A 41,413-nucleotide genomic window follows, 5' to 3' on the forward strand; every position below is an offset into this window, starting at 1 on the left:
CAAAAACCAGTTTTATCTCCTTATCGTGGTAGACGTACCTGAAGAACCACAGATTGAACCTGAGGAGATCATCGGAGTCGATCTCGGTATCGCCAATATCGCAACAACATCGAAAGGTGAAACCTTCTCCGGGCAGAAATGTACTGAATCCAGAAAGAGATACACCCGTATTAAAGCGGATCTTCAATCCGTTGGTACATGGGACGCAAAAAAACATCTCAAAAAACTCAGTGGAAAAGAACGCCGATTCAAGAATGATACAAACCACTGTATCAGCAAACTAATTGTCGCTGAAGCCAAAGGCACACAATCCGGTATCGCGTTGGAAGATCTGACAGGTATCCGTGATCGGACACCCGGTTATAAGGCATTAGCAGCGGCAATCGGTAAATGGGCGTTTTATGAGATAGCAATGTACATACGATATAAAGCACATATGGCTGGTATCCCGGTCTACCTCGTTGATCCCCAATATACATCCCAACAATGTTCTCATTGTGGATATACGAGCAGGGAAAACCGGAAAACCCAGTCTGACTTCATCTGTATCAAATGTGGATATACGGATAATGCGGATATCAATGCCGCAAAAAACATTGCATCAAGGGCTGATGTCAACCAGCCTATCGCACTCCGTCCTGAACCTAAACGGTCAGGAAGATGGAAGGGCAAGCCCACGACTTCAGTCGTGGGTAGTTGACAAATGGCTCCATGAATGCAGATGCCATCCGGTCAAGGTACTTCTTCTTGACAAGCGTGATGCAACAGACATCTCCCTCCTTCTCTGAGAGCATGACCATCAGCCGCTCACCCGGAGTGAAGCCTGCACGGTCCCGAACCTCTTTTGGAAGGACGATCTGGCCACGTGCGTCGATGGTGACGATCCCCTCAACAGAACAGGAGCAGGGTCTCTCGTTATCCGTGCAGGATGAGCACGCTTCTTCCATCTTCATAGATGATCATCTCTGGTGGACGACGATATAATGATTTCTTATTTTTCTGAAAAATCAGAAAAATCAGTAATTTTTGGATCTGTAAGAAACCCATATGGATCAGGGTGTATTCAGCAGTGCAGACGCAGTATTCCACTCAGGACAGGAGAGGGCATGGATCAGGAAGAATGGAAGAGATGACTTCTCTGATCGGGAGATGGGGGAGCGCCATTCCGCTGATGGCACGGATGCCATTCTCCATGAGGGTCTGGATATCCAGATCTGATCAAGCCTTTCGTTTTTGATCCTCTACAACAGAATGGTGAAGTTCATCGTATCATCTGCCAAATATGGTGTATGATCCTCGAAGAATCGCTCATCTTCAACTCTGAGGAAGAAGCAGATCTCATTTTGAAGCATCTGCGTGATCTCGGTGCAGCAGGGAAGAAGATATACCGGAGCACGGCTTTTTCAGAAGAGCTTGTCACCTGCAGTATTGGCGGGTTCATCGCCTGGTTTTCTGATCTCGCCATGGAGGAGTCCAATACTGATCCGGAGGGGTCCGGTCCGGCACTCCCCGGAACGTATGCATTTCAGCGCGATCTGATGATCCGGATTTCAAAAAAACTCCATCTCCTCCTTGACGGCAAAAAACCGGGTGATCTGATCTACACACATGAAGAGGCACGTCAGGGCCTCCTCTCCCTCCTCGGGAGGGTTCAGGCGATGCATAATGACGATTCTGATCATGATACCTACGATGACACCTGGGTTTCGATAACGATCATCATGAAGGATAATGATCTCGTCGAAGAGACCCCTGATGGCTTTCTGTTGAAGCGGGAGATCGGGGATCCCGGCTCTCTCCTCTATGAGATAAGGTCACTCTCAGAAGAAATTGCATTCAGGGAGTCGGGATCGGCATATAACCCGGTCTTCTCGACCCATTACTATATCGAACCGGAATGCGTTGTTGTCACCGACCCGCGCCTCTATTTTTGTGACCCTCATGACTCTATCATCGATGATCTGGAGGAGATGGATGTCGATCTGGATTCATTCGATCAGTTTTATGAGAACTACCAGACAAAGCGGAACGTGCTCAATGCAATGGTCGAGGTTATTGGCAGGGCGGGATCCATCTCGATTGATGAACTCATTCGTGAGATGAAGGATTACTCTCATCCGCCTGGAGGAGAAGAAGATGGGTTCTCAATTGATCTCGATCCGCAGGTAACGCAGATGATCGTCCATGAGCTGCAGAAAGCGAAGATCCTCACCGGCCCGGATCGGAGGATCAGGCTGGGGAAGGCAATGGGGCAGAAGCCCTGAGGGATGTTCCATCATCTCCCCTTATTTCTGAAGAGAGCCAATAATTCCATATGACAGTACCTCTTCCACAGGATCTCCTCATTCATGGAGCACTCTACCTGGTTCTGAATTTCTTCTCTTTCCTGACGTTTGCCGACGATAAGGCAAACTCCAAGACGAATCAATGGAGGACGAGCGAGAAGCGGCTTCTGCTGTATGCCATGATCGGCCCGTTTGGCGCGATGGCAGCGATGAAGTTCCTCCGGCATAAGACGCAGAAGATCAAATTCAAGCTCGTCTACCTCTTCCTTGCAATCCATCTCGGGCTTATCGGGTACTATCTCCTGTCTACATTACAGGTAATTCGGATCTGATGGTCACGTTGGAAAATAGGGGGAAAGGGTGAATGTTGCACCATCAGATTCGCTTTTTTTGACCTCTCCTGTATTCACCCGGTTTCGAAGAACTCAGGTTGCCATGCCGGATCGACGATACTCAGGAGTGATGCGGGTGTATCCCCCGAGTTCCGTATCTCCTTTGCCTGGCCTGGAGGGAAGTACGCGGCATCTCCTGCCCGGACGGTGATCTCTGCCCCTTCAGGTGTGATGAAATCCACCTCCCCATGAATGACATAAATGAGATCGGCTGCACCTGTCAGCCGGTTATTGATGATTTTTCCACTCGGCAGAAGTTCGGCATAGGCGACGCTGTAATCGATTGGAATCTCCAGCTCTGGCATCAGGACCGGGTTGATGAGGGTGTAGATCATCGTCCCTGTCTCGTAGTCCCATTCGATCCCTTCCTCGGGGTTGGCGATCACTATCGGCGTTTGACTTGTCATCATCTCATAGGATGCGAGGTCATCGCCCCGGATATCGATGGCGTCCCGGTAGTGTGGCTGGTTAGCTGATAGGTACCGGAGATCGGTCTCACCAACGCTGAGAATCGACTGGAGGACACCCTCCGGCAGGAGGATGAGTTCCCCTTTTTCAGCAGTAACAATCGTCTCGTCGCAATGTATCCCGGCTATCCCGTCGATCACATAGACGAGTTCACTGGTGCCGAGGAGGCGGTGGGGATCGGTTGCATTCCCCGGACTGATAGTGACCTGGCCAAGGTTGTAGCTCATCGGGGGGATGGGTGTATCGATGGTGATAAGGTGGGAATAGAGGCCCTGCCCTTCAAAGATGGGGAAGGGGTTCCGGGGTTCAATCACCAGTATCTCCGCTCCCCCTTCCTCTTCGGGCGGAGCTGCCGTGAGGCACCCGGCCGAGAGGAGGAGTGGTATAATAAGAATCAGAATGCATTTGTGCATATTATTAGTTACGGACTGATTGGATTAAACATATTGTTATTTTCAGCATCTGCTCATGCATCAGGCTTGGATGCCGGGGTGGGGGGAGATGGAAACCGACTCTCCGGGGTGAGCATCAATAAGGCTGCGGAGCAGATGATATACAGAGTTGGTAGGATGAGCGAAGAGGAAGTACAGAGGGAGATCCAGGAGTTGCGGGAGATGGTCAAAAAGCAGGAGAAGCGGATCGACCGGCTGGAGAAGTTTGCCATCGCCGCGTACAGGGAGATGGTTGGATCAGAGAAGAAGGCAAAGTAGAGGGCGGAGATCCCGGAGTTTTGGGGATGATGGGCGATACATTCGGTATAATAAAAAAATCAGAGTGCCGGGATCTTCCCGACATAGAAATATGCGATCCGGGCGGCATCTGCTGCCTGTACCCTGCCATCATAGGAGAAATCTCCACGAAGCTCTTCTTCAACAAGCCCAACTGACATGTACGCTACCCGTGAAACATCCCCGATATCCACCCTGCCGTTGCCATTCAGATCCCCTTTCAGCGCTGTCTGGGTGATGGATATCCGGAGACTCTCCCCACTCCCGAAACGGGCCGTTTCGTCAGCGGGATACCCGTGGATGAAGAAGGCAATCTCCGCTCCGGGCTGAATCTCTCTCTCTTCTCCATATGCCGATTGCTGGATAATGAGTCTTTCATCAAAGGGTCCGGAACCACCGATCATCCCTGGCTCCCTGACGATGATCCGGGCAACCTCGTTCCCAGCGACGAATGCAGTGACGATTGCACCGGGGGGTGCGGGTTCGCCGTTGATGGTGACGGTGCCGGAGATCTCGCAGGGGAGGGTGGGAATGGACGATAGCGCCGCTGCGGGTAGCACCGCAATCATGGCGAGTGCGATTATCAGGATAGATGCGATAATGATTCGATTTCTCATCAATAGTTTCTCCGTTTCTTCAATTCATTAAAAGATACATTTCCTTTCCATTCATGGTGAAGGAAGGCGTTTCACAATTATAGCCGATAAAGGATATCCGCCTGAGTGATATCAGGCAGTGAGAGCATCGTCCTTCAATATTCCGGCTTTTTACTGGTGCACCGCTTCCTTCAGGTATCCCTTTATTATTTTTATGTATAATGAATTGATGATGTAACTGACGATTAATCTATCGTTATGTTGTGAGACAATTATACCAAGGGCCATTCTGATGTATTTTCTGGGGTGAGGGGCAGAAGAGGGAAAACTCGCAAGATGAATAAGGGGGAATACCCCCGGTATCAGTTTTCCGAATACCGATACATCAGCTCATTGACAACGAAGAAGTAGATCCCGCTATTCTCATCATAGATGACACGCTGGTTCATATCGACCGCCGCAGCAACGAGATCTTCAAGTGATGCAAACTCGATCATGTCGGTATTCCTCAGCCCCGTATAGCGGCCGCTGCTGATCCAGTCTTTATACTCGATCCGGATATCCTCCCGTTTCAGCGCCTCCGGATCAATGCCCCCCTGCCTGCGAACCGAGATTGTGGTGATAAGAACGAAGATAAGGATTGCCACCAGAATCAGAAAGCCTGCTGTAAGTAAATATTTCTCGATGACAGGCGGTTCCTTCCGGACGAGCCGCATCCTGGGCGTCGTCACGGTCTCACTCTGAACAGTATCTCCTGCAACTGAGTAGTAGCCGCTTCCCAGCTCAACCGGCAGGGAATATGTACTTATTCCCGTGATCTCCTCTCCATTCAGGGTGCCGGTATAGATGACTGTCGTCACAATCTCAGCAGAGGGGGTGCCCTGTCGTAAATTCAGGACACCGGAGATGGCTGAGATTTCGTCACCCAGATCCTTGATATTCAATGAGATCGTCTTTTCAAAGGAATCAGAGTTCAGTTGTGCTGTATCTTCGGAGATGATCAGATCCTTCTTCCAGAAGGGTGATCCGCCGCCAGCGGTCATGGCAAGGGTGGCTTTGGTCACTGTCGATATTCGTAGATTCACATCACGGGCCAGAGCTTCAAACCTGAATGTGGATGTGAGTACAGGAGATGCCGCATAGAAGTATGTCTTCTGATCTGAGAGGGTTGTTCCAACCGGCCAGAGGGGATTTTCCATCATGACGATGGCGCTATTGCTGTACGATCCATTCAGCGTATAGAGGGGTTCTTCATATCTGATCTCCTGGTACTGTACGACGAACATCGTATTATAGACGCCAATTCCCGATATTACGATAGCCGGTACCAATATCAGCATAATGACGGCGCTATACGCAGAGATGTAATACCTGATCTTATTACGTGTTAAAGCCATGGTTTTTCGGTCTCCGTTTCTTCTTTGAGGAGGGGTACTTCTCCCGCAGCCAGATGGGGTGAAGGAGAATGATGATGATCATGCCTGGGACTACAGCGATGAATAATGAAGGGAGATAGGGGTGGAGATCTGCGAGCATCAGGAACCAGAAGACCGGAAGGATATAGGGGGCCCGGATGATCCGGAGTGGTTCGGATGAACCTGATGCTATGCCCACTACCTCTTCGCCGGGTCCAATAATCCCGTATTCCGGCTCTGCTGAAGATGAAGGCAACAGATAGACCTCCGGTATCAGGTTCTGCCCCTTTATTGTCACCATACCCTCTGCGGGTGTATACTCTCCAGCCATTCCGGCGAGCGAAGGGAGGGCGATGATCCAGAATGGTGCCAGGACGAGGAGGCCAAGAAGCAGCAGACGTTGTCCATTGATCGTATACAGGGAACGCCTCCTGTTCTTCTTCTCTCTCTCCTGACGCATGAGCTGCCGGGGATCGGTATTGACGGTCCGCAGTTCTGAGAGAAGAAGGGCGATTGCAGGCAGGATCACAAAGAAGAGGGTCACTTCACGGCGTGCTTCATTCGTGTACCCGATCAGGGGAATGAGGAAGACCGCTTTTCCGACAACATCATCATATGAGAAGGGATTGGCATCGATAGCATTATTCGCATCACCCTTTGTGACGAACTCCCGGTTTTCCGGATCTATTTCAAGAACCCGGTGGGTGACGACGACCCGCTCCTGTGCTGAAGGAATCTGAAATGAGATGATATCGCCGGGTTCGATCAGCTCAGGATCCAGGGGTGCAACAAGTATGACATCCCCCGTGAGCATCACCGGCTCCATACTCCCCGAGAGGACGATCATCGGTTTGATCTCCATCATGACTCCGGCAACAAGAGCACTGCCAACGATGATGGCGATGATGATAACGATGACCTGTTGTACCCGCTCTTTCCTGTTCATTCTTCAATCCCGCCTTCTCAAGTGTCGTACATGATGAACCCGATCTCTTCGTCTCTTGGTTGAACCGCATTCTCAATGACAAAGGATCGAATGAAAAGTGATACGAACTGAAGAATTATATAATTTTTGTTTTTATATTTATTGTGCTCACCTTCGCATCCTCTGGATCTCAAGGGCGATAAGCAGAAGGCCGGGTATCAGGACGAGTGCCAGGTACCCGGCAAGGGAGGTAACGATATGCATCGCTGCCCCCGCATAAGGGATGATCAGGACGACTCTGCCTGCAATCTGGTCCGGCCTGATATGATACGGGTCGGTGGCTGCAAGATTGTCGCCCCTGGTCCGGATCGTTCCGTCATCCTCGATCGAGACGATCCTGTGTGCTATAGGCACACTCACCCCTTCCTGCGGTCTGAACGCGATGATGTCACCAACAGCGGGTTCTCCGGCAGCCAGGGGAGCGATCACCACGAGATCGTTTTGTGTGATGGTCGGCTCCATACTGGTGCCGATGACCCCTGCCATGTTCAACGGGGTGCAGAAGAGGAGAGCGATAACAGCAGCAGTTGCTATGAAGGCTGCGTATTCGCTTTTTCTCATCTGCATCCCATTAAGTGTCATCCAGATATGAGATGTCTACATGCCCCAGTTCGGATTATCTGTCTGCATGGCGTTAAAGATCATACTAAGTGTTCTTGATTTGCCAGCATACTGATTACCTGCATCATTGTCCAACGTGACATCAACCTTGAAGTACTGGTAAAAACCACTTTCCATGGGGTGATTATTTTCGGTTGCATTCAGCAAAGTCGTCCCGGCATCACTGATATCTGCCCATCTGAAAGTCTGTACTTTTCCCTCTTCACCCCAACCAGTTATAGCTCCATCTGGAAGCGAGAATCCGGATATTTCTGAACCATCACCTTTATAGGTGGTTGTTGTAAATGTCATTTGACCGAGATTCAGATCTCCTGCAGTCGGAAGTAGATGTGCTTTAAAGAATAGGTCAACACTTCCATTATTCCAGATGAAAACATACCCCATTGTCTCAGGCACTCCGGGACGAAGTGTGTCCGATGTTTTTAATGGCCCAGCAGTGCCGTTTGTATCAAAAGTTAAAACGCCTAAATCGACATTCCCTGTCGTAATGACATTGTTAGGAACGGTCTCTGTGTCGCTAAACCATGCGAATGTCCCGAGCCCGACGCCGCCGAGGGCGATGCCGATGATCAGAATACTCATAAGATATCCTTTCATTTTTTCAACTCTCCGTAATTCATTTCATGCAAGGCCTGCGGGGAACGGGTGTTTCGTTGAGGACGTGGTATCCGGTGTTCTGGCATGAATGACCAGAACGATACAGTGTACTCATGAGTGGCTCATGTGCAGTGTGCTGATGCAAACCCTACAATCACCAATAATAAATATAAGTATTTAAATATATTTATATGGTTTATTTTAACCATCGGAGGCTTATTCGTCAATTGGATAATTAAGAATCCTTAAATAGTGCATACAAAAATTAATTATTATAGATTTCATATTTATAATATATATTAAATAAACCTTGGAAAAAGGGGAGATGAGACACGTTTTCACGATTACTGTGTCACTCAAAGAGGGCAATGTTTATATACAGTCTTTTGCAGAAAAAACAATTCATATGCCTCAAATATTTTTATAAAAACATTATTATAAAAGTATGCCGCGAAGGTGCGGCAGGGGGTCTATTTTTCATGACTATTCTCCCGGCTTCCCCACATCAACATCGGCGGTGGCGAGTGAGGGCCACAACCATCCGATTCTCACTTCACAGCAAGGAGATGTTTTTCATTCATGAAGACCATTCTGATGTTCTTTGTTAAGATGAGTCGCATCTCGTCGATATATCTGTTTATGCTCTTAATGAATGTATACAGAAATAAATGCGTCATGCAATCCTGATGAAAACAAGAATGCGAGGGACCGGATTCGAACCGGCGAACTCCTACAAGAATAGGCCCTGAACCTATCGCCTTTGACCTGGCTCGGCAACCCTCGCGCCTATGCTCTTTACTCTTTGCTCTTCTGAGGTATAAATATGTCCACTTCGATTCGGAAAAACCGGTGAAGAAAGGTGATGGATGGAAGGGGGGTACCCCGTTCGTCACGTTCTCATTCGTCTACTCTTCAACTGGTCCCTTCGGAGCTTTCCTGCTGCCAGAGCCATCATCATCCCCGTTCTGGCCCGCAGCCCTTGCCATCTCTCGTTCCCGAAGCTCTGCCCGCTTGATCTTTCCTGAGATCGTCTTTGGAAGATCAGATACAAACTCAATCGACCGCGGATACTTATACGGGGCGGTCGTCTGCTTCACATAGTTCTGGATCTCCTTGATCAGCTTCTCTGACGGCGTGCATTTCTCATGGAGGACGATGAATGCCTTCACCACCATCCCCCGGATCATATCCGGTGTTCCGATGACCGCCGCTTCCTGAACCGCCGGGTGCTCAAGGAGTGCTGACTCAACCTCGAAGGGGCCGATCCGGTAGCCGGAGCTCTTGATCACATCATCATCCCGGCCGACGAACCAGAGATATCCGTCATCATCCTTGTATGCCTTATCGCCTGTGTAGTAGAACCCATTAACGAAAGACTCTGCATTTGCCTCCGGATTATAGAGATACTCCCGGAAGAGGCCGACCGGCCGGGGGTTGAGGCTGATCGCAATCCTGCCCGCCTCGCCATCAGGAACCGGTTTCCCCTCCTCATCATGCAGTTCAATCTGCCAGCCGGGCGACGGCTTCCCCATCGAGCCGTACTTGCATTTCATCCCTGGGAAGGTCGCGATACAACAGACCGTCTCGGTCTGGCCGTATCCTTCATAAATATCAAGGCCTGTTCCCTCTCTCCAGATACGGATGACCTCAGGGTTGAGCGGCTCCCCTGCGGAACAGCAGTGGCGGAGCTCAGAGAAGTCAAACTTCCGGAGGTCAGCGATGATCAGCATCCGGTAGATGGTCGGTGGGGCACAGAAGGTGGTAATCCCATACCGCTCGATCAGGGGGAGGAGCTCGGTCGCCTTGAACCGCCCGCGGATATCATAGACGAAGATGGCGGAACCGCAGATCCACTGGCCGAAGTACTTCCCCCATGCCGCTTTTGCCCACCCGGTATCCGAGACGGTGAAGTGGAGATCATTCTCCTTAAGATCATGCCAGAACCGTGCCGTAATGATATGGCCGAGGGCATAGCTCTGTTCATGCAGCACCATCTTTGCCTCCCCGGTCGTTCCCGAGGTGAAGAAGATCAGGAGTGGATCGGTCGGTTTCGTCCTCCTGAGACTCCTGAAGTGAACAAGCGTCCGTGCAACGGGAGCAGGGTATGCCAGTTCGAACGGATAGCTGATCCAGTCCTCCCGCTCTCCATCAACGACCATCTTCTGAACAAGTGACGGGCATGAGTCCTGCAACCCCTCAAACTTCGGTGCATTCTCCATATCGGTGATGACCATCTTGAAGTCACCTTCATTAATCCGATAGATGATGTCCTTTGTTGTCAGCATCGTCGGAGAAGGAGCAAAGACCGCCCCGAGCTTCATCAGGGCAAGTGTCAGTATCCACCACTCAGGGATACGCGGAAGCATCACAAAGACACGGTCACCTTTATTGATCCCGAACTTCAGGAGAATATTTGCCGCTTCATTTGAGAGGGTCTTCAGATCCCAGAAACTGTACTTCTTCTCTTCTCCCTTCTGGTTCACCCATATGAGAGCAAGCTTGTTTCTATCCTTCTCGGCCCATGCATCAACGACATCAAAGGCGAAGTTAAAAAATTCAGGAAGATCGATCCTGAAATCATCCCCGGCGTCCTCATATACCCGGATGGCACTATCTCTTGCGATCATACAACATCGGAGATTAGTCTTTCATCCGATTTATGCAATTCGGAATGCGTATGAGCCGCCCTCCTTCCTGTATACGGGCTTTCCCTCGTCATCTGATACGATGGAGTGAAAAATGATAATTATTTCAATTATTAAATAAATATGCACCTGAATAACAATACTATGATATACCCGAAGTGTCGAGGAGATTGTATGCCGGATGTTGCCAGGGGAGAGATCGGACGGAGGGTATTTCAACTGAAGAAGGAGAAGAGCGTCGAGGAGGCTATGGCGATCATACGCAATAGCATCGCACAGGAGTGGCGTTCGCTCTCTGAGGAGGATATCCAGTATATCCGCAGGATGCTTGGTGATCTCTGGATCTATATCGATCGTACCACCTGGGAACAGTACTCCTTCTCTATGCTGACATGCCATGATGTTGGCATCATCATCCGGACAGGGAGATTCGTCTCTGATGGCAGGATGCAGGAGAAGGCTGCTGTTGAAGAGATTGCACGGCTCCTCTCCTCGCATGTTTAACTCCACATGCGAGAAGCCCCCTGCGCAAGCGGGGGGTAGTTCACATCGGGGGGGATATCTTACCAAATCCCTCTCCAGCTTTTTATTTTCATTTTGAGATAGTTATAAATAACCGGCTGTATATTATCCCGTATATACAGTCAGACATGGCAATAAAGGATCTGCTCCACTATGCATCGGGCATCAGAATTTGGTTGTGGTGGCGAATCACGTGCGATCGAACGATTAAAACTTGTAGCCATGGCACGGTGCAATGACAGGATTGAGGAGGCGACAAAGAGACCAAAGAAGCGTTCCTCACCACGGGCTCCATCGCATGGCCTGACCACACTGTTGCGATCCAGTCATGGACTATAACCCCGGATGGCATCTCATGTCCCCTGAACAGTCAATATTGCAGAAGATACGGGAGAAGGAACTTGAAATCAGTGCACGAGTTGAAGAGATCCGGTCCCAATCCGATGTACTGATAGAAGAGGCACAGCAGGAAGCCGGGGAGATTATTGAGCGTTTCGATGCCGAGGGGAAGGAGGCGGCCAGAAACTATTATAACGCTGAGATGCAGGCTATTCAGTCCGAGATTGAGGTTCTGAATCAGGAGACTATTGAGAAGAAGAACGATCTGCAGAAGAGCTGGGAGGAGAACCTCCCTCGTGCTGTTGAGATGATTATACAGGAAGTACTATCCGGATGAGCTGGGAATATGCTTCAGAGAATGGTGAAAGTACAGGTCATCGGACCTGCAAAAGATCTCCACCGTATCGTAGATACCCTCTATACTGCAGGCACCATTCATCTGGAAGACTATTCTAAAGAGATCTCTGTCGGAGATGCAATACTCAACAAAATCGAGGTCGGGGAGAGTGATACCCTCTCCGGGTTAATCTCAAAGATTGAGGGTATCCAGCTCATATTTCCAAAGACTCCGTCTGACACCGGGAAACAGAAAGAGCTGATGCAGTCGCTTCGGGCAGAAGGGCATGAAGCTATCCTGAACCGGGCATCGGATGCACTATCTAACCTTGAGGTGAAGACAAAGACCCTCATAACACGAAAGAGCGATCTGGAATTTACCATCGCAAACCTCACCCGGTATCAGGGCGTCATCGAGAAGATTCTTCCAATAGAAAGCCAGATCCCGGCACTTGAGAGATTTGAAATCACCATCATCCTGATAGAGAGAGAGTTTGAGCATGCTCTTCCGGTGATCAGAGATGCTCTTATGGATATCACAAATAACCAGTGTGAGCTGATATCTGCAGCAGTCGATGAGAAGAGCATTGCAACCGTCGCCATCTTTAGCCGAAAATACTCAGAGCAGGTTCACTCGTTCATCTATACCCAGAATGTCAATGAGCTCCGGCTCCCAGCCCAGTATATGGGCCGCCCACTTGCTGAAGTTCTCAGGCTCAATGCCGAGAAGAAGAAAGAGGCAATGCTTGAAGCCCGTTCTATCGATGAAGAGCTTACCGAAATCTCATCGGCCTGGCATGATGAACTGACGGTTCTCAGACAACTGCTTGCAGACCGGTTTGAGGAACTGAAGGAGTATAATAAATTCGCACGGACAGACTACACCTTCATCGTTCTTGGCTGGATACCGAAAAAATATCTCCCCCGTACCCGCGAGCTTCTCCAGAAGGAGTATGGGGAGGCGGTCATCATTAATGAGCTTCTGGAAACCCCGGACTCGATGGATGAGGCCCCTACATTCTATGACAGCCATGAGTTCATCAAGCCGTTTGAGTATCTGGTACGGCTGATCACCTCTCCAAAGTACAATGAGGTTGATCCAGCCCCGCTGCTCGCCATCTTCTTTCCGATCTTTTTTGGGCTTATCGTTGGGGATATCGGATACGGCCTGGTGATTCTTTCGTTTGCACTCATCATGAAGAAGAAGTTTCCCGAAATCGACTGGCTGAAACCCCTGATGAACCTGATGATCATCGCCGCCTTTCCGACGATCATCTTCGGGTATATCTTCGGGGAGTTCTTTGGCGACTTTGGAGAGCAGATGGGCTGGCTCCATCCGATGGAGATAATGGGGGTGACATGGCACCGGATTGATGCAATGGTGCCGATGCTTGTCCTCGCGATCGCAATCGGGTTCTTCCATGTCCTCCTTGGACTCTTCATCGGTATCGTCAACCAGAGGACAAAGATGCAATGTACAAAGTATCTCTGTGAATGCAGGAAGCATATCTGCGAGAAGGTCGGGATGATCGTGGTTATCATCAGCATTCTCATCCTCCTCGGGGCTGCAACCCAGATACTTCCAGGTGTCGTCCTCTATCCCGGCATTCTTATGATGGTCATCGCTCTTGCCCTGATCATTTATGGAGGAGGGTTCATTGCGAGCCTCGAGGTCATCAGTATGGTGGGAAATATCCTCTCCTACGCACGCATCATGGCAATAGGAACGGCTTCGGTCATCCTTGCCCTTGTTGCAAATGAGCTGGGGGGGACGATGGAGGTCGCCCTGGTGGGAGTTCTGGTTGCATCCATTATTCATCTTCTCAATATCGGACTGAAGATGTTCATCGGCTCGCTTCATTCGTTTCGTCTGCATATCGTTGAGTTCAGTCCAAAGTTCATGGAGGGGGGAGGGAAGATCTATAAACCCTTTGGGAGGAGGGATCAGAGATGAGAGCATCAGCAAATAAGGAATTCGGGGTTGGTGACATGATATGACAGAGATCACTCTTCCGGTGTGGCCGGTCACCGGAGAGAGAAGGCATCATAACGGCCATGGAAAGGAGAATATACGCCGGTAACCGGCGTTACATGCAGGTAGTGGATATGGACTGGTTTATACCAATCGGAGCGGCAATCGCGTTTGGCCTCGGAGCACTCGGGGCTGGAATTGCGATGGCACGAATAGGCTCTGCAGGAGCAGGAACAGTAGCAGAACGGCCCGAGACATTCGGGTATATGCTGATATTCCTTGCGATTCCCGAGACGATTGCTATCCTTGGGTTTGTGATTGCTGCAATGATCCTGGTCATGATATAATCGGTGTATCATTGCATACCCTCTCCCCTCTGTAAAGGAGGAAGGGGGATCTGTTCGCCTGTGCCTGGTGGAGGAGGATGTGACTGTATGTATGAGCACCTGATTGAAACGGTTGAACTGAGTGCAGAGGAGAAGATTCGAGAGATACAACAAACAACCGGGAGTCTGGCAGAGAGGATCAGGGAAGAAGCGAGAGCAGAAGGGGAGAAGGTACGCGATCAGCATTATGCAGCCGCAGAAAGAGCAATAGCTTTGGAGCGATCTGCAATCCTTACCGCCAGAGAGAGAAACAAGCTTGACATTCTCCGCACAAAGGACGACGTCTTCCAGAAGACCTTCAATGAAGCAGAGAAAAAACTGGAGACCATCAGGGATGATCCCCGGTACCGGACATTTCTCGATAAGGTTATAACCGGCCTCTCCGGGGAGATGGAGGGGGCGTTCACCCTTCACGTCGATGAACGGGATCTCGAGCTCTGCAAGGGTATTGTCGCATATCATGGCCTTGAAATCACTCTTATTCCTGACATCTCATGTATGGGTGGTGTTATTGCACGCTCCTCAGATGGATTCCTGACTGTTCAGAATACCCTCGAATCCAGACTGCAGCGATCAAAAGAGGTCCTCAGGTCTGAAGTCTTTCGGATTCTCAACGGTGGTTAGGATGGAGTACGGATATGTGAACGCCCGGGTCAAGGGAATGAAGAGCCGCCTCCTCACTACCCATGAACTTAATGATCTCACCAATAAGCCTGATCTTGATGCTTTCATTTCTGCACTTGAAGATACTGCGTATCGTGAAGAGCTCCAGAAGGCTGGAATTGAATTCTCCGGCCTGGAACGAATTGAGGTTGCCCTGAGACGGGATCTTATCCGGGCATTTCAGAAAGTACTCTCCCTCTTTGCCGGGGAGAGGGAAGAGATCTATATCCGTATTATCCTCAACAGATGGGATATCCAGAATATCAAGACCCTGCTCCGTGGGAAGAAGATCAATGCCCCGACAAACGAGATCCGTGACTGCCTCGTACCGGCGGGCGACCTGGACATGGCTGCCCTCCTCGAACTCTCAAAACAGCCTGATATTCGGGGTATCATCGATCTTCTGGCAACATGGAGGATTGACTATTCCCGTCCCCTCACCCGCAATCTGCCGGCGTATCTTGATAGCAGGGATCTCTCTGTACTCGAACTTCCTCTTGATCGGTACTATTACGAGCATGCCCTCTCTCTCCTCGATAATCCTGAGATCTATGATCAGCAGATCATTTTGGAGATGATCACAACCGAGATCGATATCACAAATATCAGAACACTCCTCCGGATCCTCAGGGAGAGAATGCATGGAGATGAGATACGCGATTTTCTCATCGATGGAGGGCGGTATCTCAGTATTGAGCGACTCTTTGACCTTGCATCATTGGGAAACATGGAAGATGTTGTAAAGGAGCTGAGTACAACGCCCTATGGCTTTCTTGGTGACATCCAGCCCGAATGCATATCCGCAGGAAGAATCTCGGTGATGGAGCGGGAGCTTGAGCGGTTTATGATTGAGAAAGGCTGTAAAAACTTCCTCAGGGAACCCCTGAGCATCGCAATTCCCGTCGCCTATATCTGGGCGAAGCAGAATGAGGTGACCAACCTCAGAATTATCGCCCATTCGATCATCGGCGATGTCCCTGAAACTGAAATGCGGAGGGCATTATCGTATGTATAAATGTATGGTCGTCACCGATCCCGAGACGGCTATCGGATTTCGGCTTGCCGGTCTCGAGGTGATAGAGCTCATCGATCCCAAAGAAGCCTCTGCTCTCCTCTCATCACTCCTGTACAGGGATGATACCGGAATTATCGCCATGAATGAAGATTTTATCGCTGAGCTGGATGGGAGGATCATGGAGCGGGTCGAAAAGACCTACCGGCCGATCGTTATCCCCATTCCTTCAGGAAAAAGAGCAGTGGGGCAGGAAAATTATATCGAGAGGCTTCTCCGGAAGGCTATCGGCTATAACATTGTGGTGAGGCAGTAAACGATGACAGAAGGGGTTATTTCAAGGATCTCAGGCCCTGTTGTGACAGCAGACGGGCTGCGTGGATCACAGATGTATGAGGTTGTCCGTGTTGGTAAGGACGAACTGTTTGGAGAGATCATTCGCCTTGACCGCAATGAAGCTGTCATCCAGGTATATGAGGATACATCGGGTCTCAGGGTCGGAGAGAGAGTGGCAAGTACCGGATCACCGTACTCTGTGGCGCTTGGACCGGGCCTTTTATCATCGATTTACGATGGTATCCAGCGCCCTCTTCCAAATCTCTATGAGATGAGCGGAGATTTCATCTCGCGGGGGGTCTTCCCGCCAGCTCTTGATCTCTCCAGAGGATGGGAGTTTCATCCATCCGCTGTCCCCGGCCAGAAGGTAGCGGCAGGTGACGTCATCGGAACAGTCTCAGAGTTTTACCTCGAACACCGGGTGATGGTACCCCCATCTGCAGCAGGGACCATCAAAGAGATCCATGAGGGGTCATTCACCGTCTCTGAGCCGGTCTGTATTCTGGATAACGGTCTTGAGATTCCACTTATGCAGATATGGCCCGCACGGAAACCACGCCCGTTCCGGAAGAAACTCGATCCCGACACACTCCTCATCACCGGCCAGCGAATCTTTGATACCTTCTTCCCGGTTGCGAAAGGCGGTACAGCAATGATACCGGGTGGCTTTGGAACCGGGAAGACCGTTGCCGAGCAGACGCTTGCAAAATGGTCTGATACACAGGTCGTCGTCTACATTGGCTGCGGCGAGCGGGGAAACGAGATGACCGATGTCCTCTATGAGTTTCCTGAACTGATCGATCCAAGGACCGGCCTCCCTCTCATCGAGCGGACGGTCCTCATCGCCAATACATCCAATATGCCTGTTGCCGCCAGGGAAGCATCCATCTATACCGGTATCACCATCGCTGAATACTATCGTGATATGGGGTATGATGTCGCCCTCATGGCAGACTCGACATCGCGGTGGGGCGAAGCGCTCCGTGAGATCTCAGGAAGGCTTGAGGAGATGCCGGGAGAAGAGGGCTATCCTGCGTATCTGGCAACCCGGCTGGCTGCCTTTTATGAGCGGGCGGGCAGGGTCATCTGTGCCGGATCGGGTGAGCGGATCGGCTCCGTCACCATCATCGGTGCTGTATCTCCGCCAGGGGGAGATTTTTCAGAGCCGATAACCCAGAACACACTCCGCGTTGCGGGAACATTCTGGGCGCTTGATACAAATCTTGCGTACCGGCGTCACTATCCGTCGGTCAACTGGATCAAGAGCTATTCACTCTATCTTGACACAATTGGAGAATGGTTCTCTGAGCATGTGGCAGAGGACTGGCGCGAGATCCGTGACAGGGCAATGTATCTCCTTCAGAAGGAGGTTGAACTCCAGGAGATTGTTCAGCTCGTCGGCCCGGATGCACTTCCGGATAGTGAGAAGATCATACTGGAGGTTACCCGGATGATACGGGAGGATTACCTGCAGCAAAGTGCATTTCATGATATTGATTCGTTCTGCTCACTTGAGAAACAGTACTGGATGCTTCGGGTTATCCTTTCTTTTCATGAACGGTCACTCCGTGCCATGAATATGGGAGTCCCAATCGAGGGAATCCTGAAACTCCAGGTCAAGAAGGATATAGGAAGAATGAAAGAACGGTCAGATGCCGACAGTCTGAAGGACCTTATTGAAGAGATCGGGCAGGGAATCTCAGAACTGCTGGAGGAAGAGTGATGGCCGGAGATCTCGTTACCAGGGAGTACACATCGATCAGCTATGTCTCAGGTCCGCTTATATTCATCAGAAATGTAAAAAACGTCTCCTACAATGAGATTGTACGTATCACTCTCCCGAATGGAGAGGAGCGATCGGGACAGGTCCTGGAAATATCAAAGGATGTTGCTGTCGTTCAGGTCTTTGAAGGGACGAGTGGTATTGACAATTTCAGAACAAAGGTGAGATTCACTGGTGAGCCGCTCCTCATGAAGCTCTCCCCTGAAATGACGGGGAGGATCTTTAATGGGATAGGACACCCGCGTGACGGAGGTCCCGGGGTGATTGAAGAGGTAAGCCTTGATGTCAATGGTATGCCGATCAACCCGGTTGCACGGGATAAGCCATCTGATTTCATTCAGACCGGCATATCTGCGATTGATGGTTTAAATACGCTTGTCCGTGGGCAGAAACTCCCGATCTTCTCCGGAGCCGGCCTTCCTGCAAACAAACTGGCCGCCCAGATAGGCAGACAGGCACGGGTGCTTGGCGAGGGTGAAGAGTTCGCTGTCGTCTTTGCGGCGATGGGTATCACCTTCAAGGAAGCGTCATTCTTCATGAAGGCATTTGAGAAGACCGGTGCACTGGGGCGTGCTGTCATCTTTATGAACCTGACTGATGATCCGATCATCGAGCGTCTTGCGACACCACGATGTGCCCTGACTGTTGCAGAATATCTTGCATATACACAAGGCCTCCATGTCCTGGTCATTCTGACCGATATGATCAACTATTGCGAGGCCCTCAGGGAGATATCGACTGCCCGCGAGGAGGTGCCCGGCCGGAGGGGCTATCCAGGCTATATGTATACAGACCTCTCCTCGATTTATGAGAGGGCAGGAAAGATCAAGGGCAGGAAGGGATCAATAACCCAGATCCCCATCCTGACGATGCCGGATGATGATATCACCCACCCTGTCCCTGATCTGACAGGGTATATCACCGAAGGCCAGATCGTCCTCTCCCGCGATCTCTTCCGGAGAGGTGGTAATCCACCGATTGATATTCTCCCCTGTCTCTCCCGTCTGATGAACTCGGGGATAGGAGAGGGGAAGACACGTGAGGATCACCGCAATGTTGCAGATCAGCTCTACGCCTCATATGCCTATGGGAGGGATCTCAGGAGACTGGTCGCCATCGTCGGCGAGGAGGCACTGACCGAACTGGACAGGATGTACCTCACCCTTGCCGATGCGTTTGAGAAGCGGTTCATCAGCCAGGGTGACGAGGATCGATCCATCGAAGAGACGCTTGAGACAGGATGGGATCTTCTCACGATACTGCCTGAGGAGGAGCTGAAGAGGATTCCCATAGATTATATCAGGAAGTATCATCCCGCCTACAGAGAGGTGGGATAGATGGAGCAGATTCATCCGACGAGGATGGAACTCATCAGAATAAAGACACAGATCAAACGTGCAGAGCAGGGAAAGGATCTCCTCCGGCAGAAGATGGATGCCTTGATTGCGGAGTTCTTTCAGATTATGCGTGGTGTATCAGAGTCGAGGAAGATGCTTGAGAAGGTGGATGAGGCCGCCAGGCATTCGCTGCACCTTGCACATGCCGTCGATGATTCGGTAGCTCTCAAATCTGCTGCCCTTGCGACACGGAGCGGCATCCTCCTTGATATCTCGGGAAAGAATATCATGGGCGTTCCTGTACCGGTCATTGAGAAACGAAGGTTTTCAAAGACGACATTTGAACGGGGGTACGGTATCCTTGGGGTAAGTGGCAGGATTGATGAGGTCGCAGATCATTTTGAGGCAGAACTTGATCTCATCATCGAACTGGCAGAGACTGAAACCGCACTACGAAGACTTGGTGAGGAGATCCAGAAGAACAGGAGAAGAGTCAATGCCCTTGAGCAGATTATGATCCCTGAACTCAAAAAACAGGCGAAGTTCATTAAGATCGCAATCGAGGAACGTGAACGTGAAGACCTCTACCGGCTCAAGAAGATGAAGAAGATCATCGAAAGGAAGAAAGTTATTGAACCTGAGGGATGGTAACCCTCTCAAAACCGGATATCCGCTCATCACAGCCCCCATTGACATCTCTTTTCTGGAAGTCCGGATCGATCGAACATTCCCGCTATACCCTGATACCCGGCATCTGCCAGCCACGAAGACGCTGATACCATAAATCTTCTCCATCACCATTATGGTCTGAAAGGCTTCAATTATACGAGGATGGCAGATCAACAGTACGACTCATTAAAGATCGAAAATATCGTCGCTTCCGGTGTCATCGCCGATTCGATCGATCTCCTGGCAATTGCCGAACATATCGAGGGGTGTGAGCTCAATACGAAGAGATTTCCAGGGGCGGTCTATCGGATCAAGGATCCGAAGATGGCATCACTGATCTTCTCATCAGGAAAAGTTGTTCTCACCGGGATTAAGAATGAATAGGACATGGATCGTGGTCTTGAGATCATCATGTCATCACTGAAGGATGCCGGTGTCGTGACGCATGAGGTCCCTGATGTCAATGTCACAAATATCGTCTGTTCCTATGATATGGGAAAATCAATCAATCTGAATAAAGTTGTCATCACCCTGCAGCTTGAGAATATTGAGTATGAGCCGGAACAGTTTCCGGGACTTGTGTACCGGATTGCAGATCCAAAGATCGTCGCACTCCTCTTCTCATCAGGAAAGATCATTCTGACGGGTGGAAAGAACCTCAATGATGTCAGGGCCGGTCTTGGTGTCCTTGAACAGCATCTGGCAGATATCCTCTGATTATTACCAGAACCGGTGAGTGGTGATGAACTTCTTCTCGGCCTTGAGGATCTCCTTATAAAAGGCATCCCCGGTCGTATGGGTTGCGAGGATGCGCGATGCCACCTCGGGACCAACACCCCTGCCCGCAAGGGCAATCATCGCCTTCTTTCCACTTGAAAGAACGATATTCGCTGACCGGAGCATCTTCGCTTCTATCTCCTTCTCCTCAGCCGATTTCTTCTTCTTTCGGATGATCCGGTAATTCTCTTCCTCATACGGTTTGAGAGCAGCAATAAGACGAGCCCCGCACTTCGGGCACTCAGGCTGATCCGGGGCTCTGGAGAGGGTGGTCCTCTGTTTCCATTCCTTGCAATGCATGCAGGCGAGGATGATCTCCTGTGCATCGAGCCGGCGTTTCACTGCACCGATGATCGCCTGGTCGCCTTCAGCTGGTGTGATGAGATCCTGTGATGTAAAGAGCCCTTCAGATCCAATGATCGAGAGGGGGCCGATCCGGACCTCGATCTCGTTCTTTCTGATTCTGGATATCAGATCCCCAGCTGCCCTGACATCCATATACCTGCTGAAGAGCTCCCGGTATACCTCCTGGGAAACGATCGTATCGTCGAAATGTTCGCTGAGACGATAGAGGCTGATCTTTTCATAATCCGCATCGGCATCGATGGCACCAAACTTTTTTGCAACCGCCACAAGCTTCCATTTATACAGAGCAGTCCTTTTCATTGCGATTCTGAGGATCGCCTCGATATGCTCGCTTTCAAGAGAGTGAAGGAGATCTCTTATCTCACGCGCCCCGACACTCCTTGGGAGTCGGAGAAAGATCCGGTAGGCATTAATCTCAATTCCGACACTTGTTCCGAACCTGGCGGATATCAGGATGGATAAAGCCCGGCCGAGTGCCTCGTTCGCCTTATGGCCGCCACAGATGTTGATGATCACCCCCTCCTTCGTATGCTCAACCATCACCAGTCTGTCTGTTGGAACGGGTGTCCTGTTCTTCTCCATCTCGCCGAGAACTCTTCTGATATAATCAACAGATGGTTCATCTGCACCGTATTCGGTGAAATTCCGAACCCTTCTCAGCTGGCCGACCTCTTCTGCAACCTCAAACGGTACCGGGATCTGTTCCCCCTCCCACGAAGGAAGCTCTCCGACACTCTTTGGTGCAGGTTCGACGGTGATCTTCTCGTCCTCGATCTCAAGAACCCGCCAGAGACGGCCCCGTGTAATAAATACAGCCCCGATATGGATCCAGCCAATGACAAAAGACTCATCAAGGGTCCCGATTATTCGTCGTGTCACATAATCGATAATCGGAAACTTCCTCTCATCAACAATCATCGAGAGGTTCGTGGATAGATACTTCCGGGCGCGACCGGTCATGATCACCCGATCTCCATCCCGGCGGATCAGCCGGTGTTCCTCCATCTGGCTGATGCATGTATCAAGGAGATCATCACATCCGAAGAAAGAGAATGCCCGGTTGAGGATGTGTCGTATTGTTTCTGTCTCAACCTCGCCACGTTCAACTGCAATAGCGGCAACCTGGTTTGCCATCACATCGGCAGAACAGCGTGGCGGGGTAATCGGCTCGGTCCTGTTCCTGAGCGCCCGGCGTGCAATGACAAGCGACTCGAGGAGATCATCAAATCCGGTTGCGATGATTGTCCCCCGTGAGATCTGATCAAGACGGTGTCCTGCCCGGCCGACCCGCTGTATCAGCCGGGCGACCTCACGCGGGGATCCAAACTGGACGACATGACCGATATGGCCGATATCGATCCCAAGTTCCATTGAGCTTGTGCAGACGAGGCCACGGATCTCCCCCTTTGCAAACCGCTCCTCTGCATCAATCCTTACCTCTTTGGAGAGTGAGCCATGATGGATCTCGATATCCCCCCGCCCGATGAGGTGGTGGCCTATCGCTTCGGCGACCGAACGTGTATTGACGAAGATGAGGCTGGCAAGATGTGCGTTGATGCTCTCCTCAATCAGCTTCACCTGAGAGTCGAACCGCTCGCCGCCGAAGCGAACTGAAAGAGAGAGCCTGCTTGCAACCGGGACTTCAACAATACCAAACGGCCTGGTGCCACAGAGAAAGTTCCCGACGACCATTGGGTTTCCGACAGTTGCGGATATTCCAATCCTCTGAAACTCACCTGCATACTCCACAATGCGTTCGAGTGCGACCGAGAGCTGTGCACCACGTTTTCCATCCGCAAGCTCATGAATCTCATCAACCACGACATACCTGACATTGGCAAGGTGCTTCCTGAGCCGTGATCCCATCAGCATCGACTGGATCGTCTCTGGCGTTGTAATCAGGAGATTCGGAGGGTGGAGGGCTTGCTTGCGCCGCTCTGCCATTGTTGTATCTCCGTGCCGGACACCGACAGAGAGGCCGAGCTCACCACACCACCATCGGAGGCGTGAGAGCATATCACGATTTAAGGATCGGAGGGGTGTGATATAGAGTGCCTGAAAGCCTCCGGATTTCCCTTCTTTCAGGATGGCATGGAAGACCGGGAGCATCGCACTCTCTGTCTTCCCTGTTCCGGTCGGTGCTATCAGTATCTGGTGTTCTTTTCTCAGGAGCGGGGGGATTGCCCTGAGCTGAATCTCTGATAGATCAGAAAAACCCCGTCTTCGAAGGGTCTGCTGTACCCTCTCATCCAGCTGATCCAGGATCACACTCGGATCTGAGGGCTCCGAGGGTGTCGATATAGGTTCCATCTGAGAGAAATACCTCCGCAGTTTCTATTCTGATACTCTTGGCGAGGGGGGATATCCCGCTCTCCGGGATCGTCCTGATGTCAATACCCCCTGCATACTCATAAAATGCAGGCACGAGAAGGAGGCGGGTCGGGTGATCGACTGTCGGGATCTGAAGAATACCTTCATCGACCTCGCCGAGAAGGTATGCCGGGCTCCCCCGTAGAGAGCAGCCGACCTCATCATAGAGGTGGATGACAGGATGGTGGTGGCCTGCAAGGATCAGGTGGCCTGCGAGCTCGGGTGACGGATATGTATGGCCATGAAGAAAGCCTGTCCCATCGATGACGATACCATTCTTTGGGAGGAGCTCTCCCTCTTCCAGATACCGCTCGATCCCGACGTCGTGGTTGCCGGGAAGGAGCACGAGATCCACTCTCTTCCGTATCGTATCCAGGACATGGGGGAGTTCCCGGGCCTCCTGCCAGGTCACCTGCGGGACAGAGTGTTTCAGATCTCCAAGGATAAGGAGCAGATCCGGGTCTGTATTCTCAATACAGGTGATGATCCGGGAGAGGCGATCATCGGTTCTGCTCCGAAAATGCCAGCCCTTCCGGGATAATGCGCTCTCTACACCGAGATGAATATCTGCTATCACAAGGATCGACCGGCTCCGGCTGATCAGAACTGCAGGCCCCTCGGGGAGGAACCGTGGCTTCATAGGAGACGGATTATTCCATTTGTTGGCATATAGCACTCCCCTTCTTCGAGAAGTCTGGTAAGAATCGCCTTCACCTCATCCTCGCCTATCCCTGCATCTCCTGCAGAATGTATAATATCCTCAAGTGGCGCCCCTTTTGGCCCTGAGATGGATGAGACAATCCCGATCATCATTTCGGTTCTATCCGGAGCTTCTGCTTCATCTGCATTATTAATCACCGCAAGAGCGGTCTGTACCATCCGGGCGATCTCTCTCTGGGAGGGTGAGAGGCTGTTTTGTTGTTCAAGACGGCATAATGTATCTTCCGCGCAGAGATGAAGGAAACGATCGCGTTCAGTCCGTGTTACGGTACTACATGCATCAACGATCAGGCGTATCTCATCAGATCCTTTCTGTGCAAGTTCACCCGCAACTGCAATGAATTCCGGGGGATCGGTGGATGCGAGATGATCAGCCACGAGAGGGCAGGATCTGTTCACCGATATCGTGATCCCTCCGGTCGGGTCGCTGACCCTGCCCTCAACAGAACGGCTGTTCAGTACGTGCAATTCGGTCAGAACACCGATGAGAAAGAGACGGCGTATGTGTGCTCCGGTCGGGGTGATGAAGCGATCCTCCCTCCGGATCGCCTCATGACATTCCCCTGCAAAGACCCAGCTGATCGGATCGGCCGCTTGTTCCATCACCTGAATATTAGCTTCTGGCGGACATCATGGTATCGTTTGAACAGATCCATTTTCACCATCGCGATCCAATGATCATGTATGGAGGATATCCACGGGATCTGGATCGAGAAGTACCGCCCTTCCCGGCTATCAGAGATGGTCGGCCACAAGGATATCGTTGAGCGTCTCTCAAGCTATGTCCGGCAGGGAACCCTCCCGCATCTTCTCTTCACAGGAAGTCCGGGTGTCGGGAAGACGACGGCTGCAGTCGCTCTTGCACGCGAACTCTTTGGCGAGGATTATGGGATGAACTTCCGGGAGCTGAATGCTTCGGATGAACGGGGGATCGATGTCGTCCGCAATCAGATCAAACAGTTTGCCCGGACAACCCCGATGGGGGCATCGACATTTAAGGTGCTCTTCCTTGATGAGGCAGATGCACTGACAACCGATGCGCAGGCTGCGTTGCGGAGGACGATGGAGAACTATGCACAGAGTTGCCGCTTCATCCTTTCATGCAACTACTCATCAAAGATCATCGATCCAATCCAGAGCAGGTGTGCCATCTACCGGTTCCGCCCTCTCACAGCAGAGGATGTCGGTGAGGAGATCAGACGAATAGCCGCAAATGAGGGTCTCACCGTAACACCCGAGGCAAAGGATGCCATCGTCTATATTGCCCAGGGAGATATGCGAAAGGCGATTAATGCGCTTCAGGGAGCGGCCATCATCACCTCTGATATCACAGCTGAGCGGATCTATGAGATCACCTCGAATGCACGGCCGGAAGAGATCGAAGCGCTCATCTCCCTCTCACTTGACGGGGACTTTGAAGGGGCTGAACGCCATCTCTCCTCCCTCCTTCGGGATCGGGGGATTGCACCGACAGAACTCCTCGGCCAGTGCTACCGCTTTATCCTGACGATGGAGATTGACCGGATGCTGAAGGTGGAGATGATCGATCACCTCGGTGAAGCCGACTATCGGATTTCGGAAGGGGCTCACAGTGATCTTCAGATGGAGGCGCTTATCGCCAGATTCGTCCTGTCAGCGATGAAGAGACGAGGGATGGATCAGAGTTGAGTTCTGATGAGGAGTACGACATTGAAGTCGTCGATAAATCAAAGGAATGGGCCGATTTCCTCTCAAAAAAATATAAACAGGAACTTCGTACAATAGGGAGGGAGTTTCCCTATCAACGCTCTCTTATCATCAACTATGAGACGCTCCAGAAGTTTGGACGATCAGGAGTTAAACTGGCCGATGAGCTCCTCGGCTATCCAAACAAGGTATTTGCCGAGGTGCGGGATGCGCTTCGGACCCATAACCTCCTTGCCCGGAAGGATGCACATGAGATCATCCCCAGAGTGAACATCCGGTTCATCAATCTCCCTCGAAAGACCCTCGTCCGTGATATCCGATCCGACCAGCTCAATACCTTCGTCTCCGTCGATGGGATCATAAGGAAGACAACAGAGGTCCGCCCCCGTCTTGTTGAGGCGGTCTTCCGGTGCCCGGCCGGGCATATGACCATCCGGGAACAATCCTATGGACGATTCGTCGAGCCTGATAGCTGTGGGATGGCAGACTGCACCCAGAAGAAACTTGAACTCATCCCCATGCGATCCAAGTTCATCGATGCAGAGAAGATTCGTATTCAGGAGACACCGGAAGGGCTCAGGGGAGGTGAACAGCCCCAGACCCTTGATGTCGATGTAACGGATGATCTCGCAGGCCTTGCAGCACCTGGGGACCGGGTCGTCATCAACGGAATCCTGAAATCAATCCAGCGGGTGACGATGGGAGCAAAGAGCACCATCTTTGATATTTATCTTGAATGCAACTCCATCGAATTTGGTGAAAAAGAGTTTGAAGAGGTGAATATCACAGAAGAGGATGAGGCGGCTATCCTCGAACTTTCAAAGGATCCGAACCTGTACAGGAAGATTGCCCACTCCATCGCACCGACGATCTATGGTAATGATGAAGTAAAAGAGGCGGTATCCCTCCAGCTTTTTAGCGGCATTGCAAAAGAGATGCCTGACGGCAGTACGCTTCGTGGTGATATTCACATTCTGCTCGTCGGAGATCCGGGTATTGCAAAGTCCCAGCTCCTGAGGTATGTGGTAAAACTCTCACCCCGTGGCATATATACATCCGGGAAGTCCGCAACATCCGCCGGTCTCACCGCGGCTGCCGTCAAGGATGAGTTCGGGGATGGGAGATGGACCCTTGAGGCTGGTGCCCTCGTCCTTGCCGATATGGGGGTTGCCGCAGTCGATGAGATGGATAAAATGCAGAAGGATGATCGTTCATCTCTCCATGAAGCGATGGAACAGCAGACGATATCCATTGCAAAGGCAGGGATCACAGCGACGCTGAAGACGAGGTGTGCACTTCTCGGTGCTGCCAATCCGAAGCTCGGAAGATTCGATGAGTATGTCGGCATCTCCGAGCAGATTAATATGCCCCCGTCCCTCCTCTCCCGGTTTGACCTCATCTTCATCATGACAGACAAACCTGAGAAGCAACGTGACGAGGCGATAGCGCAGCATATCCTCAAGGCGCACTCGGTCGGTGAGCTGATCATGCAGCACCGGAAGCACCCCATCGAAGGTGTTGATGAGGACTATATTACAAAGGAGCTTGCCCCGGTCACTCCTGAGATCGATCCGGTGATGTTTCGGAAATATATCGCATATGCAAAACGGAACTCATTTCCGATCATCACCCAGGAGGCACGGGAGGCGCTCGTCGATTACTATATGAAACTGAGAAACCTCGCCTCCCCGGATAAGCCTGTTCCTGTCACTGCCCGGCAGCTTGAAGCCCTCGTCCGGCTTGCGGAGGCGAGTGCACGGACCCGTCTTGGGAACTCGATTGAACGGGATGATGCCATCCGTGTGATCAAAATCGTCGATAACTGCCTCCGGAAGGTTGCATATGATCCACAGACAGGGTCCTTTGATATCGACAAGATCGCAACCGGCGTATCGAAGCAGAGCAGGGATCTCATCAGGAGTATCAAAGAGACGATCCGGCAGTCCGGTGATGATACCGGCACCGCCCGTGTCGATCAGGTGATTGAGACCCTCACACAGAAGGGATTCTCGCGTGATGCCATCGAGAAGGCGGTTGAGAAACTCCGCCAGGGCGGCGAAGCCTTTGAACCCAAACATGGCCTTATTAAACTGATTTAGGTGACTATTCATGCCAACAGAGAGAGAACAAGCAGTATTTGAAGCGGCGATCAAACTTGGTGCACTCTACCATCAGTTCGTCGGGACCCCTGTCTCCCAAGAGACCGCAGCGACGATTGAAGAGGCAATAGAGTCGGCTGTCCGGCTCCAGCCATATGTCACGGATGTGACGGTCCGGCTCGACCGCTCCGTCATGCTTGAGAATCCCTTCGGGTATTCCGAGGTCTCGGGACGGATGTTTGATGTCACCATATCGACGAGGGTGGGTGAGGCAACCTGTACAGCAGCCCTCCGATATGAGAACGGGTACCCCATGATGTCCATCATCGATTAATATGCAGCAACCGCGCTTTCCGATCACCGATGATCATATGCATATCGATCCGATGAACGGGATCGGTATCACTGCTGTGAAGGAGTTTGCCCGCTCCGGTGGAACACATATCTTCCTTGTAACGAAGCCATCCTGGTCATTTGGCATCGATGCGGTAACACCTGATGACTTTCGTCCGATCTATGAGAAGACGATTACAATTGCAGATGAGTGCAAGGAAGCAGGTGTGACCGCCTTTCCCATCCTCGGCGTCCACCCGGCAGAGATCTCCCGGCTCATCGGGAGGATGAGCCTCCCGGAGGCGGAGGCACTGATGGTCGGCGCACTCGGGATTGCAGCAGAGTATGTGAAGAATGGGGACGCAATCGCTCTCAAGAGTGGCAGGCCGCATTATGAGGTCGACGCTGAGGTATGGGATGCATCAAACCGGGTCCTCTCCTCTGCCCTTCATTTCTCAGCCGAATGTGGCTGTGCTGTCCAGTTGCATGCCGAGAGTGGGCCCTGTTCTGATGTTGTCCAGATGGCCGGAGATGTCGGGATGCCTATCGACCGGATTGTAAAGCATTTTGCAACACCCGATACCCCGCTTCACCCTTCCTTCATAGCGAGCCATGAGTCGATCCCGGAGGCTGCAATGGAGGGGAGGGCGTTTACCATGGAGAGTGATTATATTGATGAGCGTGATCGCCCCGGTTCGGTTCTCGGACCGCGCTCCGTCCCTCGATTCACACTCCGCCACCTTGAAGCAGATCGACTCTCTGAAGAGGCTGTCTGGCGGATCCATGCCGAGATTCCAGAACGCGTCTATGGTGTGGAGATCACCATCTGATACGCGATCCTTTTTGCATCATGACGACGCAATTATATTGAAATGTATCTCAGGATTCATGCTGCGCCGGGAGGAGGGAAGGTCGTTGCAATCTGCGATCGTGAACTTCTCGGCAGGACGCTTAGAGAGGGTGATCTTGAGATCACCATAACAGAGGACTTCTATGGGGGCGATCCTGCAACAGAAGATGAGGTAAGAGACGCCCTCCGTCATGCGACGAATGCCAATATTATCGGCTGGAAAGTTGTGAATATTGCGATATCCCTCGGAATTGTTGAGATCTCATCCTGTCTGATGATCGATTCCATTCCGCATGCCCAGATATTATAACCAGGATTATGAGTATACAACAGACAATATGTCCACGCTGTGGTGAGCCGTCAGAGGAAGGACTCTGCGGTTCCTGTCGGCTTCATGAGATCGAATGGGTGACCATTTCACCACGGGTCCAGACGATCCTCTGTCCTACCTGCGGATCACGAAAAGTCGGGAGCTCCTGGTCTGACTGCCAGGAAGAACGTGAAGAACTTGGGCGTTCACTTGTACTATCAGGGATTGAACTCCATCCTGATGTCAAAAATCCGGAAATTGAAATGGATCTCCGTGATATCAGCTCCAACCGGACACAGGCAACCCTGACAATTTCTGCCCGCTGTTATGATCTTCCGGTGAGCAGACAGGGCAGAGTCCTCATCGTCTGGGGCAAGGAGCAGTGTGACCGGTGCTGCCGGATCAGCGGAAGCTATTATGAAGGTACCATCCAGGTGAGAGCAGAGGGAAGAAAGCCGTCTGAATGGGAGGTGAAGAGGTGTGCCGAGATCGCCTACCAGGCCGAGGATATGGCACAGCAGGGAGGTGAACGGCTTGCTTTCGTCTCATCGATGGAGACATCACGCGACGGGCTTGATATCATCGTCTCCTCCCTCGGATTTGGCCAGTCGATTGTGAATGATATCACATCACTCTTTGGTGCAAAGACCACTTCGCATCCGAAGCTGATCGGAGAAAAGGAAGGGAAACGATTATATCGTGTCACCTGGCTGATCAGGCTCCCGCGAATCATCCGGGGCAATGTTATCGAGATACAGGGGCGATACTATCAGGTGACGGGATCTGATGGCCAGACCCTCAGAACACGGGATCTCCTCACCTCAGGACCAAGAACATTCAGGGATGAGCCATCCATCCGGGTCATCGCCCATTCCCGGGATGCGATGGAGGCGATGGTGACGCATCAGGAGGGCTCTGTCATCGGTATCCTGGATCCAAAGACGCAGATGCCGGCTGAGATTGCTGCTCCGGAAGGGTGCCGGGTGCCTCCCGGGGGTGTCGTTCATCTCCTTCGGGATGGGGATACACTCTTTGTGGTCGGATACTGATGCGCGCACGGATCGTCCCCCCGGAAACCCTCCGGTCACTCGATACCCTTGACTGGGTTGATCGTAGCCGCCGGGTATTCCGGGAGGAGGATCATGTGTATGTTCCTGTGAAAGACGGCTATCCATATGATGCCGTACTTCCCACCCGCATCCGCAAAGGGCGGGGATACCAGCGCCTCGGCGATGCGGTGATCTTCCATGGAAGGCGCCCGTCTGCAGAGGAGATCGAGGATGTGGCATGCCGGGAAGAACCTGCATTCATCCTCTTTATTCCGGCACATACCGGAGATCTCAGGGTGCCGTACTACGAGCTCCTCTCCGGGATCCCCCATGAGGTACTCCACCGTGAGAGCGGGATTCTCTATCATCTCGATCCGACGAAGGTGATGTTCTCCCAGGGGAACCGGGAGGAGAAACGCCGGATTGCATCCCTGATTCGTCCTGGTGAGCGGATCGCGGATATGTTTGCCGGGATCGGGTATTTTACCCTCTCGTCTGCCACTGCAGGGGGGATGGTTCATGCGATGGAGATCAATCCCGACTCTTTCTACTACCTGCAGAAGAACATCAGCTCAAACCAGCTGACAACATCTGTCCTTGCGGAGTGCGGAGACTGCCGTAATCTCCTCTCCGGTGAATATGACCGCATCATGATGGGCCATTTCGATTCGGAGTTGTTTCTATCGATTGCTCTTTCCCATACAACTCCAGGAACCGTCATCCATCTTCATACCCTCCACCCTGATGAGGATACCGTGAAGGGAATGATCGGAGAGCATGGATATGATGCGCGGATCACCGTGCATAGAGTAAAGAAATATGCGCCACAAATCTGCCATTGTGTTCTGGATGTGGTTCTGAGATGAGGCGGACACTTGAAGGGAAGATGATCGTCCTTGCAGTGACGGGGAGTATCGCCGCTGTCGAGACTGTGAAGCTCGCCCATGAACTCAGGAGAAAAGGGGCGATCGTCCAGGCGGTTATGTCGGATGCTGCAACCGGCATCCTCAATCCCGAGTCTCTCACCTATGCAACCGGCCGTGAGACGATTGTCACAATCTCCGGCCATGTCGAGCATGTCCTCTATTGTGGTGATGAGATGGCGGCCTCCCTCCTCCTGGTCGCGCCCTGTACGGCAAATACCATCGGAAAGATAGCAACCGGGATCGATGACACGACCGTGACGACATTTGCCACAACCGCACTTGGGAGCGGCCAGCCGGTCGTCCTCGTCCCTGCCATGCATCATTCGATGTACCGTCATCCCGCTGTCGTTCGGAATCTCAAAACCCTGGAGGAGTTTGGGATCGATATCATCCCTCCCCGTATCGAGGAAGGAAAGGCGAAGATCGCTACCATCGATGAGATCGTCCTCTATGCTGAACGGGCGGTCCTCGGACGACCCCTCGCAGGAGAGAAGATCGTCATCACAAGCGGACCCTGCAGGGAGCCGCTCGATGATGTCCGGGTCCTTACCACACGATCAACCGGACAGATGGGTCGGGCTATCGCATATGAAGCCTTCCGGCTTGGTGCGGACGTTACCGTCATTCATAACGATCACTTCCCGGCTGTCAGGAATATCCGGATTGAGACGGCGGTAGAGATGAAGAATGCCGTTATCGGGATGATAGACGAGGGGATATCCGTCTATGTCAGCGCAGCAGCCATCTCAGACTACGCACCTGAGCGGATTATCGGAAAGATACCATCCGGAACAGAGCAGGATATCCACCTCCTCCCCCTTCCGAAGGTTATAGACTATGCACTTGCCTTCCCCTCAATCCGGACGATCGGCTTTAAGCTGGGTGATGATGCCGCCTCAGGAGGCCGGGATCTCATCCAACGGGGGGCGTCCCTCGTGGTGGCAAATCCCCCGTCAGCAATGGGATCAGAAACAGCCCAATTTCTTCTGATGACTGAGGAGGGGGAGTATATGGTTCATACTAAAGAGGAGGTTGCGTCAGCGATATGCCGCCATCTGTTGTAGCCTGGGCACCGGGCCATATATCCGGATATTTCCGGAGGGTTATCGGAGAGACCTTCCGGGATACAGGGAGTACCGGTGCAGGGATCGTCACCAGTGAAGGAGTCATCGCCACGGTTGCAGAATCAGTTGAGACGGAGATCTTTGTCCTCTCGGATGGTGTTGAGAATACGGGATCTCCTCCCATCGAGTATGCCCTTGACCGCCTTGATCTTACTGCATCGATCACAACAGAGTCGAAACTCCCGATAGGTTCGGGATTCGGCCTCTCGGCTGCTTCACTGCTTGCGACACTGACCGGGCTCAATGAGCTCTTCACCCTCTCGATGAGCAGCCATGAGATAGCCATCCTCGCCCATGAGATTGAGGTTCAGTACAGCCATGGACTTGGAGATGTGGCCGCCGAGGTAGGAGGCGGGCTCGTCTGCAGGACCGGACCGGGGATTGATGTCGAAGTAAACCGGATGGCCGGGTTGGATGATACTATCTGGTGTCTCTGTGCAGGTCCGATACCAACTGACGGTATCCTTCGGTCGGCGGGGATGATGGACCAGATTGCCAGTGCCTATCCCGGAAGGTGCCCTGTCGATCTCCCTGACTTCCTCTCCCTCTCACGCCGGTTTGCCGAGGCATCAGGTCTGATCACCCCCACCGTCAGGGAGATACTTCAGGCATGTGATGATGCCACTGTTTTGGCAAGTATGACGATGCTCGGTGAGGGTGTCTTTGCCATCGGTGATGATGCAGAGGCGGTCCTCTCCCGGTTTGGGAAGGTATATCCGACCGGGATCGCAGAGGCAGGACCGGCGGTTCTTGAGGTGCGGGAATGATACCGGCAGATCATCCACGGTACCGCTCCCTTGTTGCCCGGGAGAGGCTTGCTGATGCCGCACGTGACGGGATCGCATCCCTTGAAGGGCTCACGGCGCACGGCCGGGGTGAGGCATTCGACTATCTCATCGGGGAGAGGACGACTCCGAGCGCAGCAGAGGCCGAAGAGCTCGCTGCCCGGCTTCTCATCTCGGCACGGCGACCGGTCATATCGGTGAACGGGAATACCGCCGCGCTCGCAGCACCTGCCATCCGGGATCTCCAGGAGGCATCCGGCGCTGCCGTCGAGGTCAATCTCTTTCATAGGACCGACGAGAGGATACAGCGGATTTCTGCCTATCTCTCCGGCCAGGGGATCGTGGTTCTCTCCGGGGAGTATGAACGCCTCGTCCCCCTCTCACATGGCAGGGGGCTCTGCCTTCCGGAGGGAATCGCGGCAGCAGATGTTGTGCTCGTTCCACTTGAGGATGGGGACCGCTGTGAGGCGCTCCGAAGAATGGGAAAGATCGTCATAACCATCGATCTCAACCCCCTCTCCCGGACAGCAAGGATGGCGACACTTACCATCGTTGATGAACTGACCAGGGCGTTGCCTGCGATGACGGAGGCATGCTGGTCTGCGACTCCGGGCGACCCTGAAGAGATGGCTCTTTTAATCGATAACACGAAGTTTCTTAGAGAGGCGAAAGAAGCGATGAGACGGAGGCTGACCGATGCTCTGGATTGAGAAGTACCGGCCGCAGATACTGGATGAGATAGCCGGCCAGGAGCATGTCAGGCGGCAGCTGCGATCATTTGCGGATCGCGCATCGTTTCCCCATATGCTCGTATCAGGTCCACGTGGTGTTGGAAAAACGACGGTGCTCGATGCATTTATGCGACACTTCTATGGAGATCGTGCCTCAGAGAATGTGACGGTAATACAATCGGGTCCCCTCTTTTCGCAGGGGAAGGCATACCTTGAATCAAATCCCCGGTTTACCACACTTTATAAGAAGGATCAGGGGGTCCTTGCGAACTTCAAGCATATCGTCCGGTGGCATGCCTCGATCAAACCATTGAATACTGCCTTCCGTGTGGTTATCTTTGATGAGGCGGATGCGCTCCCCCAGGATGCGCAGAACGCCCTCCGGAGGACGATGGAGCGGTACAGTGCAACCTGCCGTTTCGTCTTCGTAACGACACGACCTGCTGCGCTTATCGATCCCCTGCAGTCCAGATGTCTCCCGCTCTCCTTCCTCCCGGTGGAGCCGTCGCTCATTGGAGAGCGGCTTCGTGCCATCCTTGCGATGGAAGGGAAGACCGGGGTTCTATCTGATGAAGATCTCGACCTCCTCGCCTTCTCTGTCCGTGGTGATCTCCGGAAGGCTATCATGACCCTCCAGGTCGGTGTCGAGACCGGGGAGATGATCGACCCGGGAGATATTGATGATACCGAGACACTCAGGATGGCAGAGGTCATCCTTGAGGCGATCCGGCGCGGCGATCATGCCGCGGCCCAGAAGAGTGCGGAGACGCTCATGATCGAGTACGGCCTCTCCGGGCGTGATCTCCTCTCAAGAATGCGGAAGGTCCTTGGAGTCTGTTGCCGGAGTCCGGCACTCTCACTCCTTCTTGCAGAGACCGACTCCCTCCTGGGGAATGCCGGGAATGAATATATACAGGTGAATGCATTCCTTGCGAGGCTTGCGGAGATGAAGATATGAGCAGGATAAAAGTACAGGCACACTACGATGAGGTTGCAGAGGTCTATGATCAGCGATATGATCTCCGGCAGGGGAGGCTCTACCATCATCACTTAAGCCAGACGGTCCTCGACCGGGTTGCGGTAGACGGGCTTCTCCTCGATCTCGGGTGCGGAACCGGCCTTTTCATAGAGCATTATCATAAGAACGGTGGACGGGCAATTGGCCTTGACATCTCACCCGGCATGGTAAAGATGGGCCGCCTTCGGTGTCCTGAGAGCGAATTTATTGTCGGAACAGCAGATATCCTTCCGTTTGAGGACGAGAGCTTCGAGAGTATCGCAAGCCTGCTCGCATTTACCTACCTCAATGATCCGGATCTGATGCTTGAAGAGGCATACCGTATCCTGAAGCCGGGTGGGAAGATTGCTGTTTGTACCCTCGGCAGAAATATGATGACCCTCCTTGTACCTTTCTTCTACCGGATGGGGGAGCGGATCGGGTACAAGAAGATCGGTGTCGGGGATTTTGGTGAGAATTACTATACAGGCGGTGAGATGGAGAAGATGTTCCGTGAGGCCGGGTTCGTGGATGTGGGATCACAACGATGTTCATTTGCCCACTATACCCTCTCGCCCCGGATCTTCTCGATGGCTCAGAGGGCAGAGCCGTTCATTGAGGAGCACCTTCCATCCTTCGCCTTCAATGTCTGTGTGAGTGGAAGAAAAGAGTAGGGAGAATCTATCCCAACCGTTTCAGAATCCTCTCCTTCTTCATCCGTGCCGCCTCAGCCGCACGATCCACCTCTCTCTTCATCGCTTCAAAGTCCCCGGTTCGTGTATCGACGACCTTCTTCAGTGGTGTATAGGGTGCCTCCCTGAACTTCGGCGAGAAATCAACCTCCTTCCCACAGCTTCTGAGGATCGATTCTGCATCTCCCTCTTCTGCAATGCCGATGATCTCAACCGCGACACCCTGGTTCCTGATCACCGCAAGCACCCGGTCTGCCGCTTCAGGTGGGACGACGACAAGGAGCGAGTCGAGTGAGACACCGAGATAGTCGATGCCGAGTTTGTCGAGCAGTGCGAGGACACGGGGATTGACAAGACTGCGGAGCTTCTCCTCCTCGATAATAATCCGGCACCCTGCGGTCTCTGCCATCTCAAAGACATCGCCACGGAGACCCCCGTTGGTGACATCGGTCATCGCATGGATCTCCGGGAATACTGCATCCCGGATGAGGGCGTCGCAGGCATGGAGGAAATGAAGGTTGATCGTCTCTTCGACGACATCTGCATTGCCGGAGTAGATCGCCGCGGTGGCGATGGTTCCTCCTCCAGCTCCTTCGGTCATCAGGAAGAGGTCGCCTGGCTGAATCTGGCGGCGTGCTGTGATATGATCGGCGACGCCGACAACTCCGACACACCCGGTCATCCGGTCGCCGATGACCATATCGCCACCGATTCTGAGAGTCGAGCCGGCGATGAGGGGGACACCAAGTGCCTCTCCGACGGCGGTGATCCCTGCGGTATAGTCGAAGATCTTGGCGACATCGCCGTCATCTGCAACATGGATGTCGGAGATGAGCCCGACTGGCCGTGCACCCATCACGTACACATCACGGAGTGTGGCACGGGTTGCATGGAATCCTGCGAGGAAGGGATAGTCGGAGAGGCGGGAGTGCATCCCGTCGACGGTTGTGATGATGAACTGCCCGCCTGCCGGGACAACCCCCCCGTCATCCATCTCGGAGACCCCGACGGATGCGCCGGTCTCCCCGATGATCTCTGCGATCTTCCTGTGCGCATAAAAGTCACCGGTCCCCCGTGATCCGACGCCGAATGCTCCCATGGAGATACCGGCCTTCTCGTACGTGAAGAGATCGCCGCTGAGGTCGCCGGTGATCCGGACCTCTTCTATCGCCGCTCGTGCGAATGCTTCTGCATAGTCTGACGGGACCTCTTTAATCTCAAGGATCCGGTCACGGAGGCGGGTTGCAAGGTCATCATCGCTGATACCGGTATGCAGATGCCTCCGCACATATCCTTCAATATCCATATACCGAGGTGTTGAACCTGTGCGGCAATAAAAGCGTGATGTACTGCGCTACGATCCTGATAGATATCTCCCCTGCCATCTGGTGACGCGCCAAACCAGAAGACTGATGTTCTGGTATGGCAAGAGAGATCTTCTGCTATGGCCATCGATCCGATTCCGACCGCATGCACCATTGCGGGATCCGACTCAAGCGCGGGGGCGGGCATCCAGGCTGATCTCAAGGTCTTCTCAGCGTATGGCGTCTACGGCCTCACCGTCATCACAGCAACGACCGCACAGAATACCCGGCGTGTCGCCGGTTCCTGGATACAGTCGGGTGATTCGGTTGCGGCACAGATCACCACACTCTGCGAGGAGTTTACCATTGGTGCATGGAAGACCGGGATGCTTGGAAATCCTGAGGTGATCGACGCGGTCATCGATTCGCTTCCGGACGGGGCATCACTCATCCTCGATCCGGTCATCGTCTCAACGAGCGGCCACCGCCTTCTCTCTGCTGATGCCCTGACACTCCTCATCGACGGGTTGATCCCGCTTGCGACCGTCGTCACCCCGAATATTCCGGAGGCGGAGATGATCACCGGGATCACCCCGATCCTGACACCTGAGGATGTGCGGGAGGCGGCGGCGGTGATCCGCTCACTCGGGGCTGACGCGGTCATCATCAAGGGAGGGCATGGGACCGATACGGAGGCGACCGATATTCTGCTGGATAGCGAGGGGGAGGTCGCCCTCTCATCTCCACGGTATCCCTATGAGGTGCATGGATCAGGGTGCTCATTCGCCTCCGCCATTGCCGCCGAGATCGCCCTGGGTGCGGACCTGCGATCCGCATTTCCTGATGCAAAACGATTCATCGATGGTGCTATCCGTCATGCAATCAGGTTCGACTCGGGGGGGGCGGTCCCTGATCCCTTCTGGGAGATGCGCCGGATCGAGATCGATTGATATATCTCTTTGTGATGCAACCATCAGGGTAATGGATGAGACCGATCATGCCATCCTCGATGCGTTGATGAGTGATGCCAAAGTACCGCTGGCTGATCTCGGGAAGCGGCTATCTATTGCCCCTTCGACAGTATTCAAACGGATTGAGCGGTTGAAGCAGGAAGGTGTGATCGCGCGGTTTACTATTGCCGTGAATCCTGAATTCTTCCCGCGCCGCCTTGTTTCATTTCTTTCCATCAAGGTTGATCCCGAGGCGGCGGCTGATCTGATCGCTTTTCTCAGGGAGCGGCCGATGGTCAGGGAGGTCTTTGAAGTACTTGAACCAAATGATTACCTGGTCAAGGCGGTGACGACGGATATCTCAGAACTCAAAAATGAGCTCATCCATCCGATCTCGGCATTGCCGGGTGTCCGTGAGGTGAATACCATCCTTGCTGTCAGAAAGATTAAAGAGCAGACATATGTTGGATAACGTTTGTGTGTATGGAGGCGACAATGGCGTTTGAGATGCTGTATGGGATCCTTGCGATCATCACCCTCATCATGGGGGCGGCACTGATTGTCCTGATGTACCTCTCCTATACACGGGTGAAGGACAGGACGCTCCTCCTCTTCAACCTGGGCCTCTTCCTCCTCGTCATCGGGATCGTCTTCTCGGATATCGTCGCGATGATCTCAGGAGAAGGCGTAGTATCGTACTGGTCCATCGTCACCGCCCGCCTCCTCCAGATTGCAGGCATCGGGTGTATGATTACGGGGGTCTTCCGGTAGGAGGGTACAGGCTATGGGATTTGGCGCCTCATTCGCACGCGACTGGACGATCAGCAAGACATCGAGGTTCTTCGGCAAGAACAGGATCGCCGATCCCCTCCTTGGGCGTCTTGCCGCAGATCCATCTGAAGCAGTCCGGGAGGCGGTTGCCCGGCATGCCTCGGCTCTCGGTGCTGAGGAGGGGGCAGGGTTCCGGCGGCGTGTTCCGGATGACGAGGTCCTCCTCATCGTCGAGAGCTTCCTGCTGACGGCGGGGGTGCCCTATGATAGAAAGAATGATAACGATATTGTGATAAAAAAGGATTTCTCTGCATCGGCTGACCAAGGCCTCTGCTGCCCCCTGATTGCCTCCTCGTACCTGACCGGCTTCCTCGCCGCTGTTCTTGAGAGCTGGGAGAGGATCGAGACGGACGAGGAGATCAGGTGCCGCAAGAAGGAAACAAAAGAGTCTTTTTAAAACAAAATAGGAAATCATATTTCCTAAACAGGGTTTTGTCTACATTGTATTCTCCTGCTAAACCAAACCCATAGTATATATATAGATCGTATTACAATGAATGCTTATCCGCACCCTGTCCGGAAAGATGCGGCGCTCCTCCGGGATGCGATCGGTCCGGGCGGTGGTGACGTGAGGTGAATGATTATGACGATGAAGAGAAATGACGATGCAGTCTCACCGGTCATCGGTGTCATCCTGATGGTCGCCATCACGGTGATCCTCGCTGCGATCATTGCGGCGTTTGTGTTTGGGATGGTCGGTGGAACATCGACAACGAAGGTTGTTGGATTGACTGTTGCACAAGATAATGAAACACATGGATCGATTACATGGCAGGGTGGAGCAGATATTCGGGATATCCAATCTTGGAATATTACTTCTCCCGAACAAACAACTTACCCAAACGACATTCCAACTGTGGGCTTGGTATCTCCTATTGAAATGGAGCCTGGTGACCGTGTTGTCATCACTGCTTCATTCAAGGATGGCTCAACACAGGTCATCTACGACCGGCAGTTCTAAGACTGCACTCATTTTTTATTTTATTAATCCCTCAATAACCCCCCCGCCTCCCGCTCCTTCTCCCCACCGCACTTCCTCACAAGCACCAGATGATGCCTGACCAGCCACCCCAGCTCAGGATCATGGTTTCGGAGGTACCGGGTCGTGTGGACCGCCGCCTCAATGATGGCATTGAATCCCCGGTTCAAGGAGGTATTATGATAGGTCTTCTATCTCATCACGATCAATACCAGCCTGTTTCAGTATCTCTATCAGAGTTCTGATTGGAAGTTCACGCTTATGTAAAGGAATAATGACCCTGCGCTTTGTTTCCGGGTTGAAAAATATGATGGCTTCCCTTTATTCGATCCAGCAAAAACCCTCTCTTCTGGATAATTTTCTTTACCTTTTGGGGTGTGAGTGCCGCTAATTTAGGCAAATGCGTCTATGGTTATGGTATATTCGAGGAGTCCTCCATCTGTCGGGACCTCCTCTCCCTTCTCCAGAAGATGCTCAATATAGATCTCAATAGCTTCTTTTGCCATATCTATTGCCTCATCTATCGTTTCGCCAAAGGTAATACAGCCGGGTAGTGTCGGAACAGTGACGGTAAATCCACCTTCGGGTTCTTTACGGAGCAGAATACGATAATTCCTGTATGTCATGATCATCCCCGGGTTATGGTAACAAGAGATCCAGGTATCTCGTCATGATAAATTGTTGTATCGGGTAGAGATAATCGCTCTGCTATAAGGGTTCGTCCCGGATGAGCGCCTCAATAACCCCCGCCGCCTCCCGCTCCTTCTCCCCCCCGCACTTCCTCGCAAGCACAAGGTTATGGCGGATAAGCCACCCCAGCTCGGGATCATGGTTCCGGAGGTACCGGGTCGTGTGGACCGCCGCCTCGATGATGGCATTGAATCCCCGGTTCACCGGGCGGTGGACCGGATCAACAAGGATCTTCTCCTCAAGGTGGGTTAGTTGGATGCTGTATGCCTCGCCGCTCTCCCCGATGACGCGGGCAGAAAAGGCAACCCAGGCATCGGCGGCGGCGAGGCGGTGCATTGTGTTTACGGTGATGTTTCAACGAAGGGGGAGAGAAAATTAATTTAAAGGTTAATCCTGCCTTGATCGAAAGATTGTAATCAATTTACATCTAAATAATTTTATTCAGCATATTGTTTCCCTTAGATTCCAAGTTGTCTTCTTATCAATGATAAGATGTTGTGAAAGATAGATGTTTTTTGTTGTTTAGAAGAATAGGTTTCACATTAACGTTTATTTCATGAGATATATCTTATCAATATAAACAATGATAAGATGTTGTGAAAGATAGATCTTTGTTGTTGTTTAGAAGAATAGGCTTCACATTAACGTTTATTTCATGAGACATATCTTAACAATATAAGCAATGATAAGATGTTGTGAAAGATAGATGTTTGTTGTTGTTTAGAAGAATAGGTTTCACATTAACGTTTCTCATTCC

General features: G+C 52.2%; 48 protein-coding genes, 1 tRNA gene and 2 pseudogenes. 34 read left to right on the forward strand and 17 right to left on the reverse strand.

What is annotated here, in order from left to right; translation table 11 throughout:
- Window positions 1-700 (forward strand): RNA-guided endonuclease InsQ/TnpB family protein (locus tag RJ53_RS07795; protein WP_211531066.1); only part of this gene is annotated, 700 nt, incomplete at its 5' end.
- Here the strand turns inward: RJ53_RS07795 and hgcC are convergent.
- Window positions 645-953, reverse strand: a complete 309-nt coding sequence (gene hgcC, locus RJ53_RS07800) for an HgcAB-associated protein HgcC (protein ID WP_211531067.1) — start codon at window positions 951-953, stop codon at window positions 645-647. The two genes, RJ53_RS07795 and hgcC, sit on opposite strands and share 56 nt — an antisense overlap.
- Window positions 954-1,047: 94 nt before the next feature.
- Between hgcC and RJ53_RS07805 the strand changes: the two genes are divergently transcribed.
- From RJ53_RS07805 to RJ53_RS07815, 3 genes are all read left to right on the forward strand, one after another.
- Window positions 1,048-1,218, forward strand: coding sequence for a hypothetical protein (locus tag RJ53_RS07805; RefSeq protein ID WP_211531068.1), 171 nt, complete (start codon window positions 1,048-1,050; stop codon window positions 1,216-1,218).
- Between the two features lie 71 nt (window positions 1,219-1,289).
- Window positions 1,290-2,264 (forward strand): hypothetical protein, encoded by a 975-nt coding sequence (locus RJ53_RS07810; protein WP_211531069.1) that lies wholly within the window; start codon window positions 1,290-1,292, stop codon window positions 2,262-2,264.
- A 50-nt stretch (window positions 2,265-2,314) separates the two neighbouring features.
- Entirely contained in the window at window positions 2,315-2,617 is a 303-nt protein-coding gene (locus RJ53_RS07815) for a DUF1294 domain-containing protein (protein ID WP_211531070.1), read from the forward strand.
- Between the two features lie 74 nt (window positions 2,618-2,691).
- Here the strand turns inward: RJ53_RS07815 and RJ53_RS07820 are convergent, their stop codons facing one another.
- On the reverse strand, window positions 2,692-3,558 hold the full coding sequence (locus RJ53_RS07820; RefSeq protein ID WP_211531071.1) for a cupin domain-containing protein: 867 nt from the start codon (window positions 3,556-3,558) through the stop codon (window positions 2,692-2,694).
- Window positions 3,559-3,624: 66 nt separating this feature from the next.
- Here RJ53_RS07820 and RJ53_RS07825 point away from each other — a divergent pair, with 66 nt between their 5' ends.
- On the forward strand, window positions 3,625-3,855 hold the full coding sequence (locus RJ53_RS07825; RefSeq protein WP_211531072.1) for a hypothetical protein: 231 nt from the start codon (window positions 3,625-3,627) through the stop codon (window positions 3,853-3,855).
- Between the two features lie 59 nt (window positions 3,856-3,914).
- On the opposite strand, the gene RJ53_RS07830 is transcribed toward RJ53_RS07825, so the two are convergent.
- The 7 genes from RJ53_RS07830 to RJ53_RS07860 all read right to left on the reverse strand — a co-directional run bounded on the left by RJ53_RS07830 (window position 3,915) and on the right by RJ53_RS07860 (window position 10,714).
- Window positions 3,915-4,490: a hypothetical protein gene (locus RJ53_RS07830; protein ID WP_211531073.1), complete on the reverse strand. Its 576-nt coding sequence runs from the start codon at window positions 4,488-4,490 to the stop codon at window positions 3,915-3,917.
- A 341-nt stretch (window positions 4,491-4,831) separates the two neighbouring features.
- A complete protein-coding gene (locus RJ53_RS07835) occupies window positions 4,832-5,866 on the reverse strand; it encodes a DUF5305 family protein (RefSeq protein ID WP_211531074.1) in 1,035 nt (344 codons plus the stop codon).
- A complete protein-coding gene (locus RJ53_RS07840; protein WP_211531075.1) occupies window positions 5,850-6,830 on the reverse strand; it encodes a signal peptidase I in 981 nt (326 codons plus the stop codon). The genes RJ53_RS07835 and RJ53_RS07840 overlap by 17 nt, the downstream gene beginning before the upstream one ends.
- A 147-nt stretch (window positions 6,831-6,977) precedes the next feature.
- A complete protein-coding gene (locus RJ53_RS07845) occupies window positions 6,978-7,430 on the reverse strand; it encodes a signal peptidase I (protein ID WP_211531076.1) in 453 nt (150 codons plus the stop codon).
- 36 nt (window positions 7,431-7,466) lie between these two features.
- Window positions 7,467-8,087: a SipW-dependent-type signal peptide-containing protein gene (locus RJ53_RS07850; protein ID WP_211531077.1), complete on the reverse strand. Its 621-nt coding sequence runs from the start codon at window positions 8,085-8,087 to the stop codon at window positions 7,467-7,469.
- Window positions 8,088-8,786: 699 nt separating this feature from the next.
- Window positions 8,787-8,871 (reverse strand) — tRNA-Leu (locus RJ53_RS07855).
- 121 nt (window positions 8,872-8,992) lie between these two features.
- A complete protein-coding gene (locus RJ53_RS07860) occupies window positions 8,993-10,714 on the reverse strand; it encodes an AMP-binding protein (RefSeq protein WP_211531078.1) in 1,722 nt (573 codons plus the stop codon).
- 192 nt (window positions 10,715-10,906) lie between these two features.
- Between RJ53_RS07860 and RJ53_RS07865 the strand changes: the two genes are divergently transcribed.
- The 12 genes and pseudogenes from RJ53_RS07865 to RJ53_RS07920 all read left to right on the forward strand — a co-directional run bounded on the left by RJ53_RS07865 (window position 10,907) and on the right by RJ53_RS07920 (window position 20,804).
- The gene (locus RJ53_RS07865; protein WP_211531079.1) at window positions 10,907-11,236 is read left to right on the forward strand and encodes a hypothetical protein; all 330 of its coding nucleotides are present in this window, start codon (window positions 10,907-10,909) and stop codon (window positions 11,234-11,236) included.
- 171 nt (window positions 11,237-11,407) lie between these two features.
- Window positions 11,408-11,593 (forward strand): hypothetical protein, encoded by a 186-nt coding sequence (locus tag RJ53_RS07870; protein WP_211531080.1) that lies wholly within the window; start codon window positions 11,408-11,410, stop codon window positions 11,591-11,593.
- A gap of 16 nt (window positions 11,594-11,609) precedes the next feature.
- Window positions 11,610-11,930 (forward strand): V-type ATPase subunit subunit G family protein, encoded by a 321-nt coding sequence (locus RJ53_RS07875; RefSeq protein ID WP_211531081.1) that lies wholly within the window; start codon window positions 11,610-11,612, stop codon window positions 11,928-11,930.
- 9 nt (window positions 11,931-11,939) lie between these two features.
- On the forward strand, window positions 11,940-13,883 hold the full coding sequence (locus RJ53_RS07880) for a V-type ATP synthase subunit I (protein ID WP_211531082.1): 1,944 nt from the start codon (window positions 11,940-11,942) through the stop codon (window positions 13,881-13,883).
- A 152-nt stretch (window positions 13,884-14,035) separates the two neighbouring features.
- Window positions 14,036-14,248 (forward strand): ATPase, encoded by a 213-nt coding sequence (locus RJ53_RS07885; protein ID WP_246496042.1) that lies wholly within the window; start codon window positions 14,036-14,038, stop codon window positions 14,246-14,248.
- An 87-nt stretch (window positions 14,249-14,335) separates the two neighbouring features.
- Window positions 14,336-14,911, forward strand: a complete 576-nt coding sequence (locus RJ53_RS07890) for a V-type ATP synthase subunit E (protein ID WP_211531083.1) — start codon at window positions 14,336-14,338, stop codon at window positions 14,909-14,911.
- Window position 14,912: 1 nt separating this feature from the next.
- Window positions 14,913-15,965 (forward strand): ATP synthase A1 subunit C, encoded by a 1,053-nt coding sequence (ahaC, locus tag RJ53_RS07895; protein ID WP_211531084.1) that lies wholly within the window; start codon window positions 14,913-14,915, stop codon window positions 15,963-15,965.
- Entirely contained in the window at window positions 15,958-16,278 is a 321-nt protein-coding gene (locus RJ53_RS07900) for a V-type ATP synthase subunit F (RefSeq protein WP_211531085.1), read from the forward strand. The genes ahaC and RJ53_RS07900 overlap by 8 nt, the downstream gene beginning before the upstream one ends.
- Window positions 16,279-16,281: 3 nt before the next feature.
- Window positions 16,282-18,021, forward strand: coding sequence for a V-type ATP synthase subunit A (locus RJ53_RS07905; protein WP_211531086.1), 1,740 nt, complete (start codon window positions 16,282-16,284; stop codon window positions 18,019-18,021).
- Window positions 18,021-19,418, forward strand: a complete 1,398-nt coding sequence (locus RJ53_RS07910; protein ID WP_211531087.1) for a V-type ATP synthase subunit B — start codon at window positions 18,021-18,023, stop codon at window positions 19,416-19,418. The genes RJ53_RS07905 and RJ53_RS07910 overlap by 1 nt, the downstream gene beginning before the upstream one ends.
- Window positions 19,419-20,069, forward strand: coding sequence for a V-type ATP synthase subunit D (locus tag RJ53_RS07915; RefSeq protein WP_211531088.1), 651 nt, complete (start codon window positions 19,419-19,421; stop codon window positions 20,067-20,069). It abuts the gene before it with no gap.
- A gap of 180 nt (window positions 20,070-20,249) precedes the next feature.
- Window positions 20,250-20,804: pseudogene (locus RJ53_RS07920) on the forward strand (TATA-box-binding protein).
- 3 nt (window positions 20,805-20,807) lie between these two features.
- On the opposite strand, the gene RJ53_RS07925 reads toward RJ53_RS07920, so the two are convergent.
- The 3 genes from RJ53_RS07925 to RJ53_RS07935 are packed head-to-tail and all read right to left on the reverse strand — an operon-like array spanning window position 20,808 to window position 24,923.
- Complete coding sequence (locus RJ53_RS07925; protein WP_211531089.1) at window positions 20,808-23,540, reverse strand: DEAD/DEAH box helicase; 2,733 nt, start codon at window positions 23,538-23,540, stop codon at window positions 20,808-20,810.
- Window positions 23,476-24,240 (reverse strand): metallophosphoesterase, encoded by a 765-nt coding sequence (locus tag RJ53_RS07930; protein WP_211531090.1) that lies wholly within the window; start codon window positions 24,238-24,240, stop codon window positions 23,476-23,478. Before RJ53_RS07930 ends, RJ53_RS07925 begins: the two co-directional genes overlap by 65 nt.
- Entirely contained in the window at window positions 24,237-24,923 is a 687-nt protein-coding gene (locus RJ53_RS07935) for a hypothetical protein (protein ID WP_211531091.1), read from the reverse strand. Before RJ53_RS07935 ends, RJ53_RS07930 begins: the two co-directional genes overlap by 4 nt.
- Before the next feature lie 81 nt (window positions 24,924-25,004).
- Here RJ53_RS07935 and RJ53_RS07940 point away from each other — a divergent pair, with 81 nt between their 5' ends.
- The 12 genes from RJ53_RS07940 to RJ53_RS07995 are packed head-to-tail and all read left to right on the forward strand — an operon-like array spanning window position 25,005 to window position 35,884.
- A complete protein-coding gene (locus RJ53_RS07940) occupies window positions 25,005-25,988 on the forward strand; it encodes a replication factor C small subunit (RefSeq protein WP_211531092.1) in 984 nt (327 codons plus the stop codon).
- Complete coding sequence (locus tag RJ53_RS07945) at window positions 25,985-28,105, forward strand: minichromosome maintenance protein MCM (protein WP_211531093.1); 2,121 nt, start codon at window positions 25,985-25,987, stop codon at window positions 28,103-28,105. The genes RJ53_RS07940 and RJ53_RS07945 overlap by 4 nt, the downstream gene beginning before the upstream one ends.
- A 10-nt stretch (window positions 28,106-28,115) precedes the next feature.
- Window positions 28,116-28,439: a dihydroneopterin aldolase family protein gene (locus tag RJ53_RS07950; RefSeq protein WP_211531094.1), complete on the forward strand. Its 324-nt coding sequence runs from the start codon at window positions 28,116-28,118 to the stop codon at window positions 28,437-28,439.
- 1 nt (window position 28,440) lies between these two features.
- Window positions 28,441-29,268, forward strand: a complete 828-nt coding sequence (locus RJ53_RS07955) for a TatD family hydrolase (protein WP_211531095.1) — start codon at window positions 28,441-28,443, stop codon at window positions 29,266-29,268.
- A 42-nt stretch (window positions 29,269-29,310) separates the two neighbouring features.
- Entirely contained in the window at window positions 29,311-29,598 is a 288-nt protein-coding gene (locus RJ53_RS07960; protein WP_211531096.1) for a DUF424 domain-containing protein, read from the forward strand.
- Between the two features lie 8 nt (window positions 29,599-29,606).
- Entirely contained in the window at window positions 29,607-30,647 is a 1,041-nt protein-coding gene (locus RJ53_RS07965; RefSeq protein ID WP_211531097.1) for a 60S ribosomal export protein NMD3, read from the forward strand.
- Window positions 30,647-31,513, forward strand: coding sequence for a class I SAM-dependent methyltransferase (locus RJ53_RS07970; RefSeq protein WP_211531098.1), 867 nt, complete (start codon window positions 30,647-30,649; stop codon window positions 31,511-31,513). Before RJ53_RS07965 ends, RJ53_RS07970 begins: the two co-directional genes overlap by 1 nt.
- A complete protein-coding gene (gene coaBC, locus RJ53_RS07975) occupies window positions 31,510-32,637 on the forward strand; it encodes a bifunctional phosphopantothenoylcysteine decarboxylase/phosphopantothenate--cysteine ligase CoaBC (RefSeq protein ID WP_211531099.1) in 1,128 nt (375 codons plus the stop codon). Before RJ53_RS07970 ends, coaBC begins: the two co-directional genes overlap by 4 nt.
- Window positions 32,619-33,464 carry a pantoate kinase gene (locus RJ53_RS07980; RefSeq protein WP_211531100.1) on the forward strand — a complete coding sequence of 282 codons (846 nt, stop codon included), beginning with the start codon at window positions 32,619-32,621 and terminating at the stop codon, window positions 33,462-33,464. Before coaBC ends, RJ53_RS07980 begins: the two co-directional genes overlap by 19 nt.
- Entirely contained in the window at window positions 33,461-34,192 is a 732-nt protein-coding gene (locus tag RJ53_RS07985) for a 4-phosphopantoate--beta-alanine ligase (RefSeq protein WP_211531101.1), read from the forward strand. The genes RJ53_RS07980 and RJ53_RS07985 overlap by 4 nt, the downstream gene beginning before the upstream one ends.
- Entirely contained in the window at window positions 34,179-35,171 is a 993-nt protein-coding gene (locus tag RJ53_RS07990; RefSeq protein ID WP_211531102.1) for an AAA family ATPase, read from the forward strand. Before RJ53_RS07985 ends, RJ53_RS07990 begins: the two co-directional genes overlap by 14 nt.
- On the forward strand, window positions 35,168-35,884 hold the full coding sequence (locus tag RJ53_RS07995) for a class I SAM-dependent methyltransferase (protein WP_211531103.1): 717 nt from the start codon (window positions 35,168-35,170) through the stop codon (window positions 35,882-35,884). The genes RJ53_RS07990 and RJ53_RS07995 overlap by 4 nt, the downstream gene beginning before the upstream one ends.
- Before the next feature lie 7 nt (window positions 35,885-35,891).
- Here RJ53_RS07995 and RJ53_RS08000 read toward each other — a convergent pair whose 3' ends face one another.
- The gene (locus tag RJ53_RS08000) at window positions 35,892-37,208 is read right to left on the reverse strand and encodes an AIR synthase-related protein (RefSeq protein WP_211531104.1); all 1,317 of its coding nucleotides are present in this window, start codon (window positions 37,206-37,208) and stop codon (window positions 35,892-35,894) included.
- Window positions 37,209-37,346: 138 nt separating this feature from the next.
- Between RJ53_RS08000 and thiD the strand changes: the two genes are divergently transcribed.
- From thiD to RJ53_RS08025, 5 genes are all read left to right on the forward strand, one after another.
- The gene (gene thiD / locus RJ53_RS08005) at window positions 37,347-38,156 is read left to right on the forward strand and encodes a bifunctional hydroxymethylpyrimidine kinase/phosphomethylpyrimidine kinase (protein WP_246496043.1); all 810 of its coding nucleotides are present in this window, start codon (window positions 37,347-37,349) and stop codon (window positions 38,154-38,156) included.
- Between the two features lie 31 nt (window positions 38,157-38,187).
- The gene (locus RJ53_RS08010; protein ID WP_211531105.1) at window positions 38,188-38,628 is read left to right on the forward strand and encodes an Lrp/AsnC family transcriptional regulator; all 441 of its coding nucleotides are present in this window, start codon (window positions 38,188-38,190) and stop codon (window positions 38,626-38,628) included.
- A gap of 23 nt (window positions 38,629-38,651) precedes the next feature.
- Window positions 38,652-38,927: a hypothetical protein gene (locus RJ53_RS08015; RefSeq protein WP_211531106.1), complete on the forward strand. Its 276-nt coding sequence runs from the start codon at window positions 38,652-38,654 to the stop codon at window positions 38,925-38,927.
- Between the two features lie 13 nt (window positions 38,928-38,940).
- Window positions 38,941-39,384: a hypothetical protein gene (locus RJ53_RS08020; RefSeq protein WP_211531107.1), complete on the forward strand. Its 444-nt coding sequence runs from the start codon at window positions 38,941-38,943 to the stop codon at window positions 39,382-39,384.
- Window positions 39,385-39,570: 186 nt separating this feature from the next.
- A complete protein-coding gene (locus RJ53_RS08025) occupies window positions 39,571-39,948 on the forward strand; it encodes a type IV pilin (protein ID WP_246496044.1) in 378 nt (125 codons plus the stop codon).
- A gap of 23 nt (window positions 39,949-39,971) precedes the next feature.
- Here the strand turns inward: RJ53_RS08025 and RJ53_RS08030 are convergent, their stop codons facing one another.
- The 4 genes and pseudogenes from RJ53_RS08030 to RJ53_RS08045 all read right to left on the reverse strand — a co-directional run bounded on the left by RJ53_RS08030 (window position 39,972) and on the right by RJ53_RS08045 (window position 40,992).
- A complete protein-coding gene (locus tag RJ53_RS08030; RefSeq protein WP_211531109.1) occupies window positions 39,972-40,136 on the reverse strand; it encodes a DUF447 family spectrin-like domain-containing protein in 165 nt (54 codons plus the stop codon).
- A gap of 7 nt (window positions 40,137-40,143) precedes the next feature.
- Window positions 40,144-40,366, reverse strand: a pseudogene (locus RJ53_RS11915) (type II toxin-antitoxin system HicA family toxin).
- The gene (locus RJ53_RS08040; RefSeq protein WP_211531110.1) at window positions 40,359-40,592 is read right to left on the reverse strand and encodes a type II toxin-antitoxin system HicB family antitoxin; all 234 of its coding nucleotides are present in this window, start codon (window positions 40,590-40,592) and stop codon (window positions 40,359-40,361) included. Before RJ53_RS08040 ends, RJ53_RS11915 begins: the two are co-directional and overlap by 8 nt.
- A gap of 82 nt (window positions 40,593-40,674) precedes the next feature.
- Window positions 40,675-40,992, reverse strand: coding sequence for a DUF447 family spectrin-like domain-containing protein (locus tag RJ53_RS08045; protein WP_211531111.1), 318 nt, complete (start codon window positions 40,990-40,992; stop codon window positions 40,675-40,677).
- Between the last annotated feature and the right edge of the window lie 421 nt (window positions 40,993-41,413).

Origin of the sequence: Methanocalculus chunghsingensis, assembly GCF_018132105.1 — an archaeon.
In the GTDB taxonomy this organism is placed as follows: Archaea; Halobacteriota; Methanomicrobia; order Methanomicrobiales; family Methanocorpusculaceae; genus Methanocalculus; species Methanocalculus chunghsingensis.

Excerpts from the sequence above, each read along its gene's own strand:
- hgcC (WP_211531067.1), bottom strand. The coding sequence starts at position 953 with ATGAAGATGGAAGAAGCGTGCTCATCCTGCACGGATAACGAGAGACCC.
- RJ53_RS07805 (WP_211531068.1), top strand. The coding sequence starts at position 1,048 with ATGGATCAGGGTGTATTCAGCAGTGCAGACGCAGTATTCCACTCAGGA.
- RJ53_RS07810 (WP_211531069.1), top strand. The coding sequence starts at position 1,290 with ATGATCCTCGAAGAATCGCTCATCTTCAACTCTGAGGAAGAAGCAGAT.
- RJ53_RS07815 (WP_211531070.1), top strand. The coding sequence starts at position 2,315 with ATGACAGTACCTCTTCCACAGGATCTCCTCATTCATGGAGCACTCTAC.
- RJ53_RS07820 (WP_211531071.1), bottom strand. The coding sequence starts at position 3,558 with ATGCACAAATGCATTCTGATTCTTATTATACCACTCCTCCTCTCGGCC.
- RJ53_RS07830 (WP_211531073.1), bottom strand. The coding sequence starts at position 4,490 with ATGAGAAATCGAATCATTATCGCATCTATCCTGATAATCGCACTCGCC.
- RJ53_RS07835 (WP_211531074.1), bottom strand. The coding sequence starts at position 5,866 with ATGGCTTTAACACGTAATAAGATCAGGTATTACATCTCTGCGTATAGC.
- RJ53_RS07840 (WP_211531075.1), bottom strand. The coding sequence starts at position 6,830 with ATGAACAGGAAAGAGCGGGTACAACAGGTCATCGTTATCATCATCGCC.
- RJ53_RS07845 (WP_211531076.1), bottom strand. The coding sequence starts at position 7,430 with ATGAGAAAAAGCGAATACGCAGCCTTCATAGCAACTGCTGCTGTTATC.
- RJ53_RS07850 (WP_211531077.1), bottom strand. The coding sequence starts at position 8,087 with ATGAAAGGATATCTTATGAGTATTCTGATCATCGGCATCGCCCTCGGC.
- RJ53_RS07860 (WP_211531078.1), bottom strand. The coding sequence starts at position 10,714 with ATGATCGCAAGAGATAGTGCCATCCGGGTATATGAGGACGCCGGGGAT.
- RJ53_RS07865 (WP_211531079.1), top strand. The coding sequence starts at position 10,907 with ATGCCGGATGTTGCCAGGGGAGAGATCGGACGGAGGGTATTTCAACTG.
- RJ53_RS07870 (WP_211531080.1), top strand. The coding sequence starts at position 11,408 with ATGCATCGGGCATCAGAATTTGGTTGTGGTGGCGAATCACGTGCGATC.
- RJ53_RS07875 (WP_211531081.1), top strand. The coding sequence starts at position 11,610 with ATGTCCCCTGAACAGTCAATATTGCAGAAGATACGGGAGAAGGAACTT.
- RJ53_RS07880 (WP_211531082.1), top strand. The coding sequence starts at position 11,940 with ATGCTTCAGAGAATGGTGAAAGTACAGGTCATCGGACCTGCAAAAGAT.
- RJ53_RS07885 (WP_246496042.1), top strand. The coding sequence starts at position 14,036 with ATGGACTGGTTTATACCAATCGGAGCGGCAATCGCGTTTGGCCTCGGA.
- RJ53_RS07890 (WP_211531083.1), top strand. The coding sequence starts at position 14,336 with ATGTATGAGCACCTGATTGAAACGGTTGAACTGAGTGCAGAGGAGAAG.
- ahaC (WP_211531084.1), top strand. The coding sequence starts at position 14,913 with ATGGAGTACGGATATGTGAACGCCCGGGTCAAGGGAATGAAGAGCCGC.
- RJ53_RS07900 (WP_211531085.1), top strand. The coding sequence starts at position 15,958 with ATGTATAAATGTATGGTCGTCACCGATCCCGAGACGGCTATCGGATTT.
- RJ53_RS07905 (WP_211531086.1), top strand. The coding sequence starts at position 16,282 with ATGACAGAAGGGGTTATTTCAAGGATCTCAGGCCCTGTTGTGACAGCA.
- RJ53_RS07910 (WP_211531087.1), top strand. The coding sequence starts at position 18,021 with ATGGCCGGAGATCTCGTTACCAGGGAGTACACATCGATCAGCTATGTC.
- RJ53_RS07915 (WP_211531088.1), top strand. The coding sequence starts at position 19,419 with ATGGAGCAGATTCATCCGACGAGGATGGAACTCATCAGAATAAAGACA.
- RJ53_RS07925 (WP_211531089.1), bottom strand. The coding sequence starts at position 23,540 with ATGGAACCTATATCGACACCCTCGGAGCCCTCAGATCCGAGTGTGATC.
- RJ53_RS07930 (WP_211531090.1), bottom strand. The coding sequence starts at position 24,240 with ATGAAGCCACGGTTCCTCCCCGAGGGGCCTGCAGTTCTGATCAGCCGG.
- RJ53_RS07935 (WP_211531091.1), bottom strand. The coding sequence starts at position 24,923 with ATGGAACAAGCGGCCGATCCGATCAGCTGGGTCTTTGCAGGGGAATGT.
- RJ53_RS07940 (WP_211531092.1), top strand. The coding sequence starts at position 25,005 with ATGGAGGATATCCACGGGATCTGGATCGAGAAGTACCGCCCTTCCCGG.
- RJ53_RS07950 (WP_211531094.1), top strand. The coding sequence starts at position 28,116 with ATGCCAACAGAGAGAGAACAAGCAGTATTTGAAGCGGCGATCAAACTT.
- RJ53_RS07955 (WP_211531095.1), top strand. The coding sequence starts at position 28,441 with ATGCAGCAACCGCGCTTTCCGATCACCGATGATCATATGCATATCGAT.
- RJ53_RS07960 (WP_211531096.1), top strand. The coding sequence starts at position 29,311 with ATGTATCTCAGGATTCATGCTGCGCCGGGAGGAGGGAAGGTCGTTGCA.
- RJ53_RS07965 (WP_211531097.1), top strand. The coding sequence starts at position 29,607 with ATGAGTATACAACAGACAATATGTCCACGCTGTGGTGAGCCGTCAGAG.
- RJ53_RS07970 (WP_211531098.1), top strand. The coding sequence starts at position 30,647 with ATGCGCGCACGGATCGTCCCCCCGGAAACCCTCCGGTCACTCGATACC.
- coaBC (WP_211531099.1), top strand. The coding sequence starts at position 31,510 with ATGAGGCGGACACTTGAAGGGAAGATGATCGTCCTTGCAGTGACGGGG.
- RJ53_RS07980 (WP_211531100.1), top strand. The coding sequence starts at position 32,619 with ATGCCGCCATCTGTTGTAGCCTGGGCACCGGGCCATATATCCGGATAT.
- RJ53_RS07985 (WP_211531101.1), top strand. The coding sequence starts at position 33,461 with ATGATACCGGCAGATCATCCACGGTACCGCTCCCTTGTTGCCCGGGAG.
- RJ53_RS07990 (WP_211531102.1), top strand. The coding sequence starts at position 34,179 with ATGCTCTGGATTGAGAAGTACCGGCCGCAGATACTGGATGAGATAGCC.
- RJ53_RS07995 (WP_211531103.1), top strand. The coding sequence starts at position 35,168 with ATGAGCAGGATAAAAGTACAGGCACACTACGATGAGGTTGCAGAGGTC.
- RJ53_RS08000 (WP_211531104.1), bottom strand. The coding sequence starts at position 37,208 with ATGGATATTGAAGGATATGTGCGGAGGCATCTGCATACCGGTATCAGC.
- thiD (WP_246496043.1), top strand. The coding sequence starts at position 37,347 with ATGGCCATCGATCCGATTCCGACCGCATGCACCATTGCGGGATCCGAC.
- RJ53_RS08010 (WP_211531105.1), top strand. The coding sequence starts at position 38,188 with ATGGATGAGACCGATCATGCCATCCTCGATGCGTTGATGAGTGATGCC.
- RJ53_RS08015 (WP_211531106.1), top strand. The coding sequence starts at position 38,652 with ATGGCGTTTGAGATGCTGTATGGGATCCTTGCGATCATCACCCTCATC.
- RJ53_RS08020 (WP_211531107.1), top strand. The coding sequence starts at position 38,941 with ATGGGATTTGGCGCCTCATTCGCACGCGACTGGACGATCAGCAAGACA.
- RJ53_RS08025 (WP_246496044.1), top strand. The coding sequence starts at position 39,571 with ATGACGATGAAGAGAAATGACGATGCAGTCTCACCGGTCATCGGTGTC.
- RJ53_RS08040 (WP_211531110.1), bottom strand. The coding sequence starts at position 40,592 with ATGACATACAGGAATTATCGTATTCTGCTCCGTAAAGAACCCGAAGGT.
- RJ53_RS08045 (WP_211531111.1), bottom strand. The coding sequence starts at position 40,992 with ATGCACCGCCTCGCCGCCGCCGATGCCTGGGTTGCCTTTTCTGCCCGC.